52 protein-coding genes and 1 tRNA gene (1 of these 53 cut by a window edge) are annotated in these 57,268 nt (G+C 72.5%); 24 read left to right on the top strand and 29 right to left on the bottom strand.

The genetic code is table 11. The features are described from left to right. Nucleotides 1-264: 264 nt before the first annotated feature. From TOK_RS05230 to TOK_RS05255, 6 genes are all read left to right on the top strand, one after another. Nucleotides 265-2,088, top strand: coding sequence for a GMC family oxidoreductase (locus tag TOK_RS05230; protein ID WP_172457417.1), 1,824 nt, complete (start codon nt 265-267; stop codon nt 2,086-2,088). Between the two features lie 46 nt (nt 2,089-2,134). Beyond that, nucleotides 2,135-3,298, top strand: a complete 1,164-nt coding sequence (locus tag TOK_RS05235) for an aldehyde dehydrogenase family protein (RefSeq protein WP_256387958.1) — start codon at nt 2,135-2,137, stop codon at nt 3,296-3,298. Between the two features lie 201 nt (nt 3,299-3,499). Continuing rightward, nucleotides 3,500-6,427 carry a helix-turn-helix transcriptional regulator gene (locus TOK_RS05240; RefSeq protein ID WP_172457418.1) on the top strand — a complete coding sequence of 976 codons (2,928 nt, stop codon included), beginning with the start codon at nt 3,500-3,502 and terminating at the stop codon, nt 6,425-6,427. 150 nt (nt 6,428-6,577) lie between these two features. Further along, nucleotides 6,578-8,242: an acyl-CoA synthetase gene (locus TOK_RS05245; RefSeq protein WP_098956656.1), complete on the top strand. Its 1,665-nt coding sequence runs from the start codon at nt 6,578-6,580 to the stop codon at nt 8,240-8,242. Between the two features lie 85 nt (nt 8,243-8,327). Beyond that, nucleotides 8,328-9,584 carry an MFS transporter gene (locus TOK_RS05250; RefSeq protein ID WP_098956657.1) on the top strand — a complete coding sequence of 419 codons (1,257 nt, stop codon included), beginning with the start codon at nt 8,328-8,330 and terminating at the stop codon, nt 9,582-9,584. A 29-nt stretch (nt 9,585-9,613) separates the two neighbouring features. Continuing rightward, entirely contained in the window at nt 9,614-10,708 is a 1,095-nt protein-coding gene (locus TOK_RS05255) for an LLM class flavin-dependent oxidoreductase (protein WP_098956658.1), read from the top strand. Nucleotides 10,709-11,089: 381 nt separating this feature from the next. On the opposite strand, the gene TOK_RS05260 is transcribed toward TOK_RS05255, so the two are convergent. The 5 genes from TOK_RS05260 to TOK_RS33805 form a co-directional block, all read right to left on the bottom strand. Beyond that, nucleotides 11,090-11,284 carry a transposase gene (locus TOK_RS05260; RefSeq protein WP_172457419.1) on the bottom strand — a complete coding sequence of 65 codons (195 nt, stop codon included), beginning with the start codon at nt 11,282-11,284 and terminating at the stop codon, nt 11,090-11,092. Nucleotides 11,285-11,737: 453 nt separating this feature from the next. Beyond that, nucleotides 11,738-11,812 (bottom strand) — tRNA-Ile (locus TOK_RS05265). Further along, nucleotides 11,803-12,480, bottom strand: a complete 678-nt coding sequence (locus tag TOK_RS05270) for a hypothetical protein (RefSeq protein ID WP_216361860.1) — start codon at nt 12,478-12,480, stop codon at nt 11,803-11,805. Before TOK_RS05270 ends, TOK_RS05265 begins: the two co-directional genes overlap by 10 nt. After that, entirely contained in the window at nt 12,473-14,755 is a 2,283-nt protein-coding gene (locus TOK_RS05275; protein WP_098956660.1) for an MFS transporter, read from the bottom strand. The genes TOK_RS05270 and TOK_RS05275 overlap by 8 nt, the downstream gene beginning before the upstream one ends. A 53-nt stretch (nt 14,756-14,808) precedes the next feature. Beyond that, on the bottom strand, nt 14,809-15,462 hold the full coding sequence (locus TOK_RS33805) for an MFS transporter (RefSeq protein WP_098956661.1): 654 nt from the start codon (nt 15,460-15,462) through the stop codon (nt 14,809-14,811). Between TOK_RS33805 and TOK_RS05285 the strand changes: the two genes are divergently transcribed. Next, complete coding sequence (locus tag TOK_RS05285) at nt 15,401-15,937, top strand: IclR family transcriptional regulator C-terminal domain-containing protein (RefSeq protein ID WP_374754859.1); 537 nt, start codon at nt 15,401-15,403, stop codon at nt 15,935-15,937. The genes TOK_RS33805 and TOK_RS05285 overlap by 62 nt on opposite strands. Before the next feature lie 173 nt (nt 15,938-16,110). On the opposite strand, the gene TOK_RS05290 is transcribed toward TOK_RS05285, so the two are convergent. The 8 genes from TOK_RS05290 to TOK_RS34995 all read right to left on the bottom strand — a co-directional run bounded on the left by TOK_RS05290 (nt 16,111) and on the right by TOK_RS34995 (nt 22,035). Next, nucleotides 16,111-16,794, bottom strand: a complete 684-nt coding sequence (locus TOK_RS05290) for an alpha/beta hydrolase (protein ID WP_098956663.1) — start codon at nt 16,792-16,794, stop codon at nt 16,111-16,113. Further along, nucleotides 16,791-17,177 (bottom strand): MmcQ/YjbR family DNA-binding protein, encoded by a 387-nt coding sequence (locus tag TOK_RS05295; RefSeq protein ID WP_098956664.1) that lies wholly within the window; start codon nt 17,175-17,177, stop codon nt 16,791-16,793. The genes TOK_RS05290 and TOK_RS05295 overlap by 4 nt, the downstream gene beginning before the upstream one ends. Then, entirely contained in the window at nt 17,177-17,614 is a 438-nt protein-coding gene (locus TOK_RS05300) for a DUF5709 domain-containing protein (RefSeq protein ID WP_098956665.1), read from the bottom strand. Before TOK_RS05300 ends, TOK_RS05295 begins: the two co-directional genes overlap by 1 nt. 33 nt (nt 17,615-17,647) lie before the next feature. Beyond that, a complete protein-coding gene (locus TOK_RS05305; RefSeq protein WP_098956666.1) occupies nt 17,648-18,088 on the bottom strand; it encodes an SRPBCC family protein in 441 nt (146 codons plus the stop codon). Nucleotide 18,089: 1 nt separating this feature from the next. Then, nucleotides 18,090-18,926 carry a phosphoenolpyruvate hydrolase family protein gene (locus TOK_RS05310; protein ID WP_098956713.1) on the bottom strand — a complete coding sequence of 279 codons (837 nt, stop codon included), beginning with the start codon at nt 18,924-18,926 and terminating at the stop codon, nt 18,090-18,092. Further along, complete coding sequence (locus TOK_RS05315) at nt 18,923-20,110, bottom strand: Tm-1-like ATP-binding domain-containing protein (protein WP_098956667.1); 1,188 nt, start codon at nt 20,108-20,110, stop codon at nt 18,923-18,925. Before TOK_RS05315 ends, TOK_RS05310 begins: the two co-directional genes overlap by 4 nt. Nucleotides 20,111-20,158: 48 nt before the next feature. Then, nucleotides 20,159-20,533, bottom strand: a complete 375-nt coding sequence (locus TOK_RS05320; protein ID WP_098956668.1) for an AlpA family transcriptional regulator — start codon at nt 20,531-20,533, stop codon at nt 20,159-20,161. A 128-nt stretch (nt 20,534-20,661) separates the two neighbouring features. Next, nucleotides 20,662-22,035, bottom strand: coding sequence for a DoxX family protein (locus TOK_RS34995; RefSeq protein WP_172457421.1), 1,374 nt, complete (start codon nt 22,033-22,035; stop codon nt 20,662-20,664). A gap of 92 nt (nt 22,036-22,127) precedes the next feature. Between TOK_RS34995 and TOK_RS05330 the strand changes: the two genes are divergently transcribed. From TOK_RS05330 to TOK_RS05340, 3 genes are read left to right on the top strand one after another with little or no spacing between them, the layout of a single operon-like run. After that, a complete protein-coding gene (locus TOK_RS05330) occupies nt 22,128-23,114 on the top strand; it encodes an ROK family protein (protein ID WP_253258193.1) in 987 nt (328 codons plus the stop codon). A 9-nt stretch (nt 23,115-23,123) separates the two neighbouring features. Beyond that, entirely contained in the window at nt 23,124-24,779 is a 1,656-nt protein-coding gene (locus tag TOK_RS05335; protein ID WP_098956671.1) for an alkaline phosphatase D family protein, read from the top strand. Further along, on the top strand, nt 24,776-25,348 hold the full coding sequence (locus TOK_RS05340; RefSeq protein ID WP_253258194.1) for a GNAT family N-acetyltransferase: 573 nt from the start codon (nt 24,776-24,778) through the stop codon (nt 25,346-25,348). Before TOK_RS05335 ends, TOK_RS05340 begins: the two co-directional genes overlap by 4 nt. A gap of 27 nt (nt 25,349-25,375) precedes the next feature. On the opposite strand, the gene TOK_RS05345 is transcribed toward TOK_RS05340, so the two are convergent. Further along, nucleotides 25,376-26,089, bottom strand: coding sequence for a TetR/AcrR family transcriptional regulator (locus TOK_RS05345; RefSeq protein ID WP_098956672.1), 714 nt, complete (start codon nt 26,087-26,089; stop codon nt 25,376-25,378). Nucleotides 26,090-26,200: 111 nt separating this feature from the next. Between TOK_RS05345 and TOK_RS05350 the strand changes: the two genes are divergently transcribed. Beyond that, entirely contained in the window at nt 26,201-27,628 is a 1,428-nt protein-coding gene (locus TOK_RS05350; RefSeq protein ID WP_098956673.1) for an MFS transporter, read from the top strand. Here TOK_RS05350 and TOK_RS05355 read toward each other — a convergent pair. Then, nucleotides 27,625-28,413, bottom strand: coding sequence for a maleylpyruvate isomerase family mycothiol-dependent enzyme (locus TOK_RS05355; protein ID WP_098956674.1), 789 nt, complete (start codon nt 28,411-28,413; stop codon nt 27,625-27,627). The two genes, TOK_RS05350 and TOK_RS05355, sit on opposite strands and share 4 nt — an antisense overlap. 77 nt (nt 28,414-28,490) lie before the next feature. Here TOK_RS05355 and TOK_RS05360 point away from each other — a divergent pair, with 77 nt between their 5' ends. Together TOK_RS05360 and icmF are read left to right on the top strand one after the other, a co-directional pair. Beyond that, nucleotides 28,491-28,775: a hypothetical protein gene (locus TOK_RS05360; RefSeq protein WP_141566268.1), complete on the top strand. Its 285-nt coding sequence runs from the start codon at nt 28,491-28,493 to the stop codon at nt 28,773-28,775. A gap of 118 nt (nt 28,776-28,893) precedes the next feature. Continuing rightward, on the top strand, nt 28,894-32,127 hold the full coding sequence (icmF, locus tag TOK_RS05365) for a fused isobutyryl-CoA mutase/GTPase IcmF (RefSeq protein WP_098956676.1): 3,234 nt from the start codon (nt 28,894-28,896) through the stop codon (nt 32,125-32,127). 156 nt (nt 32,128-32,283) lie between these two features. Here the strand turns inward: icmF and TOK_RS05370 are convergent, their stop codons facing one another. Next, nucleotides 32,284-32,727, bottom strand: coding sequence for a MarR family winged helix-turn-helix transcriptional regulator (locus TOK_RS05370; protein WP_253258195.1), 444 nt, complete (start codon nt 32,725-32,727; stop codon nt 32,284-32,286). A gap of 83 nt (nt 32,728-32,810) precedes the next feature. Between TOK_RS05370 and TOK_RS05375 the strand changes: the two genes are divergently transcribed. From TOK_RS05375 to TOK_RS05385, 3 genes are all read left to right on the top strand, one after another. Next, entirely contained in the window at nt 32,811-33,437 is a 627-nt protein-coding gene (locus tag TOK_RS05375) for an FMN-dependent NADH-azoreductase (RefSeq protein WP_098956678.1), read from the top strand. Nucleotides 33,438-33,895: 458 nt separating this feature from the next. After that, the gene (locus TOK_RS05380; RefSeq protein WP_098956679.1) at nt 33,896-34,654 is read left to right on the top strand and encodes a helical backbone metal receptor; all 759 of its coding nucleotides are present in this window, start codon (nt 33,896-33,898) and stop codon (nt 34,652-34,654) included. Beyond that, nucleotides 34,651-35,691, top strand: a complete 1,041-nt coding sequence (locus TOK_RS05385; protein WP_098956680.1) for a 3-hydroxyisobutyryl-CoA hydrolase — start codon at nt 34,651-34,653, stop codon at nt 35,689-35,691. Before TOK_RS05380 ends, TOK_RS05385 begins: the two co-directional genes overlap by 4 nt. A gap of 46 nt (nt 35,692-35,737) precedes the next feature. Here the strand turns inward: TOK_RS05385 and TOK_RS05390 are convergent, their stop codons facing one another. From TOK_RS05390 to TOK_RS05405, 4 genes are all read right to left on the bottom strand, one after another. Beyond that, nucleotides 35,738-36,619 (bottom strand): type IV toxin-antitoxin system AbiEi family antitoxin, encoded by an 882-nt coding sequence (locus TOK_RS05390; protein ID WP_172457422.1) that lies wholly within the window; start codon nt 36,617-36,619, stop codon nt 35,738-35,740. 183 nt (nt 36,620-36,802) lie between these two features. Further along, a complete protein-coding gene (locus TOK_RS05395) occupies nt 36,803-37,987 on the bottom strand; it encodes an alanine racemase (RefSeq protein ID WP_098956682.1) in 1,185 nt (394 codons plus the stop codon). Beyond that, complete coding sequence (locus TOK_RS05400) at nt 37,984-39,165, bottom strand: MFS transporter (RefSeq protein ID WP_098956683.1); 1,182 nt, start codon at nt 39,163-39,165, stop codon at nt 37,984-37,986. The genes TOK_RS05395 and TOK_RS05400 overlap by 4 nt, the downstream gene beginning before the upstream one ends. Further along, on the bottom strand, nt 39,162-39,788 hold the full coding sequence (locus TOK_RS05405) for a TetR/AcrR family transcriptional regulator (protein WP_098956684.1): 627 nt from the start codon (nt 39,786-39,788) through the stop codon (nt 39,162-39,164). Before TOK_RS05405 ends, TOK_RS05400 begins: the two co-directional genes overlap by 4 nt. Before the next feature lie 73 nt (nt 39,789-39,861). On the opposite strand from TOK_RS05405, the gene TOK_RS05410 reads away from it, so the two are divergent. The 3 genes from TOK_RS05410 to TOK_RS05420 are packed head-to-tail and all read left to right on the top strand — an operon-like array spanning nt 39,862 to nt 42,548. Beyond that, the gene (locus TOK_RS05410) at nt 39,862-41,181 is read left to right on the top strand and encodes a D-arabinono-1,4-lactone oxidase (protein WP_098956685.1); all 1,320 of its coding nucleotides are present in this window, start codon (nt 39,862-39,864) and stop codon (nt 41,179-41,181) included. Nucleotides 41,182-41,200: 19 nt separating this feature from the next. Then, nucleotides 41,201-41,650: an NUDIX domain-containing protein gene (locus TOK_RS05415; RefSeq protein WP_098956686.1), complete on the top strand. Its 450-nt coding sequence runs from the start codon at nt 41,201-41,203 to the stop codon at nt 41,648-41,650. Between the two features lie 37 nt (nt 41,651-41,687). Next, the gene (locus TOK_RS05420; protein WP_098956687.1) at nt 41,688-42,548 is read left to right on the top strand and encodes an alpha/beta fold hydrolase; all 861 of its coding nucleotides are present in this window, start codon (nt 41,688-41,690) and stop codon (nt 42,546-42,548) included. 3 nt (nt 42,549-42,551) lie between these two features. On the opposite strand, the gene TOK_RS05425 is transcribed toward TOK_RS05420, so the two are convergent. Further along, a complete protein-coding gene (locus TOK_RS05425; protein WP_098956688.1) occupies nt 42,552-43,145 on the bottom strand; it encodes a TetR/AcrR family transcriptional regulator in 594 nt (197 codons plus the stop codon). Next, entirely contained in the window at nt 43,142-44,305 is a 1,164-nt protein-coding gene (locus TOK_RS05430) for an aromatic ring-hydroxylating dioxygenase subunit alpha (protein ID WP_098956689.1), read from the bottom strand. Before TOK_RS05430 ends, TOK_RS05425 begins: the two co-directional genes overlap by 4 nt. Before the next feature lie 1,135 nt (nt 44,306-45,440). Between TOK_RS05430 and TOK_RS05435 the strand changes: the two genes are divergently transcribed. Continuing rightward, entirely contained in the window at nt 45,441-46,706 is a 1,266-nt protein-coding gene (locus TOK_RS05435; RefSeq protein WP_141566269.1) for a GNAT family N-acetyltransferase, read from the top strand. On the opposite strand, the gene TOK_RS05440 is transcribed toward TOK_RS05435, so the two are convergent. Together TOK_RS05440 and TOK_RS05445 are read right to left on the bottom strand one after the other, a co-directional pair. Then, the gene (locus TOK_RS05440; protein ID WP_098956691.1) at nt 46,616-47,395 is read right to left on the bottom strand and encodes a TIM barrel protein; all 780 of its coding nucleotides are present in this window, start codon (nt 47,393-47,395) and stop codon (nt 46,616-46,618) included. The two genes, TOK_RS05435 and TOK_RS05440, sit on opposite strands and share 91 nt — an antisense overlap. Further along, on the bottom strand, nt 47,392-48,429 hold the full coding sequence (locus TOK_RS05445; protein WP_216361861.1) for a Gfo/Idh/MocA family oxidoreductase: 1,038 nt from the start codon (nt 48,427-48,429) through the stop codon (nt 47,392-47,394). Before TOK_RS05445 ends, TOK_RS05440 begins: the two co-directional genes overlap by 4 nt. Nucleotides 48,430-48,539: 110 nt before the next feature. Here TOK_RS05445 and TOK_RS05450 point away from each other — a divergent pair, with 110 nt between their 5' ends. The 3 genes from TOK_RS05450 to TOK_RS05460 are packed head-to-tail and all read left to right on the top strand — an operon-like array spanning nt 48,540 to nt 51,380. Beyond that, nucleotides 48,540-49,550, top strand: a complete 1,011-nt coding sequence (locus TOK_RS05450) for a LacI family DNA-binding transcriptional regulator (protein ID WP_098956693.1) — start codon at nt 48,540-48,542, stop codon at nt 49,548-49,550. Between the two features lie 19 nt (nt 49,551-49,569). Further along, the gene (locus TOK_RS05455) at nt 49,570-50,010 is read left to right on the top strand and encodes a MarR family winged helix-turn-helix transcriptional regulator (protein ID WP_253258196.1); all 441 of its coding nucleotides are present in this window, start codon (nt 49,570-49,572) and stop codon (nt 50,008-50,010) included. Continuing rightward, nucleotides 50,007-51,380, top strand: coding sequence for an MFS transporter (locus TOK_RS05460; protein WP_306305127.1), 1,374 nt, complete (start codon nt 50,007-50,009; stop codon nt 51,378-51,380). The genes TOK_RS05455 and TOK_RS05460 overlap by 4 nt, the downstream gene beginning before the upstream one ends. 3 nt (nt 51,381-51,383) lie before the next feature. Here the strand turns inward: TOK_RS05460 and TOK_RS05465 are convergent, their stop codons facing one another. Continuing rightward, nucleotides 51,384-51,800 (bottom strand): nuclear transport factor 2 family protein, encoded by a 417-nt coding sequence (locus tag TOK_RS05465; RefSeq protein ID WP_098956716.1) that lies wholly within the window; start codon nt 51,798-51,800, stop codon nt 51,384-51,386. A 95-nt stretch (nt 51,801-51,895) separates the two neighbouring features. Next, nucleotides 51,896-52,612 carry a class I SAM-dependent methyltransferase gene (locus tag TOK_RS05470; RefSeq protein ID WP_098956695.1) on the bottom strand — a complete coding sequence of 239 codons (717 nt, stop codon included), beginning with the start codon at nt 52,610-52,612 and terminating at the stop codon, nt 51,896-51,898. A gap of 85 nt (nt 52,613-52,697) precedes the next feature. Between TOK_RS05470 and TOK_RS05475 the strand changes: the two genes are divergently transcribed. After that, entirely contained in the window at nt 52,698-53,636 is a 939-nt protein-coding gene (locus TOK_RS05475; RefSeq protein WP_098956696.1) for an AraC family transcriptional regulator, read from the top strand. 227 nt (nt 53,637-53,863) lie between these two features. On the opposite strand, the gene TOK_RS05480 is transcribed toward TOK_RS05475, so the two are convergent. From TOK_RS05480 to TOK_RS05490, 3 genes are all read right to left on the bottom strand, one after another. After that, on the bottom strand, nt 53,864-55,486 hold the full coding sequence (locus tag TOK_RS05480) for an ABC transporter substrate-binding protein (protein WP_098956697.1): 1,623 nt from the start codon (nt 55,484-55,486) through the stop codon (nt 53,864-53,866). A 201-nt stretch (nt 55,487-55,687) separates the two neighbouring features. After that, nucleotides 55,688-56,014, bottom strand: coding sequence for a DUF1905 domain-containing protein (locus tag TOK_RS05485; protein ID WP_098956698.1), 327 nt, complete (start codon nt 56,012-56,014; stop codon nt 55,688-55,690). A 37-nt stretch (nt 56,015-56,051) separates the two neighbouring features. Further along, nucleotides 56,052-57,268, bottom strand: partial view of a CoA-acylating methylmalonate-semialdehyde dehydrogenase gene (locus tag TOK_RS05490; RefSeq protein WP_098956699.1) — the 3' portion only. The gene runs 298 nt beyond the window's last position; the window shows 1,217 of its 1,515 coding nt (coding positions 299-1,515); its start codon lies beyond the right edge, outside the window; its stop codon occupies nt 56,052-56,054.

The raw sequence follows: 57,268 nt of genomic DNA on the forward strand, positions 1-57,268 counted from the left end.
TAGGCGACCCCGGTCTCCGCGGCCTGCGACAGGTCGATCGTCCAGTGCCGGTACCGCTCGGGCGCGGTGCTGAACTCGACCTCGTGGACGTCCACTGACTCTGGAACGCGAGGTGGAGCCGGGTCCTGGGCAGGCAGAGTGGTCGTTGTGGAAATCATGGCGTCCTCCGAGTCATCGGGCAGCGCATCCCGACTGCAATGTTCTACATTCTTTCCGCGACACGTCAAGAACTTGTCGAGTATTCGGCGGGCGGAGCCCTGTCCGATGGGACACGAAGACCGACACGGGTTTCGGGGGGTCGATGAAGCGGGGGGGCATTTCCCCTATCCGCCATGGCGGCCCCGAACGACTCGATGGTGCCTCGGTGGTGTGTTCACGGGATGCGAGAGCAACACCACATCGACAACAGTCTGCACGTCGAGGCCCGCTCTGCCGTCCGGATCGCCCCGGGGGAACGGGACTGCAGACCGCGTCCGCACCAGGCGGCCGGCGGATGTGTTGAGGAAGGCTGACATGTACTTCGACGACATCGTCGTGGGTGCAGGCTCGGCGGGAGCACCGCTCGCCGCCCGGCTGTCTGAAGACCCAGACCGGCAAGTACTCCTGCTCGAATCAGGACGCGACTACCCCGCTGCCGGATCCACACCCACATCGTTGCTCAACGCCGCCCGCTGCCCCGTCGACCACGACTGGGGATGGACGGCCGAGATGGTGCCGAACCGACGCTTCGGCTATCCGCGAGGCCGCGTCGTCGGTGGCTCCTCGGCGACGAACGCAGCACTCGCATTGCGTGGGATGCCCGAGGACTACGACGACTGGTCCGCTCGCGGCAACCCTGGCTGGGCGTGGTCCGACGTCGCACCATGGTTCCGCGCGATCGAGGACGACCCGGCGGGTGATCCGGCGCACCACGGACGCGGCGGACCGATACCGATCCACCGGCCGGCAGTCGATGATCTGACCCGACCGCAGTACGCGTTCCAGCAGGCCTGCGTCGCGCTGGGGTTCCCCCTGACCCACGACCACAACGCTCCGGATACGACCGGGGTCGGCCCCGGACCTGCCAACATCCGCACAGGTGTCAGAATGTCCACCTCGATCACATATCTCGATCCCGCCCGCGGGCGTCCGAACCTGACGGTCCGGGCCGGCGCCCACGTCGACCGGGTGCTCGTCGAGGACGGCCGGGCCACGGGCGTCCTCCTGGCGGGAGGTTCCGGCGAGGGCTCGACCGAGATCCGCGCCGGGCGCGTCACCCTCGCGGCCGGCGCGCTGGCGACTCCTGTCATCCTCCTCCGGTCGGGCATCGGCGACCGAGCAGAGCTCGCACGGCACGGAATCTCGGTCGTCGCGGACCTGCCGGGGGTCGGGGCAAACCTCCGTGAACACGCCCACGTCGGGATCAACCTCAATGCCAGCGGGCCCCCGGCCGACGACGACACCCGCTGGTGGCAGGTACTCCTGCAGTGGACGTCGCCCGGCTCGGCCCTTCGCAATGACATGCAAACCCTGCTGTTGCAGGAACCGGCTCAACCCGCTCTGCGCCTGATGCTCAACCTCATGGCACCACAATCGGCCGGATCGGTGACGTTGGGCGGGCCCGATCCCACGTGTCCCCCTGACATCAGGCTGAACCTCGTGTCCGCCCCCGCCGATCTTGACCGCCTCGTCGCGTCGTTCCCGACCCTGATTGCGATGGCCGGCTCCGCGGCAATGAGCCCCCATCACGACGGCACCGCCGTCCTCGACACCGGCGAGACACTTCTCGTGACCGGACTGCCTGCCCGTTTCGCCGAGCCGCGGACCGTCGAGGACTACGTGCATGCCTCCGTCACGCACTATGTGCACGCCGTCGGGACGGCCCGGATGGGTCCGGCCGACGACCCGGACGCGGTCGTCGACGAGCAGCTGCGAGTGCACGGCGTCGCGGGCCTGCGGGTGGTCGACGCCTCGGTGATGCCGACCGTCCCGCGCGCGAACACCCACCTCACCTGCGTGGTGATCGCTGAACGGGCAGCCCGGTGGATGCAGGAGGACATGGCAACCGAGGAGCGCCACCGCGCGTCGGCTCAGGAGGCGACACGATGACCACCGCTGTCACCCTCGAGCAGACCGGCATCTTCGTCGGCGGAGATTGGACGCCGAGCGCAGCCCGCGGCCGTCTCGTCGAGATCGACCCGACCACAACGTCCACGCGGGGGCGGGCGTGGTCGACTACTACGCAGCAGTCGCCGACGAGGTACGCCTCGAGGAAATGCGCAGCACGACGCTCGTACGCCGCGAGCCCGTCGGCGTGGCGGGCTTGATCGTGCCGTGGAACGCCCCTCTGCTGCTGGCACTGATGAAGATCGCCCCGGCGTTGCTGGCGGGCTGCACGGTCGTGCTCAAGCCGGCGGCCGAGACGAGCCTCTCGGCCGCCTTCCTCACCGATGCCACCCGAGCGGCCGGGCTACCGCCCGGAGTGGTGAACATCGTGACGGGTGGCCGCGAGACCGGTTCCGCACTCGTCGCGCATCCCGGGGTCGACAAGATCGGGTTCACCGGCTCCACGGCCGCCGGCCGGATCGTGGCGGCGCAGTGCGGGCAGACACTGAAGCCTGCGACGTTCGAGCTCGGCGGGAAGTCCGCCGCGATCCTGTTGGACGACGCGGAGCTCGACACCTACCTCGACCGGATCACCGAGGTCAGCCTGCTGGGCTCGGGTCAGGGCTGTCTGTTGAGTACGAGGCTACTGGTGGCCCGTTCACGTCACGACGAGCTCTGCGACCGCCTGCGCGAGACGCTGGCCGCGCAGGTCGTCGGGAACCCGCTGGATCCGGCGACGACGTTCGGCCCGATCTCGCTGCAACGTCAACGGGCACACGTCGAGGACTATATCCGCATCGGGCGTGACGAGGGCGCGGCCGTCCTCGTGGGTGGGGGCCGCCCCGCCCACCTCGACCATGGCTTCTTCGTCGAGCCGACGGTGTTCGTCGGCGTGGACAACGGCATGCGCATCGCCCGCGAGGAGATCTTCGGCCCGGTCCTCACGGTGACTCCGTTCGACGACGAGGACCACGCCGTCGCGCTCGCCAACGACTCCGAGTACGGGCTCGGCGGCTCGGTCTTCTCCGCCGATCGCGAGCACGAGGTGGCGGTGGCGCGCCGGGTGCAGACTGGGACGATCGGGGTCAACGGCTACCAGCTGGACCTGGCCGCCCCGTTCGGCGGTGTCAGGAACAGCGGGATCGGACGCGAGCTGGGGCCCGAGGGTCTCGCCCCGTACCAGCGGCTCCAGTCGATCTACCACGCGGGCTGACCGCGCCCCTGTCCTACGAGGCTCGGCCACCGGCCCGGCAGACGGTTCTCCGTGGGTCGCTCCCACGGGTGCCGGTGTCATATCCTCGTACGCCCGGGATCGGCACGGACCCCTCGCACGACGATCGCGCGTCGACCGGAGCGTGTCACGAAGGAGCCGGACCGTGCCCGAGGTCGTTGCAGCCCCCGGCCGGGTGTTCCCGTGACCGCGTACGAGGAGCTGTACGGGCGCGCCCAGGACCTGGAAACGCTCCGTAGCCTGTTCCGGGAGGCCGTGGCCGGTCACGGCGGTGTGTGCCTGGTCGAGGGCGCAGCCGGGTCGGGGAAGTCCGCACTGGTCCGCGGCCTGACGCGCGAGGCGGCAGCTTCCGGCGCAGCAGTGGTCGTCGGCCGGGCCTACGACGTCGCGTTCACCTCCACCTTCGGACCGTGGGCCGAGGTCGTCGCCGGCCTGCGGGCGTCGCCGGAGATCAGTGCCGAGGAAGCCACCGAGCAGGTGCTGCCGGCGTGGTCGCGTCCGGGTTCGCCCGACGTCCCGGACCAGACCGCCTTCCTCGACTGGCTCTGTTTCGCCGTAACGACCGTCGCGGCGAAACGGCCACTCGTCCTCGTCGTCGATGACCTGCATTGGGCCGACCAGGACAGCATCCAGCTGTTCCGGCACATCGCTCGCCAGGTGGCGGGCGCTGCTGTGCTGCTCATCGCGACGGTCGACGAGGACCAACTCGGGCACTCGCGGCCGAAGGCGCGGATGCTCCGCGCGATCGAGCGCGAGGTCCAAGCCCACCACCTCGCTCTCGGCCCCATCCCGGCGAGGGAGCTGCGACACATCATCGGGCGGCGGTACGCCCTACCTGACGCCGATGGCGACCGCCTTGCAGCGCACGTGGGCGACATGACCTCCGGCAACGCCTTCTTCGTCGTCGAGCTCCTCCGCGCGTTGGAGGGCACGATCCTGCGCCGGCTCGACGGGGTGTGGGAGCTGGGCGATCTCAGCGACCCGGCGCTGCCGGGGAGGTTGCGCCAAGTCGTGGAGTCACGGTTCGTCGCGTTCACCGACAGCGACCTGGACGCGCTTGCCGCAGCGGCGTTGATCGGGCCGAAGGTCGACTTCTCACTGTGGGTACGCGCCTTCGCCGACCACCTCGGGCTCGCCGAGGACGACATGGTGAAGGTGCTGGAGGCGGCGTCGGCGGCCGGCATCGTGGAGCCTGAGGAGGGGGGTTCGGGTTTCCGGTTCTGCCACGAGCTCGTCCGCAAGGCTCTCCAGGAGCACACCTTTCCAGTCCGGCGCCGACGGCTCCATCGGCTGCTCGCCGACGTGCTCGCATCGCGTCCGGACCCCGACGTCGACGCGATCGCCCGGCACCTGGCCGCAGCAGACGACCCCGCCTACGGCACATGGCTGGTCCGGGCCGGCGAGCGTGCCGAGTCGCGGGGTGCGCTGCTGACGGCCGTCGAACGTTACGAGGCTGCCCTCGACCCGCTCGTCCGGGCGGGAGCGTCTTCGGCCGACCAGGCCGAAGTCCTGCTGCGCCTGGCCCTGCTCCGACGGATGGACGACGCCGCCCAGGCAATGGACTACGTCGAGCGGGCCAGTCGCTTCGCGCTCGTCGCGGGCGACCACGTGCTGTCGCTGCGGGTGCTCGCCGGGCGCGGTCTGGTCCGTTGCTACGCCGGGTTCCTCGACGCCGGGCTCGCCGACCTCGATGCCGGCCTCACCGAGTTGGAGACCCTGTCCTGCACCGGGACCGACGACGAGACCGACCGACTCGCGACTCGCAAGCTGGTCCATCGTGGCAGCCAGGTCTACTGGCTCGCGGCGGCAGGCAGAATCGGTGAGGCAGTGCGCCTGAGCGAACAAGTCCGCACTGGCACCCCGGCCCGCGTTCCCGGCGGGCCCTCCGCGAGCGCCGCCGGTGTCGAGTGGGGCCTGGGCCTCGTCGACGCCGCCGCCGGCCGCGTCGAACGGGCGCGCGTGCGGTTCGCCGAGGCGAGCCGGTTGCACAAGCGGGCCGGCCAGGCGCGGCTCACGTTCATCTCTGCTCGCGACGAACTGGTCCACGTCGTGCTGCCCTACCTCACCGACGACCGCGCCGAACGGCGGCGTTTGGAGGACGCCCTGCGCCGGTTGGCCGACCAGGGTGCAGCGGCCCGTTCCTTCGTCGATGCCATCGACAACGTCACCTACCCGCTGCTGCATGTCATGGCCCTCGACGGCCGGTGGGACACCGTACGTCGGGTGGTGGCGGCGATGGAGGGGTACGGGATACCGCTGCTGCGTCATGTCGTCGGCGCCGTCCTGGGCCCGATCGCGCACGCGCAGGGCGACACGGCGCTTGCCTGGTCCTTCGTGGAGGAAGCCTGGCCTCAGGGCCCGGAGACGGAACCGCTGACGGTGGGCTGGTACCACACAATGCCCCAGCAACAGCTCGCCGTCGAACTTGCCCTCGACGCCGGCGATGCGCGGCTTGCACTCGCATGGCTGTCGGCGCACGAACGGTTCCTGCGCGAGACCGGGATCGAGCAGGGGGTCGCTCAGGCCCGCTGTCTGCGGTCACGGCTCGACATGCTGACCGGCCGTCCGGCCCAGGCGAGGAAGCATGCCGAGGCGGCTCTCGCAATGGCGTCGCGGCCGCGCCGGCCGCTTGTCCTCGTGGAGGCGCACCGATTGCTGGGGGAGCTCACCGCCGGCGACGACGCGGACCGCGCCCAGGAGCACTTCGCCGAGTCCTCAGCGCTGGCGGCGGCTTGCGGCGCGCCCTACGAGGAGGTGCTGACCGCGCTGGCGGCCGCGGAGAGCCTCGAGCGCCCGCTCGACCACACCGAGCTCGCCTACGTTCGCCAGTGGTGCACTGACCTCGCAGCAACGCGTGCATTGCATCGCCTAGAGCGGTTGACCGCGCCCGCCGACGACGTGGCTCCCGTCTACCCCGCCGGTCTCACCAGTCGCGAGGCGGAAGTGTTGGGGCTGCTCGCCACCGGGATGTCGGACCGCGAAATCGCGGTGGCGCTCGGGCTGAGTCACCACACGGTGGGCCGGCACGTCGAGAAGGCCTACCGCAAGACCGGGGCGCATCGCAGGGCGGAGGCGGCAGCGTTCGCACTTCGTCACGGACTGGCCACCTGACCGAGCCTGGGGCGTTCGCCCCATCCTCACACCGGGACCTGCCTGCGTCCGCTGCGGAGCGGGTGGTGTCTTCACGGGAAGCGAGACCCTACCCACATCGGCGACAGTCGTGGCATCAGTCCAGCCCCCGTGACCTCAGGAGGACGCAAGATGGTCCCTGACCTGACGACCACACCCGGCGATCCGACGGTCGCTCGTCCCCGGCCCGTCATCGCCGACCTCGTCCGCTCAGCCACGTTCAACATCGCCGCCGAGATTCTCGACGGCGCTGTGGCCGCCGGGCTCGGTGACCGGATCGCGCTGCGCACCGACACCGGGTCGACGACCTACGCCGAGCTCGCCGACAGCGTCGCGCGTGCTGCCGGAGCCCTCGCGGAGCTCGGCGTCGCCCCGCATGACCGCGTGCTGCTGCGTTTCGACGACGTCCCCGCCCTGGCGGTGTGGCTCTTCGCCGTCCAACGCATCGGCGCCGTCCCCGTGCCGGTCTACGCCCTCGCACGCGCCGGCGACCTGGTGTACCGCGCCAACGACGCCGAGGTGGTAGCTGTCGTGACCGCCGCAGATCTGATCGATGAGGTCGACCGTGCCCGACCGCGGTTCACCTCCGTCCGCCACCTGATCGCCGAACCGGCCGCACCCGACGCCGCCTATCTCGACGCGGCCGAGCTCCTCGCGACAGCCACACCTGCCGCAGCAGCCCCGACTTCGCCCGACGATCCGGCGATCCTTCTGTATACCTCCGGCAGCACCGGCGAACCGAAGGGCTGCCTGCACAGCCACTCCGACATCGCGGCCGGCATCGACAGCTGGGGTGCGGAGGGGCTGCGTCCCGAGCCCGAGGATGTGTTCGCCGGCCCGCCACCGCTGCCCTTCGCACTGGGCTACGTCTACTTCTTGATCGTCCCGCTCTGGGCGGGCGCGTCGTCTGTGCTGAGCACGGAGAAGTCCCACGACGCGATGCTGCGGACAATCGAGCGGCACGGCGTCACTGTGTTCACGGCTGCGTCGAGTTACTTCGGCGGGCTCGGCGAGCGGTACCGGCAGTGTCCGGAAGCCTACGACGTCGCATCGTTGCGGAAGGTGGTCTGCGGCGGGGAACCGCTGCAGGAGTGGATCGCCGTCAGCTTCGAGGAGACCTTCGGCCTGCCGCTGATCCAGTACCTCGGCACCACCGAGCTGCTGCACGTCGTGATCACCTACGGGGCCGACGAGGCCCGCCGGTCCGGCATCATCGGCCGCGCCATGCCGGGTTACGACGTCTCGGTGCGCGATCCCGAGTCCCTTGCCGCGCTGCCACCCGGGCGGCCCGGTCTGCTCGCGATTCGCGGGGTGACCGGCACGCGGTACTGGCGGAGGCCCGAGATGCAGGCTGCCGCGGTCCACGACGGCTGGTCGGTGTTCAAGGACCTCGTCCAGATCGACGACGACGGCTACATCGCGTATGTCGGCCGCACCGACGACATGATCGTCTCGTCCGGGTTCAACATCCCTCCGGCATACGTCGAGGGGATCCTCGCGACCCATCCGAGCGTCCGGCAGGTCGCCTGCGTCGGGGCCCCGGACCCAACCGGGCGACGATCCACGGTGGTCAAGGCCTACATCTCACTGCGTGACGGATCACCACCGTCACCTGAGCTCGCCACCGAGCTCCAGGACTACTTCAAGTCGAACGGCCAGCCGCACATGTACCCGCGGATCGTCGAGTTCCTCCCGCAACTACCCCAGACACTGACGGGCAAGATCAGCCGATCCGACCTGACAGCCCGTTCCTCGTCCACATCGTCGTCGACAGGGAAGGCCGAATCGAATGGCTGACAACGGATCCACGGCCGCGGACAGCTCCGCGAACGACACGGCAACGGATACCGGCCCAGGGCCGTCCGACCGCCGACAGGTCCCGATGCGCCGAATTGCCACCGTCGCCCTCGCCGGGTCCGCGATCGAGTGGTACGACTTCTTCATCTACGCGGCCGCGTCCGCGCTGGTGTTCAACAAGCTGTTCTTCCCCACCGTTGACGGCACCGCAGGGACCCTCCTGGCGTTCAGTACTTTCGCGGTGGGTTTCCTGGTGCGTCCCCTCGGCGCGGCCGTGTTCGGTCACTTCGGCGACCGATTCGGGCGTAAGCCCACCCTCGTTGTGGCGATGATGCTGATGGGAGTCGCCACCCTCGCCATCGGGCTGCTCCCGACGTACTCCTCGGTCGGCTTGCTCGCGCCCATCCTGCTCGTCGTCCTCCGGCTGCTCCAGGGCCTTGCCCTTGGTGGGCAGTGGGGCGGCGCGGTCCTGCTCGCGACCGAGAACGCCCCGCCGGGCAAACGCGGCTTCTACGGCGGCTTCGCGCAGCTCGGCGTGCCCATCGCACTGATCATCTCGAACGTCATCTTCCTCGCGCTGGCGGAGGTCACGGCCCCCGACGCGTTCCTGTCGTGGGGATGGCGGATCCCGTTCCTGCTCAGCGTCCTGCTGATCGGCGTCGGCATCTACGCCCAGCGCTCGATCGAGGACCACGTCCCCGCCGCGAAGACCGGTGCGCGGTCGCCGTTCGTGGAGCTCCTCCGCACCCATCCGCGGGAGATCCTGCTCGCCGCAGCCACCAGCATCGTCAGCGGCGCGGCCTACTATCTGCTCGCCGTCTACTCGCTGTCCTACGCGACGACGGCGCTCGGTGTGCCGCGGCCCCGCATCCTCACCGCGGTCCTGATCTCCGCCGTGGCGTCGGGGATCGCGATCCCGGTCTTGTCGGCGCTGTCGGACCGCATCGGCAGGCAACGGTCCTACCAAATCGGCACCATACTGCTCGCCGCCTGGGCGCTCCCGCTGTTCTGGCTACTCGACACCGGCTCCGCAGTTCTGATGACGCTCGCGCTCGTCATCGGGCAAATCATCTTCAGCCTGCCCTACGGCGCCCTGCCCGCCCTGCTCTCGGAGTCGTTCGGCACTGGAGTCCGCTACACCGGGGTGGCCCTCGGCTACCAGATCGGAGCGGTGCTGGGCGGTGCGTTCGCGCCCATCATCGCAACGGCACTCTTCGCTGCGTACGGCTCGTCGACACCGATCTCGGTGTATCTCATCGCCGTCTCAGCGATCTCCTTCGTCGGCGTGATCCTGCTGTCGCGGATCCGGCCGGAGCGGCCGGCCAACCCGAACCCGAACTGAGCACCCAACCCGTAGGAGCAAGACATCTGATGAGCGGTCTCACCGTCGGCGTGTCGGTCAACAACCTCGCCGAGCACTACAACCTCGACGACCTCCTCCGAGCCGCCGTCCAAGCCGAGGACCTCGGTTTCGACGCCGTGTGGGTGCACGACGCCCCGCTGGGCCGGCGCACTGTCGCGGCGTGGGACCCCGTCCCGGTGCTCGCCGCCTTGGGCCGGGAGACCCGGCGTGTGAAGCTGGCGACCGGCATCTACCAGCCACACCTGCGAAACCCCGTCACCGTCGCCCAGACCTGGGCGACCGCTGACGAGCTCTCCGGTGGCCGGACGATCATGGGTGTCGGCACCGGTGCCGGGAAGTCCCGCCTGGTGGCACGCGAGTACGACGCGCTCGCTGCGCTGCGCCCCGACGGCACACCCGACCCACAGGCGCTCTACCAGCACCGGGCCCGACTGTTCCTCGAGAGCGTCCAGGTGATCCGTCGCCTCTGGACCGAAGACCACGTCAGCTTCGACGGCGAGTTCTACACGCTCGACGACGTGACCCTCGGGCTCGCGAGACCTGTCGGCCGCGCGCACCCACCGATCGTCATCGGTGCCGGGCACTACATCCCGAAGGCGGTCGGCGGCGCGGTCCACCACATGTGGACGGAAAAGCGTGCCGGGACCTGGCTCCCCGGCCCGCTGGAACGGGTCGGGGAGTTGGGCGACGGATGGATCACGGTGCAGGTCACACCCGAGGAGTACGCCGGCGCGCGGGACCGCGTCCTCGCAGCGCGTCCCGAGCACATGCGCGGCACCCCCTTCACACTGGCGTTCAACTGCGTCGTGAACATCAGTGAGGACCCGGACACTGCGTTGGCCGAAGTAGATCACCACCTCAACGAGTTCCACGGGCCGCCCGTGCCCGCAGACCTGGTCCGCCGGTGGGGCGTCGTCGGGTCCCCGCGCTCGGTCGCGCAGCAGCTGGCCCGCTATGTCGAGCAGGGGGTCTCGCTCTTCCAGCTCGTCATCGGGTCGAGCGACGAGCTCGGCCAGATGAAGCGGCTGGGCGAGGAGGTCCTTCCCCTGCTGCGCGATATGACCGGCTCGTCGGCCGGCGCGGTACCAGACATCCACATATGAGGAGACGCACAGCCTCGTGAAGGGTGCCGAGGACGAACCTGGACAATCGGGCGACCGTTCCTCCGGCGGCGCGATCGTCGCCTCCATCAGCGGGCCAGCGCGGGACCGGAGTGCCAATGCGCTCACCGCCGAGACGGCCGTGCCCGGCGGCAGCCAGCGCAGGTGGGGCGCCGACCGCGCACGGTGGGATGAGAACCTCGCGGCCCCAGATCGCTTCGAGCTCAGTCCGCGGTTCAATCAACGAGGAGTTCTACCCGAGTTGACACGTTTCGCCCCGGTTCAGCAGATGCGGCTACTCGGTAGCCGACTCTTCACGCCCCTTTCGGCGCTGATGACGGTCGGGACTGCCCAGACTTTGGTTGACCCGGACGGATAGGGGGTTCAGGCCGCGTGAGCGGCCAGGGCGAGTATCTCGAATTCCAGTGAGGTGAGCCGGCCGAGGCTGTCCTGTCGTCTGCGGACGTAGATCGCGTGCTCGCTGATGTCGAGACCAGAGGCGACCTGGGCGACGCGACGGCCGGCGGCAACGAGGTCAAGGGCCTTACGGCGGAACTCGGGTGGGTACCTCTTCGGCACCGTGCGGATGATCCTTCTCGCTCGGACAAGCGTGATCATCCAGCAAGTCGACTCCGCGGTTTCCAGGGCACATCAGCGTCGACCGCTCGAGCTGCGCCAGCTCACAATGCTTGTCCAGCAACTCGTCGACCGTCGCCGCAGTCTGCGGATGCCGACGCTCGTCGATCTGGTTGCCGAGGCGTCGCAGCACTCGCTCAGCCTCAGCTGCGGCTCCCGGGCCCGCGGGGACGACCTCTCGAACGCAGTTCCGACGGTTCGTGACCGGGTCGTACCCCGTGTAGACGGACACCGGGTACGAGCCCTCGGGAGCTGCTCGATGCCACCCTTCGGCCGCTTCGCCCTCCGGCTACTGGGCGTCGCAACGGAGGCACAGTACAGCCGTTCGCTCCACGTCTGTCCTCATGAGCGTGGATCACCCGATCGCTGCGCCTACATTTCGCCTGGTCGACCCAGTGGGGCGGGTGGGGCTCGAACCCACGACCTGACGGATTATGAGTCCGCTGCTCTGACCAGCTGAGCTACCGCCCCGGCGCGGACACGATAGCGCCAGTCGCGCCGGTCACGGGTGCAGGTGCCGGGTTGCGGAGTCGTCGGTGGTGCGCCAGATGGTGTTGGCCATGGGCTCGGCCAGCTCCTCGCGCAGGTGACCCACCAGCCCGACGGTGCGGGCGATGACGCCGAGCCCGCGGGCGATCCGCCAGTCGACACCCAGCAGGACCACGCTGCCACCGATCGCGCCGGTGATGTTGGGCGGCAGGGCGCGACCGGAAGCCCTCGACGATCCGGGTGGCCTCGGCGGCGACGGCGGCGTCGTCGGCGTCCGGGCCGAGGGCGTCCGCGCCGGCCGCGAGGTACTGCGCCGAGCCCTCGATGGTGCCGACGAACCGGCTGCCCAGGCCCAGCAGACCCGCGGCGACGGCGCTCTGCAGGGACTCGGGGGCGCCGAGGTAGGTCAGCCACGTGGCGAGGGCGTTGGGGGTGATGCCGTGCTCGACCAGGCTGACGAGGGCGGCGTTGAACAGGGTGGCCTCGGCGTCGGACGGCATCCGCTCGGTGAGCAGCAGGAACGCGAAGCTGCCGAGGTCGACCTTGCCGATGAGGTCGGCGCACAGGTCGCGGCCGAGGACGGTCACGGAGGTCTCGTCGCTCCAGCAGATGTCGCTGCGCACGTCGAGCGCGGGGGCGTTGTCAGTCATCGGTGTCGTCCTTCTCGTGGGTGAGGAGCTTCTCGAGCTCGTGGCGCAGCAGCTTCCCCGACGCGTTGCGGGGCATGGCGTCCGAGGAGACGAAGTGGATCTCCTTCGGTGTCTTGAAGCCGGGCAGGCTCGCCCGGCAGGCGTCGATCAGCTCGGCCTGGGGGACGGAGCCGTCGGCGTGCACGACGAAGGCGACGGGGACCTTGCCCCAGCGGTCGTCGGCGCGGCGGACGACGCCCGCCTCGAGCACGCCGGGCGTCTGCAGCAGGACGCGTTCGATCTCGGCGGGGTAGACGTTCTCGCCACCACTCTTGATCATGTACTTGACCCGGTCGACGAAGCTGAAGGTGCCGTCGGGGTGGCGGACCAGGACGTCGCCCATGTGGAACCAGCCGTCGCGGAAGTCGGCGCGGTTGGTCTCCTCGTTGTCCCAGTAGCCGCTGAACAGGGTGGGGCCGCGCATCGCGACCTCGCCGGGCACGCCGTCGGCGACGTCGCGGCCCTCGGGGTCGACGAGCCGGACCTCGCAGTAGGCGCTCTGTTCCTTCGCGAACCCGGTGGGCTCGACGCCGACGGGGATGACGCCTGCGGAGCAGGGCGGGCAGCCGGTCTCGGTCGAGCCGAAGGTGTTGGCGTAGGGCGCGTCGAGCAGCGTGGTGAGCTCCGCGATCTCCGCGGGTCGCACGAGGTCGGGCATCACGCCGCACAGCCGCACCCCGGCGGGACGGATCCCGCTGTCGCGCAACGCCTCGACCAGCCGCGCGACCGTGCCGGGCATGACGAGCAGCCAGCCGATCCGCTCGCACGCCAGTGCGTCGAGGAGGGCGGCGACGTCGAACCCGTCCACGACGACGACCGTGCCGCCCGACATCAGGGTGCTCAGCGAGTTGTCCAGCGCGCCCATGTGGTGCAAGGGCGACCAGGCGACGAAGGCGTCGTCACCGCCCAGGCCGAGCTCGGCGCGGGTGGCCATCGACCGGGCGATCTCGGCGCGGTGGCTGATGCACGCGCCCTTGGGCGTCCCGGTCGTCCCGCTGGTGTAGAGGATCACGGCGAGGTCCTCCGCGCCCGCGGCCGACGGCTCGGACCGCTCGGGCGCGGCGGCGACGTCGGCCTCGAACTCCGGACCGACGACGAGCACCGGTTCGGGACGGCCGTCCAGGGTGTGGCGCGGTGAGCACAGCGTCAGGCTCGGGGCGACGAGGTCGAGACAGGCGTCGATCTCCGCGGCGGTGGCGCGGGTGCTCACCGTGGCGACGACGGCGCCGACGCGGGCCGCGGCGAGGATCGTCTCCAGGTACTCGGGGCGGTTCTCCGAGACCAGGCCGACCCGGTCGCTGTGGCCGACCCCGTTGCGCGCCAGGACGGTGGCGAGCCGGCGCGTGCGCTCCCCCAGGTCGCGGTAGCTCACCCGCACGTCGCCGCACCGCAGCGCGACGCGGTCGGGGTGCATCCGGGCCTGCGCGTCGACAAGATCGACGACCGAGCTCCCGGCCGACGCCCGGACGAGCGCCGCGGCCGGGACGAGCGCGTCGCTCATCGGTACACGGCCGAGTCGCCCGGGAGCACCGGGTCCACCACGCCCGACGCGTCGGCGGGCGGCCGGGCCAGGGCGACGCCGACGAGGCCCGACGAGGCTGGTGAACACCATCCAGCCCGCGATCCCCCACGGCGCACCGCCGGCCCAGCCGAGCAGCGCGGCGGCGATGAGCGGGGCGAGGCCGCCGCCGATCGCGGTGCCACCCTCGCGGCCGATCCAGACCGCGCTCATCCGGCTCTTCGTCCCGAACATGGCGGTGAAGCAGGCGGGCTGGATGGCGTCGGACGCCGCCGAGCCGCCCGCGATGCCGACCGTCACGGCGATGACGACGAGGGTCATGCTGCGCGAGTTCACGAGCAGGAAGAACGGGAACGCGAAGACGGCCTGCACGATCAGCGCCGTGATCATGACCCTGCGGAACCCGAACCGGTCGCCCAGGTGCCCGTAGAGCGGCGCCAGCACGCAGGCGACGGCGGCGCCGACGACGGTGGCGGCCAGCACCGACGAGCGGGACATGCCCAGCGTCGTCGTCGCGTAGGTGAGGACGAAGACCGACACGATGTTGAACGTGGCGTTCTGCCCGACGCGCATCAGGAAGATCGCGATGACGTTGCGCGGCCGGCGCAGCGCCTCGACGACGGGCGCCTTCTCGCGACCCTCACGCTTTGTCACCTGCTCGAACTCGGCGGTCTCGGTGAGCCCGCGCCCGATCCAGAGCGCGACGCCGATCAGCACGATGCTGAGCAGGAACGGGACGCGCCAGCCCCAGCTCAGCAGCGCCTCCTCGGTCAGGACCGCGGACAGTCGGGTGTAGACGAGCGAGCCGAGGATGAGGCCGGCGAAACCGCGCTCGACAGGAACGACCCGAAGAAGCCCGGCCGGCGGCTGCCGTTCTCCTTGGTCATCAGGGCGGCGCCGCCCCACTCGCCGCCGGTCCCGAGGCCCTGCACGACCCGCAGGATCACGAGCAGGATCGGAGCCGCGACGCCGATCTGGGAGTACGTCGGGAGCAGGCCGACGCCGACGGTCGCGACGGCCATCAGGACCAGCGTCGCGATCAGGACGGTCTTGCGGCCGAACCGGTCGCCGAGGTGGCCGAACAGGAAGCCGCCGAGGGGCCGGGCGGCGAAGCCCGTCGCGAAGGTGGCGAAGGACAGCAGTGCGCTGGTGGCGGGATCACCCGCCGGGAAGAACAGCTTGGGGAAGATCAGCGCCGCGGCGGTGCCGTAGAGGAAGAAGTCGTACCACTCGATGACCGTGCCGACCGTGACCGCGGCGGTGACCTTGCGCGTGGTGACCGTGGGTGGACTGCTCGCCAGCTCGCTCGCGCGCGGGATCGCGGTACTCCGAGCCTTCGGGCCGGGGACGCCGGAGCTGACGCTGAGCCAGGTCGCCGCGGCGACGCAGCTGAGCCCGGCCGTCGCGCGGCGGTTCCTGCTCACGCTGGTGCAGCTGGGCTACCTGCGCCAGACCGACCGGCGGTTCGTCCTCACCCCGACGGTCATGGAGATCGGCGCGAGCTACCCCGACTCGATGAACCTCGCGGAGGTCGCGCAGCCGTTCCTGCAACCGGTTCGCGACGAGACCGGCGACAGCGTCTCGCTCACGACCCTGGCCGGCGACGACATCATCCATCTCGCCCACGTCCAGACCGAGCGGATGCGGCGCTTCGCCGTCACCCCCGGCAGCCGGGTGCCCGCCTACGTCTCCGCCAGCGGCCGGGCGATGCTGGCGTTCCTGCCGCAGGACCGGCTCGACGGGCATCTCGCAGACCTGGACGTCGAGCAGCGCACGCCCTACACCGTCACCTCCGTCGCCGACCTGCGGGAGCGCCTCGCCGAGGTCCGCAGGAAGGGCTACGCGCTGGTCGTCGACGAGCTCGACATGGGCATCACCGTCATCGGCGTCCGATCCTGATCGGCGGCAGGCCGCTGGCCGGCATCAGCTGCGCCGCGGCGTCCGGGACGCGCTCACCCGAGGAGTTCGCCGCGACCCGGCTGCCTCTGCTCCAGTACGCCGCGGGCCTGCTCAAGAAGCAGATCGAACGCTCCCCCGCGCTGGTGCACTCGCTCGAGCCCACCGGCTGACGCTCAGCCCGCGGCCAGCTCCTCGCGCAGCAGGGCGGCGAGATCCTCGGGGTGGGACAGGAACGGCGAGTGTGCCGACGGCAGGTGCCGCACCCGGCCGGCCCGCTCGGCCATCTTCTCCTGTGCCCGCGGGGCGAGGGCGGCGTCCTCGTCGCACACGATGTAGGTGCTGGGGACGGTCTTCCATGCGGCCACGGTCAGCGGGGTGGAGTAGGCCACCAGCGACTGGTGGCCCAGCCTCGCGACGGCGGCCTCCGCGACACCGGCGTCGACGTCGCCGTAGAGGAAGCCCTCGGGGTTGCGGGTGTCGATGTAGCCCTCGTCCTGATGGACGTCCCACCACGACGGCCACGTCCCGCGCAGGCTGCCGACCACGGTCTGGCCCACGTCCATCATCATCGCGGTGAGGTAGACGAGCCGGACGACGCCGTCGGCACCGTCGAGGGCCTCGGTGATCGGGACCCCGCCGTAGGAGTGCCCGACCACGACGACAGGGCCCCCGACCGCGGCGACCGCCGCCCGGACCACGGCGACGTCGTCGTCAAGTGTGCCCAGCGACCTGGGATCGGGGCCCGACGACGGCAGGTCGACGGCGATCGTCTCGACGTCGGGCAGCTCGGGACGCAGCGCGTCCCAGGCCCAGGCTCCGTGCCAGGCACCGTGGACGAGGACGAGGGCGGGGCTCATGGACGGGCCTCCAGATAGGTGGCGGCAAGGCGTTTCGGGGCGCGGGCGAGCCACGCACCTTCGACGACCTCGGCGAGCTCGTCGACAGCGATGTCGTCGAGACGGACGAGGACGGCGCGGTAGCCGTCGAAGTGGGGGGTCGTGAAGAACACGGCGGCGTCGTCGGCGATCAGGGCCTCCTTGACCCCGAGGTCGGCGACCCAGGCGCCGAGGACCGGCCCGGTGGGAGCGGCGGCGCCGAGCGCCTCGTGATCGGCCCGGCGAAGCGGCCGGTCCCACACGAAACCCTTGCCCCGCACCAGCCACTGCGGGTTCTCGCCCGCGCGCTCCGTGACGTCGGGGAGCGCGAGGGCGAGGCGGCGGACGTCGTCCCACCCGGCCATCAGCGGTCGTCGTCGATGACGTGGACGGCAGCCTCCTCGGCGGAGGCGCCCGCCCCGTCGATGCCGGCGTCGACGGCCCAGTTCTCGTCGTCGGTCACGAGCGGGTCCTCGTCGCGCTGGACGAGCCGCCCGGCCCGCCGTGCCCCGACCTCGTCGGTGGCCAGCAGCTCGCCGTCGGTGTCGGAGGCGTCGCCGAGCCCGTCCCCTTCGTCGTCGTCGTATGACGCCGACGGGTCGGGCACCTCGCGGGCGAGGCGATGGTCGAGGTCCTCGCCCTCGGCCTCCTCCTGCGACGTCGTGCCGAAGTCGTCGACCGCCCAGGGGCGCTCCGGCGGGGAGTACCCCTCGTCGAGGATGTCGACGACGCCGCGGTCCTCGAGCGTGTCCTCCGGTTCGAGCTGCGCGTTCTGGTCGAAGTCGTCGTCCTCGTCACCCATGCGAGTCACCCATGCCCGACAGCCTGGCAGAACTCAGCCGCCGAAGTGTTCCTGCAGGGCCCTGATCCCTCCGCCGTACACGCCGCGGGCGTAGGTCTTGGTCAGTTCGGCCTCGTCGGCGGCCTCGGCGTCGTACTCGGCCCACCACTCGACGAACGCGTGCCCGGTGTCGGTGACGGGTGCGACCCGGAACGTGGACACGTAGCGGCGCACCGCGAACGGCCCCGGGTCGGTGAAGGTGTAGGTGCAGCTGCGGGCGTCGTCGTCGAGCTGCACGAGGCGCTCGGAGACGACGGCGTCGCCACCCAGGCCGAGCCTGCGGACGGCGCCGACCTCGGCGCCGGAGTCCCCGCTGGTGAGCTCGCTGCTCTGGATCCCGGGGTGCCAGTCGGCGATGCCGTTGAAGTCGCGGATGCGGGCCCAGACCTCGTCGGCCGAGGCGGCGACGACTCCACTGGCGTACGGACGCGGCATGTCAGTTCTCCTTGAGGACGGTCTTGAAGAGACGGGTCTGTTCGGTGAGGGCCTTCTCGGTGGGCAGCCGTTCCATCGACGAGGCACCGTAGAAGCCATGGCACCCCGTCGTGCGCGAGAGCACGTACGCGGCGTCGTCGGGCATCGAGACGGGGCCGCCGTGCACGAGTACGAGGACGTCGTCGCGTTCGTCGAGGGCGGCGGCGGACCATTCGTCGACGAGCGCGACGCAGTCGTCGAGAGTCTTCGCGGTCTCGGCGCCGATGGAGCCGCCAGTGGTCAGTCCCATGTGGCACACGACGATGTCGGCACCGGCGCGGGTCATCGCGCGGGCGTCGTCGGCGGAGAACACGTAGGGGGTGGTGAGCATGTCGGCGGCGCGGGCGGCTGCCACGAGGTCGACCTCCAGCCCGTAGCCCATCCCCGTCTCCTCCAGGTTCGCCCGGAAGGTGCCGTCGATGAGCCCGACGGTCGGGAAGTTCTGGATGCCGGCGAAGCCGAGGTCGTCGAGCTCGCGCAGGAAGCGGTCGGTGATCATGAACGGGTCGGTGCCGTTGACACCCGCGAGCACCGGCGTCTCCTTCACGACGGGCAGCACCTCCGCGGCCATCTCGACGACGATGTCGTTGGCGTTGCCGTAGGCGAGCAGCCCTGCCAGTGAGCCGCGGCCGGCCATCCGGTAGCGGCCGGAGTTGTAGATGACGATGAGGTCGATACCGCCGGCCTCCTCGCACTTGGCCGAGAGCCCGGTGCCCGCTCCCCCACCGACGATCGGTTCGCCGCGCCGGGCCATGTCCTGGAAGCGCTCGACGAGATCGGCCCGACGGTGGCGTTTCACGCGGTCACCTCCTGCCACGCGGCGGTCACCGCGTCGGCGAACCCGGGGTCGTTGACGTGGTGCGGCACCCTGCGCACGACGCCGTCGCGGCGCACCGACGACTCGATCGTCTCGAACAGCGCCGCGTCGGCCGCGGGGTCGTGGAACGGCTGGCCGGCCGCGTCGAGCGCGGACACGCCGCCCTCGGGGATCAGGAACACCGCGGGCGCGGTGAGGGCATCGAGCTTGCCCGCGATGAACGAGCCGAACGCCCGATTCTCCTCGACCGTGGTCCGCATGAGCGTGACCTGCGCGTTGTGCTCGTAGAACCTCCGGCCCGCGAAGGCCGCGGGGACCGTGTCGGGCGCCCCGAAGTTGACCATGTCGAGCGCCCCGCACGATCCGACGTACGGCACCCCGGTGCGGGCGATCGCGTCGAGCCGGTCCTCCGCGGCGGCCATCACGCCGCCCACGAGCAGGTCGGCGATCTCGGTGGTCGTGACGTCGAGGACCGAGCCGATCAGGCCGTCGTCGACGAGCTTCTCCATGGCCTTCCCGCCGGTTCCGGTGGCGTGGAAGACGAGCGGGTCGACGTCGTCACCCAGCCGTTCCAGGATCTGCGTGACGCAGGGCGTGGTGACGCCGAACATCGTGATGCCGACCGCCGGGCGGTCGGCGGCCGCGGGCACCTGGTGCAGCAGCGCACCCGCGAGCATGTGCGCGGCATTGCCCAGGACGTGGCGCGAGATCCGGTTGAGCCCCGCCACGTCGGTGACCGAGTGCAGCATCGCGATGTCGGCGGCGCCGACGTAGGGTGCCACGTCTCCGGACGCGACCGTCGACACCATGATCTTCGGGACACCGACGGGCAGCGCCCGCATCGCCGGGGTGACCAGCGCCGTCCCTCCGGAGCCGCCGAGCCCCAGCACCCCGCCGACGTCGTCGCGCGAGGTCAGGAACGCCCGCAGCGCGACGGACATCGCCCCGACCGCACTCCCCCGGTCGCCGGTGAAGACCGCACCTGCCCCGTCGGGGTGGTGCGCGGCGACGTCGGCGGGCCCGACGTCGGCGTCACCGGAGGCGTACTCCGAGGTCGAGACGTCGACCGTCCTGACGTCCACACCGGCCGCGCGCAGCAGACCGGCCACGTAGGACAGTTCGGCGGACTTCGTGTCGTGCGTCCCGACGACGTAGGCGAGGCTCACACCGTCCGTTCTAGTCCACGCGCCGCGATCTTTCGACCGCTGACGCGGTCAACACCCGTCGAGCCGCCCGTAGGCGGTCTGCGGCGAGATCCGCGACGCGCGAGCCATCGCGCGGATCTCCAGTCCCTGCTGCTTGCCCTCGCACAGCAGCTGCTGCTGGCGGGCGCGGAGCTCGTCGATGCGGTCGGCGACCTCGGCCATCTCGGCCAGCAGCGCCTCCGCCTCGGGGCCGGCGCCCGTCCTGCTGCGGCCCGCTCCCGGGCGCGGCCACGCCCGGACCTCGCCGGCGTCCCACAGCTTGCGCCGGCCGCCACCGTCGAGCGGGCGGGGCGCCTGCCCGCGGGAGACGTAGCCCAACCAGGTCTGCGTCTTCACGCCCCACGCCTGGGCACACTCGTCGCTCGTCCAGGTCTCGGCGCTCATGGCCGTACATCATCGTGCATCGACGTCCACCATGGTGCATTTCCCCGCCGCGGACATGGGAGGGCCCGGGCACCAGCCGGTGCCCGGGCCCCGTCGTCGGTCGGTGAATCAGCGGGTCGTGGGAGCCGTCAGCCGATCTTCGCGAGCCGCTTGCGGGTGTCGGCGGCCGCACCCTCGGCGGTCTTCGCGGCGGCGGCGCCCAGGTCGGAGGCACGCGAGGCGAGGTCGCCCCGCAGCTTCGCGGCCTGGTCGGCGGCGTCGGAGGCCAGCGCGGAGAGCTGGTCGACGTAGCCCGGGGCCTTCTTGCGGGCCTTGGCAGTCGCCTTCGCCGCCTGCTTCTCCCAGGCCGCGCGGCGCTTCTCGGCGGCCTTGAGCCACCTCTTGCCACGCCTGCCCGCGTGGGCCTGCAGCTCCTCACCGCGCTCGGCGAGCACCTGCTGCCACTGCGCGCCCCGCTTCTCGACGAGCATCTGCAGCCGCGCACCACGCTTGTCGGCGCGGCGCTGGAGCCGGGCGGCGCGCTTGCCCGCGTCGGCTGAACGGTCGGCCAGGTCGTCGCTGAGCTGGGCGGCCCTGGCGACGACGGTGTCGCGCACAGCAGGGGCCCGGTCGGCCACCGTGGCGCCGACCTTGGAGGCACGGTCCGCGAGCTGCGCACCGACCACCGGGGCCCGGTCCGCCAGCAGGGCACCGGTCCTGGTGGCGCGGGCGGCGAGGACGGCCCCGACCTCAGGAGCCTTGTCCGCCAGCACCGCACCTGCCTTCGTGGCCCGGTCGGCGACGGCGGCACCCACCTCGGGCGCCCGGTCGGCGACAACCGCGCCCACCGCGGCGGCCTTCCCGGCCAGCACCGACCCGGCCTCGGACGCCTTGCCCGCGAGCGCCGACGACTGCGCCGAGGACCGCGCGGACGCGGCGCTGGGCACCAGCCCGGCCAGGCCCGCGGCGAGGCTGGTCACGGCACCGCCCGCGTCGTGGGCGACGCCGGAGACGCGGTCGGACACATCGTGCGCAGCGCCGGTGACGGCGTCGACACGCTCACCCGCGGCCGCCGCGGCGAGGCGGGCGGCCCGCTTGCCCCGGTAGGCCACGGACGGCTTTCCATGGGTGTCGGCGGCCGCGATGAGCAGCCCGCCGAGCAGACCGACGTTCTTGAAGAAGTGGATCTGCTGGGCCTTGCGCTCCTCGGGGTCCTCGACCTCCCAGAAGCGGTGTCCGGCCAGCGTCGTCGGGATCAGGCTCGCGGCCAGCGCCGTCGACGCCAGCCGCGGCGCCTTGCCCAGCGCCAGCAGGGAACCCGCGGCGATCTTCACCGCGGCGTCGACCTTCACGAGCGTCTCGGCGTCGGGCCGGGAGTCGATCGGGGTGACCTCGACCGCCTTGTCCAGCACGGGGTCGAGCGCGGGGGCTGCCGCGTCGAGGATCGGTTTGGCGGCCTGCGCGTGGCCCTCGGGCGCGCGCAGGGCTGCGATGCCGCCTTGGATGAAGATCGCGGCAAGCATGGGTCTGGCTACACGTCGCAGGACCGGCATGCTCGCACGTTCCCCGCCACGGAGGACCCCAAACACATCCGCGGATGGGCCATGATTCGGGTGTGAGCCAGCCCAGCGGCACCCACGCGATCGGCCTCGACATCGGCGGCACCAACATCCGCGGCGCGGTCGTCGCCGACGACGGCACGCTGCTCGCCGAGGTCTCCGAGCGCACACCCGAGACCTCCGACGGCACGACGATGACGAAGATCCTGCTCGGCATCACCCAGCAGCTGCACGCCGACCATCCCGAGGTCAGCGCGATCGGCGTGGGTGCGGCCGGGATCGTCGAGTGGCCGACGGGGCTGATCCGCTGGGCGCCCAACAACTCCTACCGCGACTGGCGGGTGCGCGACGAGCTCGAGGCGGCCACCGGCCTGCCCGCGACCGTCGACAACGACGCCAACGTCGCGGCCCTGGCCGAGGCCCGGCTCGGCGCGGACCGGCTGCGGGAGATGGTGTTCCTGACCGTCGGGACCGGCGTCGGCGGCGGGCTCGTGCTGGGCGGGGTGGTGTACCGCGGGCCGTCGGGGCTCGGCGGCGAGCTCGGGCACATCGTCGTGGCGCCCGACGGCCCCGTGTGCGGCTGCGGCAACCGCGGCTGCCTGGAGGCCGTCGCGTCGGGCACGGCGCTGACCAGGATGGGCCGCGAGGCCGCCGAGGCCGACCCGGACGGCACCATCGCGCGCATCGCCCGCGAGGAACAGGGCGGGCACGTCACCGGGCAGACCGTCACCAGGGCGACCGAGCTGGGCGACCCCACCGCACTGGACCTGTTCGCGCGGCTGGGGCGCTGGCTGGGCATCGGCATCGCGTCGCTGGCCAACATCTTCGAGATCGAGGCCGTCATCATCGGCGGCGGCCTGGTCACCACCGGCGACCTGCTGCTCGAACCCGCGCGCGCCGGCTACCTCGAACACGCCTACGCCCGCGAGGCGCGGCCCGTCGTGCCCGTCCGGGCCGGGACGTTCGGCACGGACGCGGGCGTCGTCGGTGCCGGGCTGCTGGGACTGGAGCACGCGCACGACGGCGACGTGCACAGCCGATAGGTTGGAGCCGTGACGTCTCTGGTCCTCGGTCCTGTCCTGCGTCACGTGGGCGACGACTCCGCGACGGTCTGGGTGCAGACCGACGGGCCCACGACCGTCGAGATCCTCGGCACCCGCACCCGCACCTTCGAGGTGTCGGGGCACCACTACGCCCTCGTCGTCGTCACCGGGCTCATCCCGGACACCCGCACCCCCTACGAGGTGCACCTCGACGGCGAGCGGGTCTGGCCACCGGCCGCGTCGCCGTTCCCGCCGAGCAGCATCGCGACGCGCGGGCCGGCGTCGGCGTCGGCGGGACGCCACCGCATCCTGTTCGGCTCCTGCCGCTACGTGAAGGTCGCCGACCCGAGGACCGCCGCGACGTTCGGCATCGACGCCCTCGACGCCTACTCCGCCCGGATGGCGGGCCGGCCGCCGCAGGAGTGGCCGGACGCGTTGTTGCTGATCGGCGACCAGGTCTACGCCGACGAGCTCACCCCGCAGACGGTGCGCCGCATCGCCGGCCGCCGCGACCAGCACCCCGACTGGCCCGACGACGAGATCGTGAACTTCGAGGAGTACGTCGGGCTCTACCGGGACGCCTGGACCGACCCCGAGATCCGCTGGATCATGTCGACCGTCCCGACCGGGATGATCTTCGACGACCACGACATCCGCGACGACTGGAACACCTCGGACGTGTGGCGCCGGCAGATGGCGCAGGAGTCCTGGTGGGCCGAGCGGGTCCGCTCGGGCCTGGCGTCGTACTGGGTCTACCAGCACCTGGGCAACCTCTCCCCCGACGAGCTCGCCGACGACCCCGACTACGCGAAGATCATCGCCCACGACGGCGACACGTGGCCGCTGCTCGCCGAGCTCGCCGACCGCGCGGACGCCGAGGTCGACGGCTCGAAGGGCATCCGGTTCAGCTTCCGCTGGGCGTTGGGGCGCACCAGGATCGTCGTCATCGACTCCCGTAACGGGCGCATCCTCGGCGACGGCGACCACCTCATGGTCGGTGACCGTGAGTTCGGCTGGATCGAGGAACGCGCCCTCGAGCCCGGGCCGACCGACCACCTGCTGCTGGTGACGTCGGTGCCGTGGTTGCTGCCGCCCGCCATCGGCGACCTCGAGACGGTCAACGAGATCGCCGCGGCCCGCCCCGGATGGCGCGGACGGCTGGGCGAGAAGATCCGCCAGGCCGGCGACCTGGAGCACTGGCCCGCGTTCCGGGAGTCGTTCGACCGGCTGGCCGGGCTGATCGCCGCCGCCAGCAGCGCCCGTGGCGACGAGCCGGCGCCGGCGTCGGTCAGCGTGCTCTCCGGCGACGTCCACCACAGCTACGCAGCACGCGCCGATGTCGACGGCGCGGGGGAGGCACCCGTGCACCAGCTGACGTGCTCTCCCGTGCACAACCACGTGCCGCCCTACGTCCGGGTCGGGTTCCGGCTGGGCTGGAGCCGCGCCGCGGGCCGTCTGACCCGAGCCTGGTCCACCCGCAAGGGTGCGTCGACACCGCCGGTGACCTGGCACAAGCTGGGCGGACCGTACTTCGGCAACACGATCGCGTCGCTGGAGATCGACGGCCGCCACGCCGACGTCGTCTTCGAGCAGCCGACGGGCGCGGCGTCCCTGCGCGAGGCCGCCCGCCACACCCTGACATCCGCACCGAGGAGCTCTCGATGACGACCGCAGGACACTCGCCCGGCAACGCCGCTCCGCTGCGGGGTGCCCCGGCCCCCGACACCGACGGCACCGACGCGCTCGCCGGACAGGTCGTCGTGCTGCGGCCCACCGGGTCCGAGCACGTGACCGCATTCATCGACATCCTGCGGCACCCCGAGGTCGAGCGCTGGTGGGGCGGTTACGACCTGGAACGGGTGCGCCGGGAGCTGCTGGGCCCGCACGGCTACGCCGTCGAGCTGGCGGGCGACGTGATCGGGCTGGTGATCTTCCACGAGGAGGAGGACCCCGACTACCGGCACGCAGGCGTCGACATCGCGCTGCACCCCGACGCGCACGGCCAGGGCCTCGGCGGCGACGCGCTGCGCACCCTGGTCCGCTACCTGTTCACCCGCCGCGACCACCACCGCATCGTCATCGATCCGGCCGCGACGAACGAGCGCGCGATCCGCAGCTACGAGCGCGTCGGGTTCCGGCCGGTCGGCGTGATGCGCCGCTACGAGCGCGGCACCGACGGCGTCTGGCACGACGGCCTGCTGATGGACCTGCTGCGCGAGGACTTCCTGGGCTGAGCGCCCGTGAACGGGTCCTGTTCCCGCTCACGACCGCGGGGCCTGCTCCGCCTCGGCCGCGAGGCCGCCGACCAGCAGCCGTAGCCCGAATGCGAACCGTTCGTCGGCGTCGCCGCTGGTCAGGTCCACCGCGAGCGAGGCGAGGACCGGGAACAGCTCCGCGGGCAGGCTGCGGAAGTACGTCGCGACCTGGCTGTAGTACGCCTCCTGGTCGATCCCGGCCCGTTGGTGCTGCGCGAACTCGATCGCCGACGCGGCGACGAACATCCCGATGACGTCGACCGCCCACGCGGCCGGCCGCGGCGGGACGCCGCCCGCACGCAGGATCGCCGTCGTCGCCTCGGCCAGGCGTAGCGAGTTGGGACCCATCGGCACGGCCCCGATCGCGACCCGGGCGATGTCGCCGTTGCGGGCCATCACCGCACGCGACTCCGTCCACAGGTCGGTGACCTGTTCCCGCCAGCGAGCGCCGTCGGGCTCCGGGAGCGCGATCTCGCCGGCGACCTCGTCGAACACCAGGGCCAGCAGCTCGTCCTTGTTCGCGACGTGGGCGTAGAGCGACGCCGCGCCCGTCCCGAGCTCGGTGGCGACCCGGCGCATGCTCACCGCGTCGATCCCCTCGGCCTTCAGCACGTGCAGGGCCGCGGCGACGATCGTCTCCCGGCTGAGCGTGCGCCGGTTCGCCGGGTCCTTGCGCGGGGTGCGCCACGGGGGTTCGGGCAACGCGGGGGCCGTGCTCATGGCGGGAAGCGTAGCCGCCCGCTGTTCGTATCGAACAGTGTTCTTGACGACGTACGCCGTTCGATAATAGAACAGCGTTCGTCAACGAACACCGTTCGAAACGAGGCACACATGACGACCACCACGGAGGACCCGACCGCCGCCCCGCCCTACGCGCTGCGGTGGGTCGCGCTCGTCGTCGTCCTCGTCGCCGAGATCATGGACCTGCTCGACGCGACGGTCGTCGGCATCGCGGCACCGTCGATCCAGCGCGAGCTCGGCGGCGGCGCCACGACCATCCAGTGGATCGCCGCCGGCTACACGCTCGCCTACGCTGTCGGCCTCGTGACGGGCGGCCGGCTCGGCGACCTCTACGGCCGCAGGCGGATCTTCCTGGTCGGGCTCACCGGGTTCGTCGTCTTCTCCGCGCTCTGCGGGCTCGCCCCGACACCCGGCGTCCTCATCGCGTGCCGTGTCCTGCAGGGCCTCGCCGGCGCGATCCTCATCCCGCAGGGCTTCGGGATCGTCAAGTCGACCTTCCCGCCCAAGGAGCTGGGCGCGGCGTTCGGCGCGTTCGGCCCGGCGATGGGGCTCGCGGCCGTCGGCGGCCCGATCCTCGCCGGCGGGCTCATCGCCTGGGACCTCGGTGGCGCCGGCTGGCGCACCGTCTTCCTGGTCAACGTCCCGATCGGGCTGGCCTGCCTCGCGCTCGCCCTCAGGGTACTGCCCGAGTCGCGCGGCGAACGGACCGCACGGCCCGATCCGCTCGGCACGGCGCTCGTCACCGCCGGACTCCTGCTGCTGGTGTTCCCGCTCGTGCAGGGCCGCGAGCTGGGCTGGCCGGCGTGGACCTACGTGATGATGGCCGCAGCCGTGCCCGTCCTGGGTGTGTTCGCGTGGCACCAGGTCCGCCGCGCCCGCACCGGCCGCTCACCGCTCGTGGAGCCCGCGCTCTTCCGGGCCCGTGCGTTCTCCGGCGGCATGGCGGTCGGGCTCGTGTTCTTCGCCGGCATGACCGGGCTGTTCCTCGTGCTCGGGCTCTACCTGCAGCTCGGGCCCGGCTTCACCCCGCTGCGGGCGGGACTGGTCCTCGCGCCGTGGGCGCTGGGCGTCGCCGTCGGGGCGACGCTGTCGGGCACGTGGCTCGGCCGCAGGTTCGGACGCCCCGTCCTGCAGGGGGGCGCTGTGGTCATGGCCGCGGGGATCGCCGGGATCGTGCTCACCCTGCACGTCGCGCCGCCGTCGACGGGCTGGGAGCTCGCCCCGGCGCTGCTCGTCAGCGGCATCGGGATGGGCCTGTTCATCGCGCCGTTCTTCGACATCGTGCTGGCCGGTGTGACCCTGCCGATGGTCGGCTCGGCGTCGGGGGTGCTCAACGCCGACCAGCAGCTGGGCTCGGCGATCGGCGTCGCCGTCCTGGGCACCGTCTTCTTCTCGACGGCGACGACCCGTGGCATGGGCCCGGCGTTCGAGGTGGTGCTCTGGGTGACCGCGGCGATGGTGCTCGCGGGCGCCGCGCTGGCGATGCTGCTGCCGCGGCGCGCCCGCGAGCAGGACTAGAAGGGAGTCGCCGACAGGAACGACGTCAGGACCGACCGGTCGCCGACGACCTCCAGCCGGGGGTTGTCGGCGTCGATGCGGCGCAGGACGGCGAGCATCAGGTCGGCGGCCGAGCCGCGGACGGCGACCGTCGACTTCTCGTGACCGTGGTCCCAGGTGATCGAGTCGCCCTGCGGGCGCACCACCCACTCCCCCGAGGCACCGAGGCCGTCGGCATCGTGGGAGTGCAGGTGCATCGTCGCGCCGCCGGGCAGCATGTCCCCACCCGCGCCGGGCCGGGCCGCGAGCAGGTCGAGCCACTCCGACAGCCCGTCCGCGGCCAGCGCCGGTGAGATGTCGAAGCTCGCGCCGACGGCGATCGCGGCGTCGGCGCGGTGCACGGTCTGCTCGTGCAGCCGCCGGCGCAGCCACCAGGCCGCGGGCTTCGGTCCGGTGAACGTCCACACCGGAGTGTCGGGGCCGACGTTCTCCACGGCCTCGGCGAGCGCGGTGACGCCACCGCGCATCCAGGCCCCGAACTCGTCGGCGGGCAACGGCGCCTTCCCGTCGGCCACGGTGCGGGTGTCGACGGGCTCGGTCGCCCGCGTCGCGACGATCGCGGCCGCCCATCGGTCGCCCCGGCCGACGTGGGCGCCGAGCTTGCGCATCGTCCACTCGGGACACGTCGGCACGGGGAGGTCGGGGTCGGCGTCGCGGACGAGGTCGGCGAACAGCACGTTCTCCTCGAAGAGGACGGGGACGATCTCGGAGGGGTCCGCGGTGGGCGCGGCGCCGGAACCGGTCATGTCCCGACGCTAGTCCCTGTCACCGGTTGGGGCGGCGGATGTGCATGGCCTCCGCTCGTTCGGGGTAGACCCCGCGCATGGGAGACAGGGGGCAGGACTGGTCACCGCCGGGCATGCTGCGCGCGATGCTGTGGTGGCCACCGGTGGCATTCGTCATCGCGATCGCCGTGCCGGGCGCCGGGCTGCTGCCGATCGCCGTCGCAGGGCTGGCGCTCGCGCTCATCGGCATCGCAACGGCCGCCGTGTCCCGCAGGCGCCGGCCCGCCGAGGACGTCACCCCCGCGACCGGGACCACCGCCGCGGTGGAGACCTCGGACGCCCTCGCCGGCACGCTGCAGGTCCCGCAGCAGCGCGCCGCCTGAACCCTCCCGGGCCCCGCTCCGAACTGTGTGGGAGACGTCGCTCCGCGAGAAGTTGTACGTCCGATACTAGGATGTCAAACTAAATTGGTCGGTTGTATTCCCCCCGCCTGGAGGACCCGTGGCGTCGTCAGAGCTGCACGTGCCCGCGAACCCCGTCCGCTTCGTGACGGCCGCGAGCCTGTTCGACGGCCACGACGCGGCGATCAACATCATGCGGCGCATCCTGCAGCGCCAGGGCGCCGAGGTGATCCACCTGGGGCACAACCGGTCTGTCGACGAGGTCGTCGCCGCCGTCATCCAGGAGGACGCCCAGGGCGTCGCCATCAGCTCCTACCAGGGCGGACACGTCGAGTACTTCAGCTACCTCGTCGAGCTGCTGCGCGAGCGTGGCGCCGGGCACGTCAAGGTCTACGGCGGCGGGGGCGGCGTCATCGTCCACGAGGAGATCGAGCTGCTGCACTCCCGCGGCGTCTCGCGGATCTTCTCCCCCGACGACGGCCAGCGCCTCGGCCTGCCCGGGATGATCAACCTGATGATCCGCGAGTGCGACGTCGACCTCACCGCGACGCCGCCCGCCTCCTACGACGGCGTCTTCGCCGGCGAGCATGCCACCCTCGCCCGCGCGCTCACCCTCGCCGAGGCCGGCACGCTGCCCGCCGACGTGCTCGACCGCGTCCGCTCGACGACCCGCCAGGTGCCCGTCCTGGGCATCACCGGCACCGGCGGCTCCGGCAAGTCCAGCCTGACCGACGAGCTCGTCCGCCGCTTCCGTCTCGACCAGGAGGACAAGCTCCGCATCGCCGTCCTCGCCGTCGACCCCACCCGGCGGAAGGGCGGCGGCGCGCTGCTGGGCGACCGCATCCGGATGAACAGCCTCGTCGGTGAGCAGGTGTTCTTCCGCTCGCTGGCCACCCGAGGTGTCGACGGGAACCTGCCCGAGAACCTCGGCGACGTCGTCTCCGTCCTCAAGGCCGCCGGGTTCGACCTGGTCGTCGTCGAGACCCCCGGCATCGGCCAGGGCGACGCCGGCATCGTGCCCTTCGTCGACCGCTCGCTGTACGTGATGACGCCCGAGTTCGGCGCCGCGTCGCAGCTGGAGAAGATCGACATGCTCGACTTCGCCGACGTCGTCGCCATCAACAAGTTCGAGCGCCAGGGCGCCGAGGACGCGCGCCGCGACGTCGGGCGCCAGCTCGTGCGCAACCGCGAGGAGTTCGGCGCGGGCTGGGAGGACATGCCGGTCTTCGGCACCAGCGCCGCGACCTTCAACGACGACGGCGTCACCGCGCTCTACCAGCACCTCTCCGGACTGCTCGCCGACAACGGGCTGACCGTGCACGACGGACGGCTGCCGAAGGTCGAGGGCAAGACCTCCCACCTGCACGCCGCGGTCATCCCGCCCGACAAGGTGCGCTACCTCGCCGACATCGCCGACACCCTGCGCGACTACCACGCCGAGACCGACGAGCAGGCCGCCGCGGTCCGCCGCCGCGAGCACCTGCGCACCGCGCACGCCGAGCTCGACGCCGTCGGCGCCGACGTCACCGCCCTCGACGGGCTGCTCGAGAACGCCGGTGAGGCCGTCACCCGGGAGTCGTCCGAGCTGCTCGACAGCTGGGACACGATGGTGTCCGACTACTCCGGCGACGAGCTCGTCGTGAAGGTCCGCGACAAGGAGCTGCGCACCCAGCTGACCCGCGAGACGTTGTCGGGCAACAAGGTCCGCCGTGTCGCGCTGCCGCCCTTCACCGAGGAGGCCGAGCGGCTGCGGTTCCTGCGCAAGGAGAACCTGCCCGGCCGTTTCCCCTTCACCGCCGGGGTCTTCCCGTTCAAGCGCGAGGGCGAGGACCCGGCTCGCATGTTCGCCGGTGAGGGTGACGCGTTCCGCACGAACCGCCGCTTCAAGTACCTGTCGGAGGACTCCGACGCCAAGCGCCTCTCGACGGCGTTCGACTCGGTGACCCTCTACGGCCGCGACCCCGCGACCCGCCCCGACATCTACGGCAAGGTCGGCACCTCGGGGGTGTCCATCGCGACGCTGGAGGACATGAAGGTCCTCTACGGCGGCTTCGACCTCTGCTCGCCCACGACCTCGGTGTCCATGACGATCAACGGCCCCGCGCCGACGATCCTCGCGTTCTTCCTCAACACCGCCGTCGACCAGCAGATCGAGAAGTTCCGCGAGCACGAGGGCCGCGAGCCCGACGAGGCCGAGCGCGAGGAGCTCGCCGCGTTCGCCTACGCCAACGTCCGCGGCACGGTGCAGGCCGACATCCTCAAGGAGGACCAGGGCCAGAACACCTGCATCTTCTCCACCGAGTTCTCGCTGCGGATGATGGCCGACATCCAGGAGTGGTTCATCCGGCACAAGGTCCGGAACTTCTACTCCGTCTCGATCTCCGGCTACCACATCGCCGAGGCCGGGGCGAACCCCATCAGCCAGCTCGCGTTCACCCTCGCCAACGGGTTCACGTTCGTCGAGAGCTACCTGGCGCGCGGCATGAGCATCGACGACTTCGCGCCCAACCTGTCGTTCTTCTTCTCCAACGGCATGGACGCCGAGTACACGGTCATCGGCCGGGTGGCCCGCCGCATCTGGGCCGTGGCCATGCGGGAGCGCTACGGCGCAGGTGAGCGGTCGCAGAAGCTCAAGTACCACGTGCAGACCTCCGGCCGGTCCCTGCACGCGCAGGAGATGAACTTCAACGACATCCGCACGACGCTGCAGGCGCTGTGCGCGCTCTACGACAACGCCAACTCGCTGCACACCAACGCCTACGACGAGGCCATCACGACGCCCACCGAGGAGTCGGTCCGCCGCGCGATGGCGATCCAGCTGATCATCAACCGCGAGTGGGGTCTCTCGATGAACGAGAACCCGCTGCAGGGGTCGTTCGTCGTCGACGAGCTCACCGACCTCGTCGAGGAGGCCGTCCTCCAGGAGTTCGACGCCATCGCCGCCCGCGGCGGGGTGCTCGGCGCCATGGAGACCGGCTACCAGCGCGGCAAGATCCAGGACGAGTCGATGCTCTACGAGCACCGCAAGCACGAGGGCACGCTGCCGATCATCGGCGTCAACACCTTCGTCAAGCCGGAGTCCGACGAGCCGCCCATGGAGATCGAGCTGGCGCGGGGCACCGAGGCCGAGAAGCAGTCGCAGCTCGACCGGCTCGCCGACTTCCAGTCCCGTCACACCGGCAGCGCGCCCGAGGCCCTGCGGGCGCTGCAGGACGTCGCGACCGGCGAGGGCAACGTCTTCGACGAGCTGATGAAGGCCGCCCGCGTGTGCTCGCTGGGCCAGCTGACCGAGGCGTTCTTCGAGGTCGGCGGGCAGTACCGACGCAACATGTGACCCTGTGAGGGGCGATGGTCACCACAGCGGCCATCGCCACTCACGATGGCCGGAGGCCGGGCCGGTACAACCTCGTCGCAGCTCGCCGGCGCGCTTCCCGTCCTCGCGGGCCGGGAGGGCGGTCAGGCGTCCGGCCCCCGCGGAGCCGGGAGGCGGTCAGGCGTCGCGCGCAGCCGCGTCGAGGACGCGGGTGAGGCCCGTCGTGATGGCCGTGCGTTCGTCGGCGGTCAGGTGGTCGGCGAAGTGGCGGGCGATGCCGTCGAGGTAGCCGGGGGCGGCGGCGCGAAGGCGGGCGCGACCGTCGGCGGTGATGACGGCCCAGCTGCCGCGGCGGTCGTGGGGATCGGGTTCGCGGGCGGCCAGCCCGGCGCGGGCCAGCTCGTCGACGATCCGGCTCACCCGCGACCGTGACAGCACCGCCCGCTCCCCCAGCTCGTGCATCCGGAGCCGGCGGTCGGGTGCGGCGTTGAGCTCCAGCAGCACGTCGTACCAGGCCAGCGGCAGGCCGTCGCGATCCATCTCGCGTTCGAGCACGCGTACGACGGCGGCATGGGTGCGCAGCAGGGCCGCCCAGGCGGCGACTCCGGAGTCCTCGGTCACGTCGACACCATAGACCTTGTGCGTGCGCACGCATCCTGCCTATTCTGTGCGTGCGCACGCACTGTCGAACCGAGGAGAACACCATGACCCGACTGCTGCACGTCTCCGCGTCGCCCCGCGGCACCGCGTCCGAGTCGCTCGCCGTCGCCCGCACGTTCGTCGACACCTTCGCCGCCACCCGTCCCGACGCCACGATCGACGAGTTCGACCTGTGGGACGGCACCCTCCCCGGGTTCGGCCCCGCCGCCGCGGCGGCCAAGATGGCCGTCTTCGCGGGCGAGACCCCCAGCGGCGAGGGCGCCGCCGCGTGGGAGGCCGCCCGCGCCACGTTCGCACGGTTCGACGCCGCCGACCGCTACCTGTTCAGCGTCCCGATGTGGAACGCCGGCATCCCCTACGTCCTCAAGCAGTTCATCGACGTCGTCAGCCAGCCCGGGATGGTGTTCGGCTTCGACCCCGAGCAGGGATACAGCGGCCTGCTGACCGGCAAGAGGGCCGTCGTCGTCTACACCAGCGCGGTCTACGGCCCCGGCCGCGGGCGCGCGTTCGGCAGCGACTTCCAGGCCCCCTACCTGCGGGACTGGCTCGCCTGGGCCGGCGTCGACGACGTCGAGGAGATCGCGTTCCGGCCGAACCTCGTCACCGCGGACGCAGAGGCCGGTCGCGAGGCCGCCCACGCGCTGGCCCGGGATCTCGGGAAGGCGCTCTGAGTCGAAGGACGACGACGAGCGCGCTCGCGAGCAGCACCGTCAGGAAGCAGGAGACGCCGAGCCAGCCAGCCAGAACAGCGCCAGCAACCACAGCGCCGCCGAGACCGGCCGTCATCATCCGGGTCCGGCCCCACGACTCGGTGACCGTCGACGGCGGCACGACGGCCGGCGCCAGCGCCCGGGGTGGTCGCCGAGAGCGCGAGGCCGGAGGTCGACGAGGAGACGCCGAACTCGGCGGCGAACGTCGGCAACAGGGCCTGCGGGCTGGACACGCCCGCGCCGAGACGGCGGTAGCCGGGCGTCCCGCGCTGGTGCCCGACGTCTGCCGACTGCATCGTTGCCATTGCCAACGACGGTGGGTCGCCGGATGCGGCCCGTCCACGTGGGACGGCCCACGCCGTTCGCCACGGCGGCCCGGCGCGGGCCCGGCTACCGTCGCGGACGTGAGACAGACGTTCATGGTCACCGACGACGAGGGCCGCGACGTCGACGTCCCGCTGCCGGTGCAGCGGGTGGTGTCGATCGTCCCGTCGCTCACCGAGGCGCTCGCCGAGTCCGCGCCCGGGATGCTCGTCGGCGCGACCGACTGGTGCACCCATCCCGCCGGCCTGGACGTCCCGCGGCTGCGCGGCACGAAGAACCCCGATGTCGACGCGATCGTCGCGCTCGCGCCCGACCTGGTCCTGGCCAACCAGGAGGAGAACCGCCTCCCCGACCTCGACGCCCTGCGCGCTGCAGGCGTCGCCGTCTACGTCACCGACATCCGCACCCTCGAGGGCCTGCACGGCGCCTTCGACTCGCTGGGCCGCATGCTCGCCGCCTGCGGTCTCGACGAGCCGCCGTGGCTGGTGGAGGCGCGCAGCGCGTGGGCCGCCGTCCCGGAACCCGCCGCCCGGCGACGCGCGGTCGTCCCGATCTGGCGCAAGCCCTGGATGGCGTGCGGGCGCGACACCTTCACCGGCGCCGTGCTCGCGCGGCTCGGGGTCGACAACGTGCTCGCCGACGACCCGGAGCGGTACCCGAAGTTCGATCCCGCGGCACTCCCGGAACACGATCTCGTCGTCCTGCCCGACGAGCCCTACCTCTTCACCGCCGACGACGGGCCCGAGGCCTTCGAGGCACCGTCCGCGCTGGTCAGCGGCCGGTTGCTGACCTGGTACGGGCCGAGCCTCGCCGAGGCCGCAGCGGTGCTTCCCGGCGCTCTGGAGGTCGGATGAGCGAGCCGCCCGTCCTCGTCCGGCGTGAAGGTGCGCTGGGCCGGCTGACGCTGAACAAGCCCCGGGCGCTCAACGCCATCGACCACGAGATGGTCCGGCTGCTCGCCGCGGCCCTCGACGAGTTCGAGCGCGACGACGCCGTGACCTCCGTCGCGGTCGACGGGGCCGGCGACCGCGGACTCTGCGCGGGCGGCGACGTCCGGTTCCTCCTCGACGACCTCGCCACCGGCGGGCACCACGGCGCCGCACTGCTCGCCGACGAGTACCGCCTCGACGCCCGGATCGCCGCCTACCCCAAGCCCTACGTCGCGTTCATGGACGGAGTCGTGATGGGCGGCGGCGTCGGGGTCTCCGCGCACGGCAGCGTCCGGGTCGTGACCGAGCGCAGCGTCGTCGCCATGCCGGAGGTGACGATCGGGTACGTGCCCGACGTCGGCGGAACCTGGCTGCTCGGGCACGCGCCCGGCGAGACCGGGCTGCACGCCGCGCTCACCGCCGCCCGCCTCGGCCCCGCCGACGCCATCGCCTGCGGGCTCGCCGACCTGCAGGTCGACGACCTCCGCGCGCTGCTCGACGCACTGCGCGACGGCGCCTCCGCCATGGCCGCGGCGGAGGACCTCGCCGTAGACCCCGGTCCGAGCGCCCTGTACGCGGCGCGGGAGTGGATCGACCCGTGCTACGAGGCCCCCGACCTGCCCGGCATCCGCGACGCCCTGGCGCGCGACCCGCACCCCGACGCCCGGGCCGCCGCCGACGCACTGGGCCGGGCCGCCCCGCTCGCGTCCACCCTGGCGTTGCGGGCGATCCGCGACGCCCGCGGACTACCCGACCTGGAGGATGCGCTGCGCGTGGAGTACCTGCTCACGCGCTGCGCCGTCCGCTGGCCCGACTTCGCCGAGGGCGTTCGCGCGGTCCTGGTAGACCGGGACGGCACCCCGGCCTGGACCCCGGCGACGTTCGAGGACGTCACAGCGGACACCGAACACGCCTTCCTGTCCCTGACCCGCCCGGACGACCCACCGCTGGTGTTCGGATAGCCGTCGAGATGCGCACCAGCGTGGTTCGGCTCGCCCTGAACGACGCTCATGTGCATCTCGGCAGGGCTCTTGTCAGGTCCGCGACGATGCGCGACGGACCGTGCAGGACGTCCTGCTTCGTGTAGCGGTAGATGCGCCAGCCCGCCGACACCAGGCGGGTGTAGCGGTCGGCATCCCGGAGGAGGCGGTCGACACCGGCATGGCCTGCACCTTCGTACTCGATCCCGATCCGATGCTCCGGGTAGGCCAGGTCCAGCCAGACCGCCGTGCGGGCCACGTCGTCGAGGACCGGGTGCTGGACGGTCGGGCGGGGCAACCCGGCCAGGACGAGCACCATGCGCAGCCGGGTCTCCATCGGCGAGCCCGCGGCGGCGTCGGCGAGCTCGACCACCCGCGGCAGCCGGGAGATGCCCCGCGCCCCTCGGTGGCGGGCGGCGACGTCCAGGACGGCGGCGGGGTCGATGCGGCAGGTGTTGGCCACGGCGTCGACAGCCACGACCGCGCGCACGAGCCCGGGCTCGCGACGGGCCAGGTCGTAGGCGGTGCGCTGCGGCGACGTGACCCGGACGCCTCCCGTTGCGAGGACGCGGACCTGCTCGGACAGCGGGCGCCGCCGTCCATCGGCGTCGAGCAGCCACACGTCACGACGCCGCAGGTGGTCGCGCCGCAGGACGAGGTCGCGGTGGGCGCGCCTGCCCGTGGCGGGGACGATCACCTCGGCGGGTGCGTCACGCGGGGCCGCCCGGACCCCGAGCAGCTCGGCCGCCGACCACCCCGACAGGACCCCGCTCCGGCCGACGTGCCGCAGTGCCGCGAGGGAGCGCACACGGAGGTCGACCTCGACGCCTCGCGCGACGTAGGTGTCGGGGAACACCCGCACCCAGTTCGGCCCCCGCAGCTGCGACGCCGTGACCAATCCCGCCGCCACGGCGGCGCTCCCCCGCAGAACCTCCACGCGCGCACCCTGTCCCGCACGGCGCCCGAAAGGGGTCCGAACCCCGCGAGCCGTTCGCGATCGGGACCGCCACGACGCCGCACGAGATGCGCAGCAGCGCGGTTGCGCTCGCCCCGAACCACGCTCATGTGCATCTCGGCGGGGCGGGCGGCCCGCTCAGCCAAAGGTCCAGCCCTCGCCGCGGTAGGTCGGGGTGCTGCCGACGACGTGGCCGTCCTCCACCAGGTGCATCCCGGTGAAGCGTTCGCAGATCTCGCCGGCCTTGGTGTGCCGCCACCACACGCGGTCGCCGATGGCGGGGACGGTGCGGCCGCGGACGGGCGTCTGCACCTCGCCGGCGCCCTCGGTGCCCAGCAGCCGCAGCCCGGCGGGGTAGACGGGCGTCGGGACCCGGGAGGCGCCGGCGGGCCCGGAGGCGATGTAGCCGCCGCCGAAGGTCGTCGCGACGGCGGCGGCGGGACGTCGGACGACGGGCAGGGCGAACATCAGCGCGGGGCGCGGGGTGAAGGCGCGGTAGCCGTCGAACAGGGTGGGGCCGTACAGGCCGGAGCCGGCGGTGACCTCGGTGACGACGGGATCGGCGGCGCTGGACTCGAGGCTGCCGGTACCACCGCTGTTGACGATCTCCAGCTGTCCGTTCCCCGCCACCGCGGCGACGACGGCGGCGCGGCGGTGGGCGAGCTCGCCGATCGAGACGCGCTTGACGAGGCGGACCGCGAGCGAGGAGTCGGGCAGGCCCGCGACCTGCGCCTCGTAGAACATCACCCCGACGACGTCGAACCCGAGCCGGCGTGCGGCGCTCGCCAGGGCCGCGGCCTGCGACGGGGTACGGACCGGGGAACGACGCACACCCAGGTGCAGGGGCCCGATCCGCAGGGAGGCGTCGACGTCGATGCAGACGCGCAGCCCGGCGCGGCCTGCGGCGTCGCGGGCGATCCGCAGCTGGGCGGGGTCGTCGACCATCAACGTCACCCGCTGCCGGGCGACCGGGTCGGCGGCGAGCTCGGCGAGGGCGCCACGGTCGACGCTGGGGTAGCCGAGGAGCACGTCGTCGACACCCGCGCGGGCGAGCAGGACGGCCTCGCGCACCGCGTAGGCCATGACGCCGCGGAAGCCGGGCGTCCCGAGCGCCGCGTCGAGGACGGCTCGGCAGCGCACCGACTTCGACGCCACCCGTACCGGGGTACCGGCGGCCCGGACGACGAGGTCGGCAGCGTTGGCGCGGAGCGCGCCGAGGTCGAGGGCGAGCAGGGGCGCGTCGAGGTGGGCGGTGGCGGCGTCGAGCCGGGTGGCGGCGACCGCAACGGACGTGGTCGCGCCGGGGCGCAGCGAGACGGTCATCGGGCGTCCTTCGTGTGGGGGACGAACCCGCGCGCGAGCGCGACGAGCGCGACCGCGAGCACGAGCGGGACGACGAAGCCGGCGCGCAGGTCGACGGCGGTGCCGACGAGCCCGACGGCGACCCCGCCGACGACGGCGCCGAGGTAGTTGAAGACGTTGACCCGGGCGACGACGGCGTCGGTCGCACCCGGGGCGAGGGCACCGGCGGCGGAGAAGCAGAGCGGCGCGACGACGGGCAGCCCGAGCCCGACCAGCGCGAACCCGGCGATGGCGACTCCGGCGTTGGGGGCGAGGACGGCGAGCGCGAACCCGCCGGTGCCGACGATCGCGCCGATGCGCACCGTCGCGACCGCGCCGATGCGCCGCACGAGGTGGTCGCCCGCGGCCCGCGAGGCGAGTGCGGCGCCCTGGTAGGCGGCGAACCCGAGGGCGGCGGTGCCGACGCCGGCGCCGAGCAGGTCGTGCAGGTAGAGCGCCGACCAGTTCGAGACGCCGGCGTCGGCGACGTAGAAGCACGCCATCGCCGAGCCGAGCAGCAGCACCGGGCGCCAGGGCACGGCGGCCGCGGGCTCGGTCCCGGCGACGGGGAGCGCGCGGCCGGGCAGGATGCCGCGACGGGCGAACACGGCGAGCACCGCGGCGGCCGCGGCGGCGACCAGCAGCCCCGCCGGCAGCGAGGTCCCGATCCGCTCCCCCAGCGCGGTCCACAGCGCGCCGACGATCCCGGCGCCGGACCACCAGGCGTGGAACGAGGTGAGGATGCTGCGGCCGTAGCCCCGCTGGACGGCGACGGCCTGCATGTTGCTGCCTGCGTCGACGGCACCGACCCCGAGCCCGTAGCAGCCGAACCCGACGAACAGCGCGACGGCGCCGGGCGCGACGGCGATGACGAGGGTGGCGGCGACGATCGTCACCAGGCCCGCGGTGAGGGCGACGGCGCTGCCGCGCCTGCGGGCGAGTGCCTCGGCGACGACGCTGCCGACGCCCGCGAGCAGCGACACCCCGAGGACGACGAGGGTGACGGTGCCGTCGTCGATGTGGTGGCGTTCGGAGAACTGCGGCAGGTGGGTGAGCAGGACCGCGAAGAGGAAGCCTTGCGCGGCGAACGCGGCGGCGACGCCGCGGCGGGCGCTGCGCAGCCGTGGGGTGACGATGCCGGGGCTGGTCGCGATGGTCACGACGCGTCCGCCGGTGCGTCGTCGGGGACGGCATCGGACTGCAGGGTCTCGGCGAACCCGTCGAGCCGGGCCAGCGCGCCCTCCTGGTCTCCGTCGACGAGCCAGCGCAGGCAGACGCCGTCGATCACGGCGAGCGTCATGCCGGCGAGGTCGGCCACCGGGCGGGTCCAGCGGTGGCCGCTGGTGTCCGCGGCGTGGGTCAGGAACGACTCGACCGCCTGCTGCCCGATCCGGTACTGGTCGAGGGCTGCGGCGTGCCGGCCGTCCTGGCGCAGCGAGTGGGTGGTGATCTCGTAGGTGACGAGCTGCCGGTCGCGGCTCGCGGAGAACGCCGCCCACATTCCCCGGATCCCTGCCCGCAGTGCGTCGAGCAGGTCCACCTCGACGTCGGCCAGCGCGTCGCGGCCGGCCTCCTCCAGCTCGACGACGATGCGCTCCGCCACCGCCGAGATCAGGTCCTCCCGGTCGTCGAAGCAGTAGTGCACGAGACCGAGGGAGACGTTCGCGGCCTCGGCGACGCGGCGGACGCTCATCGCCGGGATGCCCTCGCGCTCGGCGACCGCGAGCGCGGCGTCGACGAGCTTCTCGCGGCGCTCGCGCTTGTCCATCCGGGCGGTGGCCATCCGGGCATCGTCGTCGCCGTCGGACGCGCAGGTCAAGGTTGAACTGGACGGCCGTCCAGTCCATTCTCGTGCGATGGTCACCACCAGCGCCGCGCCGAACCGGCGGATCTGGACGAACTGGGCCGGCACCGCGACAGCGAGCCCCGCCGAGGTCGTCTCCCCCACGACGGTCGACGAGCTGCAGCGCGCCGTGGCGCGGGCGTCGGCGGCCGGGATGCGGGTCAAGGCACTGGGGTCGGGCCACTCGTTCACCCCGATCGCGGTCACCGACGGGCTCGCCGTGGCGCCGGACCGGTTGCGCGGCATCGTCTCCGCCGACCCGGCGACCGGACTGGTCACCGTCCTGGCCGGCACGACGCTGCACGAGCTCGGACCGGCATTGTGGCAGCTGGGGCTCGCGATGCCCAACCTCGGCGACGTCGACGTCCAGACCGTCGCCGGCGCCCTCGCCACCGGCACCCACGGCACCGGCGCCCGGCTGGGCGGGCTGGCGACGCAGGTCGCCGGCATGCAGCTGGTTCTCGCCGACGGCACCCTGTACGACTGCCCCGCCGACGACCTGCCCGCCGCGGCCATCGGCCTCGGCGCGCTCGGCGTCGTCGCGACGGTGACGCTGCGCTGCGTGCCCGCGTTCCTCCTGCACGCCGAGGAGAGCCCCGCGGCGCTCGACGAGGTGCTCCGCGACGCCGCCGCGTTCGACGCGTTCACCCGGGCCCACGACCACGCCGAGTTCTACTGGTTCCCGCACACCCGCCGGGCGCTGACGAAACGCAACGACCGCACGGCCGCCCCGGAGAGGCCGCTGCCGCGCCTGCGCCGTGCGATCGACGACGAGCTCCTGTCCAACACCGTCTTCGGCTGGACCAACCGGCTGTGTGCGGCCCGGCCGTCATTGATCCCCCGGGTCAACGCCGTGGCCGCCCGGACGCTGGGCGCACGCGAGTTCGTCGACCGCTCCTACCGGGTGTTCGCGGCGCCGCGCCGCGTCGTGTTCCGCGAGACCGAGTACGCACTGCCCCGCCACGCCGTGCGGGAGGCGATCACGGAGCTGGAGGCGTGGCTGCGCCGCAGCGGCGAGCGCGTCGCGTTCCCGGTCGAGGTGCGCGTCGCCGCCGCCGACGACGTGTGGCTCTCCACCGCGTACGGGCGCGACAGCGGGTACGTGGCGGTGCACCAGTACGTCGGCAGCGACCACACGCGCTGGTTCGACGCGGCCGAGTCGATCCTGCGCGGGCTGGGCGGGCGTCCGCACTGGGGCAAGATGCACTCCCTCACCGCCGACGACCTCGCCGGGCTCCACCCGCGGTTCGACGACTTCCGCGCCGTGCGCGACCGGCTCGACCCGGGCCGGACTTTCACCAACCCGTACCTGCGCCGCGTGCTGGGCGACTGAGCTGGCAGCATCGTCGTCCATGCGGCGCAGCGCGGGGATCCTGTTGTACCGGAAGGGGCCGGAGGTCCTGCTCGGGCACATGGGCGGGCCGTTCTGGGCGCGCAAGGACGCGCACGCGTGGTCGATCCCCAAGGGCGAGCACGGCGACGACGAGGAGCCCCGGGTCGCGGCGGCCCGCGAGTTCGCCGAGGAGCTGGGCTCCCCCGTCCCGGACGGCGAGCTCGTCGACCTGGGCACGGTCCGTGGCTCGGGCAAGCTCATCGCCGCGTTCGCGCTGGCCGGGGACCTCGACGCGGACGCGATCGTCAGCAACACCTTCGAGCTGGAGTGGCCGCCGCGCTCGGGCCGCACCCAGGAGTTCCCTGAGATCGACCGGGCCGCGTGGTTCTCCCTCGACGAGGCACGGGAGAAGATCGTCAAGGCGCAGGCGCCGCTCCTGGACCGGCTCGGAGAAATCGTCTCGTCGTGAGACGGCAGGGGGCCCGGTAGCGCACTACGGTGCGACGATGGCGCGCTCCGCACTCATGGTCGGCACCTCGGACGGCACCCGGCTCGTCGGTCAGAGATGGACGACCGACACCGACGCCAAGGCCGCGATCGTCCTCGCGCACGGCATGGGCGAACACTCGCTGCGCTACGACGCACTCGGCAAGGAGCTGTCCGCCGCGGGCTACGACGTGCTGGCCGTCGACCACCGCGGGCACGGCCGCACCGCCGGCATCGCGGGCACCGCGCTCGGCGACTTCGGCAACGCGGGCTGGGACGGGGTCGTCGCCGACTACGCGCTGACCGTCCGCAGCACCGTCGGCGAACGACCCGACCTGCCCGTCATCGCGCTCGGGCACTCGATGGGCTCCTGGGTCGTGCAGCAGTACCTGCTCGACCACGCCGCCGACGTCACCGGCGCCGTGCTGTCGGGCTCCGGCGCGCTCGACCTGCTGGCCACCGCGGTCGACCCGGACGCCGACGTCGACCTCAGCGCCTTCAACGCCCCCTTCGCCCCGGCCCGCACCGACTACGACTGGCTCTCCCGTGACGAGGCCGAGGTCGATGCCTACGTCGCGGAGCCGTTGTGCGGCTTCGGTCTCGACGCCAAGAGCGCCGCCGGGATGTGGGCCGCGGCGCCGCGGCTGGCTCAGCCGTCGGTACCCGGCGGTTTCCCGTTGCTGGTGCTGGCCGGCACCGCCGACCCGGTCAACGCCGGTCTCACCGTCCTGGAGCCCCTGGTGGAGCGGTACCGCACCGCGGGCGCCGACGTCACCACCCACTACTACGAGGACGCCCGCCACGAGGTGTTCAACGAGACCAACCGCGACGAGGTCGTCGCCGACCTGCTGAGGTGGCTCGGGGCGGTCACCGCGCGCTGAGGGTCAGGTCGCGCCGACCAGGCGCATCGCGAGGTCGCCGTAGCGGTAGGCGACCTCGTCGCTCGCGAACTCCTCGCCGTCGCGGAACCACACCGAGACGCCGACGCCCATGTCCAGCATCGAGTACACCGTGAGCCGCACCGACCCGACGCGGAAGCGGCCCTCGGCGACGCCGCGCTCGACGAGGACGCGGAAGCCCTGCTCGTAGTCCCGGCGCCGGGCCGCCATCGCGGCACGGTTCTCCTCGGAGAGGTGCCGCAGCTCTCTGGTGCCGACGAACGCCTCCAGCCGGTGCCGGGCGTGGAACCGGACGTGGGCCTCCACGGCCCGGCGCAGCTGGTCGGCGACGTCGTCGGTGGAGCCCACGGCGACGTCGTGGTCGCGGCGGACCGCGGCGATCGAGGTTTCCATGATCTCGACGAGAAGGTCCTGCTTCGACGCGACGTGCTTGTAGAGACTCGGCCCGCGGACGTTCACGGCGCGCCCGATGTCGTCCATCGTCGTGGCGAGGTACCCCTTGTCCGCGAACAGCTCCAGCGCGGCAGCAACGATGTCCTCCCGCCGCACCCGGGGGCGTGCGAGCCCGGCGGTGCTCACGGCTCGACGCCGTGGCGGCGCAGCTCGGCGTGCACGCCCTCGTGGAAGTGCTGCAGCGCGATCTCGTTGCGGCCGAACGCGAGCTCGGGCACCGCGCCGGTGCGGAGGTTGCGCTGCACGCGCTCCATCGTCGCGAAGTCCTCGTCGAGGATCGTGTCGAGGAGGATGCGCCAGTTGCGCTCCCAGTGCCGACGGGCGCTGTCGGTGGTGGCGGGCTCCGGGATGAGCATGAGGCCCTCGGCGGTGCACGTCCCGTCCCCGCCGGTGCCCGGGTAGAAGCGCCACATCTCGATGTGGTCCATCTGCCAGGTCAGAATCGTGTTGGGGAAGACCAGGTGCACGAGCGAGCTGTGCGGGTAGACGGTCCGCTCCTGCGGTGGGCCCGCCGCCATCTCCATGAAACTGTTGCGGACGGCGGAGTAGCGGTGGTGGAGGCCGTACCCGGCGTAGGCGCCGACGTTGCCGACGAAGTAGGGCCCGACCGTCTTCTTGTGCAGGTGGGCGAGATGGAACACCTCGAGGAAGGTGTCGACGCCGCACTTCCAGTCGAACTTCTGCGACAGCACGGTGCGCTCCCACAGCGTGAACGAGCCCAGGTCGAGGTCGGCGATCTCCTTCTCGAACGCGTCCCCGAGATGGGCCGTGAGGTCGAGCTCGGCACCCGGCGTCGGCAGCACCCACACGATGCCGTGGCGCTCCTCCGTGGGCAGTTCGACGAGGCCGTGCGCGGCGCGGTCGAGCCCCTCGAACCCGTCACGGTCGACGGTGGAGCGCAGGCGGCCGGCCCGGTCGTAGGACCAGGCGTGGTACTCGCAGCTGAACGTGCGCCGGGTGCCTGCGGGCTCGGCGCACACCAGGTTCCCACGGTGGCGGCAGACGTTGGCCAGGCAGCGGGCGACCCCGTCGTCGCCTCGCACGGTGAGCACGGGCAGCTCACCGATCTGCGACGTCGTGAATGCGCCCGGGCCGACCAGCTCGGCGCTCGTGGCGACGGGCAGCGGACGGTCCCGGAACAGGAGATCGCGTTCGGCGGCGAGGCGGGCCGGGTCGGTGTACGACGCCGCAGGCTCGTGGCGGACCTCCGGGGCCATGGCGGTGGTCCGCCGTTCCAGGAGCTCGGTCAGCTCGGTGATCAGCTGCTGTTCGGCAGGGGCGTCCACGGTGACACCGTCCCTTCGCTCGACGCCCGAGGCTAACAATGGCTAGCCGTCTCGACCAGGCCTCTGTCTTTGGAGCGGCAGGCTCGCCAGGGCCTGTTAGCCGAAGGTTCCGGGCCTGTCCGTGCCCCGGGAGAGGATCGCGGCACGGCGCAGCACGCTCCCGCACCCGCCTGCGGAACCCACCCGATGACGAAACGGTACCGAACGAACGCCAGCTGCTGATACGAGAGCTGTTCGGAGCGAACCGATCTCGAAACCTCTCGTGATCGGAACCGGATGAACCCGCAGCCTCCTGCCAACGCCCGGTCGTACCGTCGAACAGCTCGGACAGCTCGGACAGCTCGGGATGGTCGCTGTGCCGGATGATCGCCGAGCATCCGGTCCCCCGCGTTGCGCAGGATCGCGGCGACGTCGGCGACGGTCGTGTCCGCGTCGATGCCGAGCCGGTCGGAGAGGGCCGCGAGCGGTCGTCGAGGGGCACCCTCCCCGCCGACGCGACCGCCGCGGCCAGGTCGTAGTGCGCCTCGGCGACGTCGGCGGTGCACAGCGCCCTGGGTGGCCGGTGCCGCTGTCGTTGCCGTCGTAGGTGTCGCCCGGGAAGCGTCCGGACATCGGCCCGACGCCGCGCGCACCGTCGGAGGCGTTGACCGGGCAGGCACCCGGGCCGTCGGTCCACGATGCGCGCAGGGCGGTGACGGTCGCGAGGACGCGGGTGTCGGTGACGTCGAGGCCCCCTGGACGGCTGCCATGACGCTCGCGATGGTGGGTTCCGTAGCCGTCCTGGTGTCGCCGACCATCGAGATCAGGTTGCTGCCTGCGGCGTCCCGCTGGTCGTCGTCGGCGACGACGCCGGTGAGGCCACGGATCGCCGCGTCGAGGGCCGCGGTGTCGGCCGGGGCGAACTCGCTCCTCGAATCGTCGCACTGCCCGCAGTCCCGCGTCGTGGGCGCCCGCCGTCCACGCGGACCGGCCGGAGCCAGTACCCGGTCCCACGTGCTTCGCGCCCGGCCTTTACTCAAGGTTTACCCTTTCGGGTAACGTCGGTGTGACGTGAGTCCCTGATCCCCCGACCTCTCCGACCCTCGTCGGCGCCTGCCTCCCCCGGGTGCCGCTCCCCCACCACCGAGGAACCCGCGTGCCCGCAGTACACAGCCATCCCGTCGTCACCCCCGACCTCGCCGCCGAATGGGACGCCCTCGTCGACCGCGTCGGCGCGACCCCGTTCCACCGGCCCGGCTGGTTCTCCGCCTGGTGGGACGCCTTCGGTGCGGGCACCCGCCGCATCGTCACCGTGCGGCGCGGCGACGAGCTCGTCGCCGTCCTGCCCCTCGCCGAGAGTGCCCACGGGATCGTGCGCGGGCCGACGAACTGGCACAGCTTCGTGTTCGGCCCCGTCGCCACCGATGTGGACGCCCACCTCATCTTGCTCGACCACGTCGTGACGACGGGTCGCCGCATCGAGCTCAGCCATCTCCCTGTGGCGGTGACCGAGTCGACCAGCCGGGCCGTCGAGCGGCACCGCGCCCATGTCCGGACCTCGGTCGTGCAGCGGTCCCCCTACGTGCCGGGCGACGTGTCGTTCGACGCCTACGTCGCGCGGCGGGAGGCCCGCCGGGTCCGCCAGCTGCAGCGCAACCGTCGCAAGCTGGAGGCACTCGGGGAGGTGCGCTACGTCCCGGACAACCGGCCCGGCGATCTCGGCGCGGCCGTCGAACGGTTCCTCGCGATCGAGGCGAGCGGATGGAAGGGCGAGTCCGGGACCGCGATCCTGTCCGACGACCGGTCCCGCGCCTTCTACGCGGGGATCAGTGCGTGGGCGGGTGCGGCCGGGATGCTGCGGGTGCCGTTCCTGGAGGTCGGCGGGTGGGCCGTCGCGGGCGAGCTGTGCCTCGAGGACGACCGCGCGACCTACCCGCTCAAGGCGAGCTACGGGCCGGAGCACCGGCGGTTCTCGCCGGGGCTGATCCTGTTGTTCGAGCAGATCCGCCGGTCGGTGGAGAGCGGGCGCAGCTACGAGTTCATGGGGTCGGCCGAGCCGTACAAGATGCGCTGGGCCGACCACGTGCGCGACATCCACCGGCTCGACATCTACCCGGCGACGGTTCCCGGCCGCGCGACGCTGCTGGCCGACGCGGGCGTCCGCACCGCGCGGCGTGGCGCCGCCCGAGCCCGAGTACTGGCGGCCGACGTGCGCGACCGGGCACGCACGGCTCTGGCCACCCGCGCCCGCCCGGACACCGGCCCTTCCCCGCTGCCGGTGCAGCGCGACGCCGTGGAGGCGACGACCGGTGCGCCGGTCGTGCGCCCGGTTCAGGCGCCGGCGAACGCGGCCCGGAAGCCGGCGAGCGCCTTCTCCGGATCGCCGGAGGCCCAGCCCTCGAGGGCCACGACGCCGTCGTAGCCGAGCCGGCGCAGCGCGGCCGCGACCGCCGGGTAGCGGATCTCGCCGGTGCCCGGCTCGCAGCGGCCGGGCACGTCGGCGACCTGGATCTCCCCGACCGCGGACAGCGTCTGTCCCAGCAGCGCGATGAGGTTCCCCTCGCCGATCTGGGCGTGGTAGAGGTCGAGGTTCATCCGCAGATGCGGGCTTCCGACGGCCTCGACCAGCGCGAACGTGTCGGCGGCGCGGGCGAACGGCGTGCCGGGATGGTCGACCGCGGTGTTGAGGTTCTCCAGCGTGAACACCCGGCCGGCCTTCTCGCCCAGCTCGGCGAGCCGGGCCAGGGTGCGGACGGCGGTGAGCCACATCGCCGGGGTCGTGACCTCGGTGGGCCGCACCGGCAGGCCGCGCGGGTCGAGCCCGGTGCCGTGGACGTTGAGCCGCGGGCAGCCGAGCCGGTCGGCGGCGACGAGCGCGTCCGCGGCGGTGCGCACCAGCTCGTCGGCGCCGTCGGGGTCGGTCAGGGTGCCGGTCACGTACCCGGTCATCGACGAGAAGGTCGCGCCGGTGGCGGCAAGGGCGCCGAGGTCCTTGGCGGTCCAGTCCCAGATCTCGACCTCGAAGCCGAGGTCGTCGATCCGCCGGACCCGGTCGACGAACGGAAGGTCGAGGAAGAGCATCTCCGCGCAGGCGGCGAGCCGGTAGCTCATGCCGGCACCCCCACGGACGGCACGGCCGGGACGCGCACCGGGGACCCTTCGCGGACGGACTCGGCGGCCGCGAGCGCGATGGCCAGCGCCGCGGCGGCGTCGTCACCGCCGGGGAGCCCGCCGGGACGGCCGCCCGTGAGTGCCGGGTCGGCGCCGCTGGCCACGGCGTCGACGAACGCGGTGAGCTCGGCGGTGTAGGCGTCGCGGAAGAGGTCCTGGTCGTAGCGGACGGTGGCGGCGGAGAGGCCCGCCGCGCCGTGGACGACGAGGCCGTCGGCGCGGGTGCTGCCCATGCTCAGCATGCCGCCGGGGCCGAACCACTCGGCGCGGACGTCGTAGCCGTGGGCGGCCTGGAAGCAGGCCTCGGCGATGCCGGTGGCGCCGTTGTCGAACCGGACGGTGAGGACGGCGGTGTCGAGCAGTCCGCGGTCGCGCCAGTCGGGGCGGACGAGGGCGTCGGCGGTCGCGTACACCTCGACGGCGGTGGCACCGGGGTTGAGGAACCGCAGTGTGTCGAGGTCGTGGATCAGGGTCTCGCGGAAGATCGTGCCGGGCGCGACGCGGGCGGGGTCGAAGCCGCCGGGGTCGCGGGTGAGCGAGCGGATGGTGCGTGCTGCACCGAGTCCGCCGGCGTCGATCAGGGCGCGGGCGGCGCGCCAGTCGGCGGCGAAGCGGCGGTTGAACCCGACCTGCAGGACGATCCCGGCGGCGCGGGCGGCCTCGCTCGCGCGGACGGCGTCGGCGACCTCCATGGCCATCGGCTTCTCGCAGAAGACGTGCGTGCCGGAGGTGGTGGCTGCGACGACGAGGTCGGCATGGAACCGGGCGGGCGCGGCGATGACGACGGCGTCGACACCTCGGTCGGCGAGGACGGCGGCGGGATCGGTGGTGGCGGCGGCCCCGAGCCGCGACGCCAGCGCGTCGGCGGCGCCGGGCTCGGGATCGGCGACGACGACGAGCTGCGCCCCGGGCACCCGCCGGGCAATCGTCTCGCCGTGGAAGGCCCCCATCCGTCCGGACCCGATCAGTGCCACCCGCGTCATCGCAGTCCCATCTAGAGCGCTCTAGTTGGCGTCGAGTGTGGGCGTCGGGTCGCGGCGACGTCAAGAGCTCCGCACTAGAGCGCTCCAGTAGCGTTGCCCGCATGAACCGCCGGCCCACGCTCGAGGACGTCGCCGCCCGCGCGGGCGTCTCGCGGGCGCTGGTGTCGATCGTGATCCGCGACGCCCCCGGCGCCGGGGTGCAGACCCGGGCCCGGGTGCTCGCCGCGGCCGACGAGCTCGGCTACCGCCCGGACGCCCGCGCCCGCATGCTCGGCCGCTCCCGCACCCGGCTGGTCGGCGTCTCGTTCGGCGTGGCGCACGCGTTCCACGGCGACCTCGTCGACGGTCTGTACGTCGCCGCCCGCGACGCCGGCTACGAGCTCGCCCTCTCCGCCGCCACCGCGCGCCGGGGCGAGGCCGAGGCGCTGGCCGGGCTGGAACAGGACCGGTGCGAGGGCCTCGTCCTGCTCGGCCCGCAGCTGCCCACTGCCCGGCTGGTCGCCGCGGCGCAGCACCTACCGGTCGTCGTCGTCGCACGGGCGGTGCGCAGCAGGGCGATCGACGTCGTGCGCACCGACGACGCCGCCGGCCTGCACCTGACCGTCGACCATCTCACCGGCCTCGGGCACCGGCGGATCGCGCACGTCGACGGTGGGTCCGCGCCCGGCGCCGCCGACCGCCGCCGCGGCTACGCCGAGGCCATGGCCCGCCACGGCCTCACCGCCCACACGTGCGTCGTGCCCGGCGGCCTCACCGAGGACGACGGGGCCGCCGCCGCGGACGCGCTGCTCGCACTGCCCCGCCGGCCGACCGCTGTCGCCGCCTTCAACGACCGCTGCGCCACCGGCCTGCTCGACCGGTTCCGCCGCGCGCGCGTCGACGTGCCGGGCGAGGTCTCGGTGGTCGGATTCGACGACAGCCGGCTGGCCCGGCTCTCGCACGTCGACCTGACGACGGTCGCCCAGGACGGCGACGGTCTCGCCGCGCTCGCGCTCGGCCGGGTGATCGCCCGCCTCGACGGCGCGCCGGTCGACCGCCGGGAGGTCGTGCTGCCACCGCGGCTCGTCGTCCGTGGCACAACTGCGCAGGCAAGACTGGACAGTCTGGACTGAAGAACTTACGGTCGGTGTCGTGCCTGCCGTGCTGTCCGAGTCCGCCACCCACGCCGCACGCGACGTCCGCGTCCTCGTCGGCCGGCTGCGGCGGCGCCTCCGCCAGACCTACGGCGATCTCGACCTCACGCCCTCGCAGACCTCCGCGCTCAGCCGCATCGGCCGCGAAGGCCCCCTCTCGGCGAGCGACCTCGCGGCCGCCGAACGCGTCCGCCCGCAGTCGATCGCCGCGACCCTCGCCGTCCTGGAGGAGCGCGGTCTCGTCGAGCGCCGCCCCGACCCCGGCGACGGCCGCCGCCGCCTCCTCCTCCTCACCCCCGCCGGTACCGCCCTGCTCGACAACGGCCGCCGCGCGGGTGAGGAATGGCTGGCCAGGGCCCTGCAGGAGCGGCTCACCGACGCCGAGCGACGCACCGTCGTCGAGGCCATGGCCCTGCTCGACCGGGTCATCTCGCCGTGAGCCGCAACCGCGCCACGGAGGCGTTCGACCGCAGGCTGATCGCGCCGATGATGCTCGGCGCCACGCTCAACCCGGTCAACACGTCGATGATCGCGGTCTCGCTCGTCCCGATCGGGCTCGCCTTCGGGGCGCCCCCTGCCGAGACGGCGTGGCTGGTGTCGGGACTGTACCTGGCGACGGCGGTCGGGCAGCCCGTCGTCGGCCGGCTCGTCGACGTCCACGGCCCGCGCCGGCTCTACCTCGCCGGCACCGCACTCGCCGGTCTGGCCGGGATCCTCGGCATGCTCGCCCCGTCGCTGTGGGTGCTCGTGATCGCGCGCGTCCTGCTCGGATTCGGCACCTGCGCCGGCTACCCCGCCGCGATGTACATGATCCGCAGCGAGAGCCGGCGCACCGGGCAGGGCAGCCCCGCGAGCGTCCTCGCGCTGCTGGCAATCGCGAGCCAGACCGTCGCCGCCGTCGGCCCGACGATCGCCGGGGTGCTCGTCGGTCTCGGGGGCTGGCGCACCGTGTTCGCCGTCAACGTGCCGCTGGCCGTCGCCTGTATCGTGCTCGGCGCCCTGCGGCTGCCCCGCCACCCCGCTCCCGACGCGACCGCGCCGCGCCCCCGGATCGACCTGCTCGGGATCGCGCTGTTCACCCTCACGCTGACGACACTGCTGCTGTTCCTCATGTCGCCGTCGGCAGGCCACTGGTACCTGGTGCTCGTCGCCGCCGCGGCGGCCGGGGCCTTCGCGCTGCGCGAGCTGCGCTCCGGGAGTCCCTTCGTCGACCTGCGGGTCCTCGGTGGCAACCCCGCCCTGCTCGCGACGTTCGTGCGCGCCCTGTTGACCTTCACGATCGGCTATGCCGTCATCTACGGCTACACGCAGTGGTTGCAGGAGACGCGCGGGCTCAGCCCGACCCAGGCGGGGCTCGTCCTGCTCCCCATGTTCCTGACGACGATCGTCGTCACCGCGCTGACCGGCCGCCACGGGGTGGTGCGCGCGAAGCTGGTCGTCGCCGCCGTGGCGCAGGTCGTGCAGGTCGCGCTGTTCCTGGTGCTCGACGTCCGGAGCGGAGTCTGGCTGCTCGTGCTGATCTCCGTCGCGGGCGGGGTCGCGACGGGGCTGGGCAGCCTGGGCAACCAGAACGCGGTCTACCACCAGGCCGCCCCGGAGCGGACGGCGTCGTCCGCCGGGCTGCTGCGGACCTTCTCCTACCTCGGCGCGATCGTCGCCGCCTCGGCCACCGGCGGTTTCTTCGCCGACGGCGCCGACACCCCGGGGCTGCACCGGATCGCGGTGTTCCTGCTGTTCGTCGGCGCGATCTGTCTCGTCGTCACGCTGCCCGACCGGTCTCTCGCCCGCGTCGGAGCGCCGAGGACCTGAGCGTCAGCCGGGCGTGATCACGCCGCGGTGCGCGAGATCGTTCCAGACGTGGTGCTCGGTGATCCGCCCGTCCAGCACGCGGAACCGGTCGATGAAGCGGATGCCGTCGAAGGCGGAGCCGTCGAGCGCCTCGCCCCCGAGGGTGCCGCTGATGATCACGCACCAGCCCCGCCCGTCGGCGGCCGCCCAGGACTCCTCGCGCTCGATCTCCTTGCCGACCCGCCGGTAGTGCGAGCGCCCGTGCTCCACCTGCTCGGCGGGGCCCGCGTACTCGACGCCGCCGGGGAACACGATCGACGCCGCCGGCGCGACGAGGTCTGCGGCCTCGGCGACGCGCCCCTCCTCGCACAGGGCGAGGTAGCGCCGGGCGATGTCGGCCGCCGTGGCGCCCTCGTGCGTCGGGTGTGAAGACACGGCCATGCCGGCCCCCTCGCTGTCGACAGTTGACACGAGAGGATCGTGGTCGACGACCCGGTCCGACGTCAACGCACGACTCCTACGGCGCCCGTGAGTGGTCAGACCTCGGCCCGCCAGAACGTGTAACCGCCGAGGCGGCTCTCCCCCGTCCCCAGCTGCACCACGCGCCCGAATCCGGCCTCGGCCAGCATCGCGGCGACGTCCGGGCCCTCGCCGTGACCGTGCCCGTGGCCGTGCCCGTGGCCATGGCCCCCGTGGTCGTGGCGGCCGACGTGGCCGTGCGCCGCAGCCTGCACCCGGCGCAGCGCGACCTTCGACACCATGCGCGCCAAGGGGACCGGCTCACCCCGGTCGATGTCGACGAGGTGCAGCCGCCCACCGGGGGCCAGGACCCGGCGGGCCTCCCGCAGCGCGGTGATCCGGTCGGGCGCCGCGACGTGGTGGAGCATGAACGACGACAACACCCGGTCGACGCTGCCGTCGGGGAACGGGAGCTCCTCGGCGAAGCCCACCTGCAGCGCGATGCCCGCGCCGGCCTTGCCGACCTTGCGCCGCGCCCACGCGACCGCCTCGGGGTCGGGGTCGATCCCGCTGACGACGGCCCCCGGTTCGGCATGCGCCGCGAGCAGCACGAGGTTGCCGGTGCCACAGCCGATCTCCAGCACCCGCGTCCCCGGCTCGAGCCCTGCCTCCACGAGCAGCCGCCAGTGCGCGTCGCGCGCGCCGAGGAACTTCGAGAACCGGTCGTAGAACGGCAGCAGGCGCGGGTTGACCAGCGCCGGGAGGTACTCGCGAGCGGTGGTCGTCGCAGTCATGGTTCACTCCAGGAGACGAAGTTCGGTTGCACGATCCACTCTTGCCGAGCTTTGATCTGGGGACAAGCGACGAACTGCGGGCATCATGGGACTTTCTTCGGACACCGAACCGCTCAGCGGCGCCGAGCCTTCCGAGAGCGTGCCCGTCGACGGCGTGCGGCTCGTCGGCTACCCCCGCCACGCCGGGGTCCCGCCCGTCACCGTCCGGACGTGGCACGGCAGGCCGCACGGCGCCGTCGTGCTCGGGGCCCACGCGCACGACTTCCTCGTCCTGCTCTACGTCGAGGAGGGCACCGACGTGCTGCGCGTCGACGGCCGGGACTGGCCGGTCGATGCGGGCGACGCGTTCGTGATCGCCCCCGGCGCCGTCGTGACCGCGCGGGCCGACCAGTACGGCGATGCCCGGGTATGGGCGGTGTTCTTCCCCGCCGACGCCGTCGATCCCGACGCCGCCGCCCCGCTCGTGTCGTGGCGGGCGCACCCGTTGCTGGCGGCGTTCGGCGGGCATCGTCGCGGCGGCGGGCAACGGCTGCACGTCCCCGTCGACGAACGGGCGTCCTGGATCGCGCACCTGCACGACCTCGACGACGAGCTGCGCGGGCGTCGCGACGGGTACGCCGACGCCGTGCGCGCACACCTGACGCTGCTGCTCGTGCGGCTGGGGCGGCTGCAGCCCGGGCCCGTCGAGGACCCGGGCGTCGAGCCGCTGCTCGCGGCGGTGCTCGACGTCGTCGAGACGCGGTTCCACGAGCCGATCTCGTTGCGGGACGTGGCGTCGGCGGTCGGACTGACCCCCGGGCACGTCACGACCGTCGTGGGCCGGCGCACCGGCCGCACCGTCCAGCAGTGGATCACCGAGCGCCGGATGCGGGAGGCCCGGCGACTGCTCGCGGGCTCGGACCTGGCGATCGCCGAGGTGGGCAGGCGCGTCGGCTACCGGGAGACCGGCTACTTCGTGCGCCGGTTCCGCACCGAGCACGGCGTACCGCCCGCGGCGTGGCGGAAGGCGGGCCGCGCGGGCTGAGACGCCACTCGGGCCCCGATGCCGCTCAGACCCCCGCCAGGTCGCCGCTCGAGGAGCCGAACGCGTGCAGCGCGGCCCGCAGCGACGCTCCGAGCCGGTCGCGACCGCCTTGCGCCGCAACGGATCCGCATCCGAGGCGACTGGCCCGCGACCTCGACACCATCGACGTCCGCGTCGGCCACATCACCGGCGGGGTGACCGAGCTGCCCGTGGCCTGCTGAGCCGGGTCATCGGTCGAGCCATGCCGTCGCGTAGAACATGTCGCGTGTCAGGTAGCGGACGATGCCCTTGACCTCGGGTTTCGCGATCGTCGACAGGTACCCGCGGCTGTAGTAGGCCATCGCCAGGTCCTGGTTGGTGATCAGCTGCACCCGCTGGTAGAGCTGGGTGCGCTCGGCCTCGTCGGTGGTGCGGGCGGCGCGGTCGAGCAGGGCGTCGACCTCCGGGTTGGAGTAGGCGCCGTAGTTCTGGCTGCCGCCCGTGCGCAGCGCGTTCGACGACGACGGGTACGGGGCGTCCACGGGACCGCCGACGTTGCCCGCCACCTGGAAGTCGCGGCTCTGCACCACGCTCGACGAGTACTGCGCGAGGTCGTAGAACTGCGGCTGCAGGGTGATGCCGACCGTCGCCAGCTGCGCCTGCAGGAACTCGGCGAACTCGACACGGTTGGGCGCGTTCGTCGTCTTGTAGACGACGGTCGCGTTCCCGCCGCCCGCCACGTACTCCTGCACCAGCGCCTTGGCCCGCTCGACGTCGTAGGCGGGCCACGCCGCGGCGGCCTCAGGGGTCTGGAACGCGCTGGAGTCGCTGAAGTAGCCCGTCGCGCGCTCCATCTGGTTGCGGAACTGCACCGCCGCCAGCGCGTTCAGGTCGATGCCGCGGACGAGTGCCTCCCGCATCCGGTGGTCGTCGAAGGGCGCCTTCGTGTGGTTGAAGATGATCCACTCCGCGCCGTGGCCCGGCCCGTAGTAGACGCGCAGGTTCGGGTTCGCCATGCCCCGCACCAGCTCCGTGTGGTAGCCACCGAAGATCAGGTCGACGTCACCGTTCTCGACCGAGGCGTAGCGGCTCTCGGTGTCGGGCAGCGGCCGGAACTCCAGGCCGTCGAGGCGCGGCAGGCCCTGCTGCCAGTAGTTCGGGTTGCGGGTCAGCGTCATCCGCGAGTCCCGCGTCCAGGAGCTGAGCACGAACGGGCCCGCGCCGACGGGGTTCGTCGTGATCTGTGCGCCGTACTTCTGCAGCGCCGCGGGCGAGATGATCAACCCTAGGCTGCCACCGGTGAAGTTGCCCGCGAACCCCACCGGGAACAGGCCGAACGGCCCGTCGAGGCCGAACTCCACGGTCAGCGGGTCGATCGCGCGCATCGAGCGGATCGGTGCGGTGAACCGGTTGCCCGGCGACGACTTCTTGTCGATGTGCCGCTGCACGTTGGTGATCACCGCGGCCGCGTCCAGCGGCGTGCCGTCGGAGAACGTGACGCCCTCGCGCAGCCCCATCCGCCACGTCGCGCCACCGTCGGGCGAGTCCATCGACCTGGCCAGATACGGCTCGGCCCCACCGTCGGGAGTGAGCTTCATCAGCGAGTCGTAGACCGCGAAGGCCGCCATGTTGGTGTTCTGGATCGTCGGGTCGAACCCGACCGCCTCCCGGTCGGTACCCATGACCAGCACCCCGCCGGTCTTCGGTGTCCCCTCCGTCGCCGGGTCGCCGCCGTTGGGGTTCGTCGCCTGGACACCGCCGGTTCTCTCACCGCCCGCCGGGGTCGCCGACCCGCAGGCCGCCACCAGTGCCAGCCCGAGGAGCAGAGCGACGAACCTCAGGAACAACGTGCGGGTCGTGGTGGTGGCCAAGGCGGTCCCCTCACTCGTCGTCGAGTCGGTGGCCGAGCGTCCGGCGCCCGTGCGGGCAATACGGACCCGACGGTCCGAACCGGAGCTTCGAGTCCGAATCCGACGCTAGCGGTGATGTGCGGCACACCGGAAAGCACTGTTGCTTCTGACAGTCATCGACACCGTTGATGGTGCCCCCGGGCACATCACACGCCGGGCACCTCAGAAGGTGGGGCCGGTCCTGTCGGCCTGCCGGCCGCCCCGTGGCGCGACGCTCAGCTCGACGCAGACGGTCACCCCGCGCTCGACGCCCTCGGCCCTGCGGACCGCGTCCTTGACCGGCAGGACGTATCCGCGGTCGCGCGGCAGCAGGGAGGTCTCCCACTCGGTGGCGCCGATCCGCACCCGCACCGGGACCGCGTCCCACCCGTACGACGACTGCGCCGCCTCGGCGCGCACGAGGTCGCAGCCGTCGTCCGGGATCGTGATCCAGTGGAACGGGGCGGGTCCCCGCCACACGAACACCTCGGCCTCGAACCGGACATCCACACCGAGGACGGTAGCGACCCGAGGCGGGTCCGCACCGTCAGGCGTTGCGCGGGAACCCCAGGTCGACACCCCGGTGCGAGGGGTCGGGCCAGCGCGTCGTCACGACCTTGGTCCGCGTGTAGAAGTGCACGCCGTCGGTGCCGTGGGCGTGGGTGTCGCCGAAGAGCGAGTTCTTCCAGCCGCCGAACGAGTAGTAGGCCATCGGCACCGGGACCGGCACGTTGATGCCGACCATCCCGACCTCGACCTCGTTCTGGAAGCGCCGGGCGGCGCCGCCGTCGTGGGTGAAGATCGCGGTCCCGTTGCCGTAGGGGTTGCGGTTGACCAGCGCGAGCGCCTCGTCGTAGGTGCCCACGCGCAGCACCGACAGGACCGGGCCGAAGATCTCGTCGGTGTAGATCGGCATGTCGGTGGTGACGTGGTCGAACAGCGTGGGGCCGACGAAGAACCCGGCGCCGTCGGCGTCGAACCGGGCGGACCTGCCGTCGAGGACCAGCGTGGCGCCGGCCCGCCGGCCCGCCTCGACGTAGCCCGTGACGCGGTCGAGTGCGGCGCGGGTGACGAGCGGGCCCATGTCGGTGTCGCGGCGCCCGTCACCGGTGCGCAACGCACGCGCCCGGTCGGCGATGGCCTCGACGAGCCGGTCACCGATGTCACCGACGGCCACCACCGCGGAGATGGCCATGCAGCGCTCGCCGGCAGAGCCGAACCCGGCGTTGACGGCCTGGTCGGCGGCGAGGTCGAGGTCGGCGTCGGGCAGCACGACCATGTGGTTCTTGGCCCCGCCGAGCGCCTGGACGCGCTTGCCGTGCTCGGTCGCCGTGCGGTGGACGTAGCGCGCGACGGGCGTCGACCCGACGAACGAGACGGCGGCGACGTCGGGACTGGTGAGCAGCGCGTCGACAGCCTCCTTGTCGCCGTTGAGGACGTTGAACACCCCGTCGGGGAGCCCTGCCTCCTGCCACAGCCGGGCGAGCCAGAGCGCGGCGCCGGGGACCTTCTCCGACGGCTTGAGCACGACCGCGTTGCCCGCCGCGATCGCGATCGGGAAGAACCACATGGGGACCATCGCCGGGAAGTTGAACGGCGAGATGATCGCGACGACACCGAGGGGCTGGCGGATCGAGGCGACGTCGACGGAGGTGGAGGCGTTCTGGGTCGCGGAGCCCTTGAGCAGGTGGGGCATGCCGCAGGCGAACTCGACGACCTCGAGGCCGCGCGCCACCTCGCCGGCAGCGTCGGCGAGGACCTTGC

This window comes from Pseudonocardia sp. N23, assembly GCF_002583555.1.
Taxonomy (GTDB): Bacteria; Actinomycetota; Actinomycetes; order Mycobacteriales; family Pseudonocardiaceae; genus Pseudonocardia.

Bases quoted from the DNA above. Each gene is read 5' to 3' on its own strand.
- TOK_RS05230 (WP_172457417.1), top strand. From the start codon at position 265: ATGGGACACGAAGACCGACACGGGTTTCGGGGGGTCGATGAAGCGGGG.
- TOK_RS05245 (WP_098956656.1), top strand. From the start codon at position 6,578: ATGGTCCCTGACCTGACGACCACACCCGGCGATCCGACGGTCGCTCGT.
- TOK_RS05250 (WP_098956657.1), top strand. From the start codon at position 8,328: ATGCGCCGAATTGCCACCGTCGCCCTCGCCGGGTCCGCGATCGAGTGG.
- TOK_RS05255 (WP_098956658.1), top strand. From the start codon at position 9,614: ATGAGCGGTCTCACCGTCGGCGTGTCGGTCAACAACCTCGCCGAGCAC.
- TOK_RS05270 (WP_216361860.1), bottom strand. From the start codon at position 12,480: ATGACTGACAACGCCCCCGCGCTCGACGTGCGCAGCGACATCTGCTGG.
- TOK_RS05290 (WP_098956663.1), bottom strand. From the start codon at position 16,794: ATGAGCCCCGCCCTCGTCCTCGTCCACGGTGCCTGGCACGGAGCCTGG.
- TOK_RS05295 (WP_098956664.1), bottom strand. From the start codon at position 17,177: ATGGCCGGGTGGGACGACGTCCGCCGCCTCGCCCTCGCGCTCCCCGAC.
- TOK_RS05300 (WP_098956665.1), bottom strand. From the start codon at position 17,614: ATGGGTGACGAGGACGACGACTTCGACCAGAACGCGCAGCTCGAACCG.
- TOK_RS05305 (WP_098956666.1), bottom strand. From the start codon at position 18,088: ATGCCGCGTCCGTACGCCAGTGGAGTCGTCGCCGCCTCGGCCGACGAG.
- TOK_RS05320 (WP_098956668.1), bottom strand. From the start codon at position 20,533: ATGAGCGCCGAGACCTGGACGAGCGACGAGTGTGCCCAGGCGTGGGGC.
- TOK_RS34995 (WP_172457421.1), bottom strand. From the start codon at position 22,035: ATGCTTGCCGCGATCTTCATCCAAGGCGGCATCGCAGCCCTGCGCGCG.
- TOK_RS05340 (WP_253258194.1), top strand. From the start codon at position 24,776: ATGACGACCGCAGGACACTCGCCCGGCAACGCCGCTCCGCTGCGGGGT.
- TOK_RS05345 (WP_098956672.1), bottom strand. From the start codon at position 26,089: ATGAGCACGGCCCCCGCGTTGCCCGAACCCCCGTGGCGCACCCCGCGC.
- TOK_RS05350 (WP_098956673.1), top strand. From the start codon at position 26,201: ATGACGACCACCACGGAGGACCCGACCGCCGCCCCGCCCTACGCGCTG.
- TOK_RS05355 (WP_098956674.1), bottom strand. From the start codon at position 28,413: ATGACCGGTTCCGGCGCCGCGCCCACCGCGGACCCCTCCGAGATCGTC.
- TOK_RS05360 (WP_141566268.1), top strand. From the start codon at position 28,491: ATGGGAGACAGGGGGCAGGACTGGTCACCGCCGGGCATGCTGCGCGCG.
- TOK_RS05375 (WP_098956678.1), top strand. From the start codon at position 32,811: ATGACCCGACTGCTGCACGTCTCCGCGTCGCCCCGCGGCACCGCGTCC.
- TOK_RS05380 (WP_098956679.1), top strand. From the start codon at position 33,896: ATGGTCACCGACGACGAGGGCCGCGACGTCGACGTCCCGCTGCCGGTG.
- TOK_RS05385 (WP_098956680.1), top strand. From the start codon at position 34,651: ATGAGCGAGCCGCCCGTCCTCGTCCGGCGTGAAGGTGCGCTGGGCCGG.
- TOK_RS05395 (WP_098956682.1), bottom strand. From the start codon at position 37,987: ATGACCGTCTCGCTGCGCCCCGGCGCGACCACGTCCGTTGCGGTCGCC.
- TOK_RS05405 (WP_098956684.1), bottom strand. From the start codon at position 39,788: ATGGCCACCGCCCGGATGGACAAGCGCGAGCGCCGCGAGAAGCTCGTC.
- TOK_RS05410 (WP_098956685.1), top strand. From the start codon at position 39,862: ATGGTCACCACCAGCGCCGCGCCGAACCGGCGGATCTGGACGAACTGG.
- TOK_RS05415 (WP_098956686.1), top strand. From the start codon at position 41,201: ATGCGGCGCAGCGCGGGGATCCTGTTGTACCGGAAGGGGCCGGAGGTC.
- TOK_RS05420 (WP_098956687.1), top strand. From the start codon at position 41,688: ATGGCGCGCTCCGCACTCATGGTCGGCACCTCGGACGGCACCCGGCTC.
- TOK_RS05440 (WP_098956691.1), bottom strand. From the start codon at position 47,395: ATGAGCTACCGGCTCGCCGCCTGCGCGGAGATGCTCTTCCTCGACCTT.
- TOK_RS05450 (WP_098956693.1), top strand. From the start codon at position 48,540: ATGAACCGCCGGCCCACGCTCGAGGACGTCGCCGCCCGCGCGGGCGTC.
- TOK_RS05465 (WP_098956716.1), bottom strand. From the start codon at position 51,800: ATGGCCGTGTCTTCACACCCGACGCACGAGGGCGCCACGGCGGCCGAC.
- TOK_RS05470 (WP_098956695.1), bottom strand. From the start codon at position 52,612: ATGACTGCGACGACCACCGCTCGCGAGTACCTCCCGGCGCTGGTCAAC.
- TOK_RS05475 (WP_098956696.1), top strand. From the start codon at position 52,698: ATGGGACTTTCTTCGGACACCGAACCGCTCAGCGGCGCCGAGCCTTCC.